General features: G+C 61.6%; 51 protein-coding genes and 1 pseudogene (2 of these 52 cut by a window edge). 32 read left to right on the plus strand and 20 right to left on the minus strand.

The window, feature by feature from the left end; translation table 11 throughout:
* The 10 genes from NRB16_RS11010 to NRB16_RS11055 form a co-directional block, all read left to right on the plus strand.
* On the plus strand, window positions 1-284 hold the 3' portion of the coding sequence (locus NRB16_RS11010) for a response regulator (RefSeq protein ID WP_045481668.1). It extends 82 nt beyond the left edge of the window; the window shows 284 of its 366 coding nt (coding positions 83-366); its start codon lies beyond the left edge, outside the window; its stop codon occupies window positions 282-284.
* A gap of 4 nt (window positions 285-288) precedes the next feature.
* Window positions 289-609 carry a lipid asymmetry maintenance protein MlaB gene (locus NRB16_RS11015; RefSeq protein WP_045481672.1) on the plus strand — a complete coding sequence of 107 codons (321 nt, stop codon included), beginning with the start codon at window positions 289-291 and terminating at the stop codon, window positions 607-609.
* A gap of 3 nt (window positions 610-612) precedes the next feature.
* Window positions 613-2,730, plus strand: a complete 2,118-nt coding sequence (locus NRB16_RS11020; protein WP_257106148.1) for a chemotaxis protein CheA — start codon at window positions 613-615, stop codon at window positions 2,728-2,730.
* 27 nt (window positions 2,731-2,757) lie between these two features.
* A complete protein-coding gene (locus NRB16_RS11025) occupies window positions 2,758-4,389 on the plus strand; it encodes a methyl-accepting chemotaxis protein (protein WP_045481677.1) in 1,632 nt (543 codons plus the stop codon).
* A gap of 27 nt (window positions 4,390-4,416) precedes the next feature.
* Complete coding sequence (locus NRB16_RS11030; protein ID WP_045481679.1) at window positions 4,417-4,938, plus strand: chemotaxis protein CheW; 522 nt, start codon at window positions 4,417-4,419, stop codon at window positions 4,936-4,938.
* Window position 4,939: 1 nt separating this feature from the next.
* Entirely contained in the window at window positions 4,940-5,752 is an 813-nt protein-coding gene (locus NRB16_RS11035; protein WP_045481682.1) for a protein-glutamate O-methyltransferase CheR, read from the plus strand.
* Window positions 5,743-6,252, plus strand: a complete 510-nt coding sequence (locus NRB16_RS11040; protein ID WP_045481685.1) for a chemotaxis protein CheD — start codon at window positions 5,743-5,745, stop codon at window positions 6,250-6,252. The genes NRB16_RS11035 and NRB16_RS11040 overlap by 10 nt, the downstream gene beginning before the upstream one ends.
* Window positions 6,249-7,325, plus strand: coding sequence for a chemotaxis response regulator protein-glutamate methylesterase (locus NRB16_RS11045; RefSeq protein ID WP_045481688.1), 1,077 nt, complete (start codon window positions 6,249-6,251; stop codon window positions 7,323-7,325). The genes NRB16_RS11040 and NRB16_RS11045 overlap by 4 nt, the downstream gene beginning before the upstream one ends.
* 176 nt (window positions 7,326-7,501) lie before the next feature.
* On the plus strand, window positions 7,502-8,158 hold the full coding sequence (locus NRB16_RS11050) for a response regulator transcription factor (protein WP_045481691.1): 657 nt from the start codon (window positions 7,502-7,504) through the stop codon (window positions 8,156-8,158).
* A gap of 100 nt (window positions 8,159-8,258) precedes the next feature.
* A complete protein-coding gene (locus NRB16_RS11055) occupies window positions 8,259-9,569 on the plus strand; it encodes an OprD family porin (protein WP_257106149.1) in 1,311 nt (436 codons plus the stop codon).
* Between the two features lie 343 nt (window positions 9,570-9,912).
* Here NRB16_RS11055 and NRB16_RS11060 read toward each other — a convergent pair whose 3' ends face one another.
* The gene (locus NRB16_RS11060; protein WP_045481694.1) at window positions 9,913-10,818 is read right to left on the minus strand and encodes a LysR family transcriptional regulator; all 906 of its coding nucleotides are present in this window, start codon (window positions 10,816-10,818) and stop codon (window positions 9,913-9,915) included.
* Window positions 10,819-10,975: 157 nt separating this feature from the next.
* Here NRB16_RS11060 and NRB16_RS11065 point away from each other — a divergent pair, with 157 nt between their 5' ends.
* The 4 genes from NRB16_RS11065 (at window position 10,976) to NRB16_RS11080 (ending at window position 16,943) form a co-directional block, all read left to right on the plus strand.
* On the plus strand, window positions 10,976-11,995 hold the full coding sequence (locus tag NRB16_RS11065; protein ID WP_257106150.1) for an alpha/beta hydrolase: 1,020 nt from the start codon (window positions 10,976-10,978) through the stop codon (window positions 11,993-11,995).
* Window positions 11,996-12,055: 60 nt separating this feature from the next.
* Complete coding sequence (locus NRB16_RS11070; protein WP_045481701.1) at window positions 12,056-13,486, plus strand: mechanosensitive ion channel family protein; 1,431 nt, start codon at window positions 12,056-12,058, stop codon at window positions 13,484-13,486.
* Window positions 13,487-13,691: 205 nt separating this feature from the next.
* Window positions 13,692-14,147 (plus strand): helix-turn-helix domain-containing protein, encoded by a 456-nt coding sequence (locus tag NRB16_RS11075; RefSeq protein WP_045481704.1) that lies wholly within the window; start codon window positions 13,692-13,694, stop codon window positions 14,145-14,147.
* A gap of 30 nt (window positions 14,148-14,177) precedes the next feature.
* Entirely contained in the window at window positions 14,178-16,943 is a 2,766-nt protein-coding gene (locus NRB16_RS11080) for a winged helix-turn-helix domain-containing protein (RefSeq protein WP_257106151.1), read from the plus strand.
* A 65-nt stretch (window positions 16,944-17,008) separates the two neighbouring features.
* Here the strand turns inward: NRB16_RS11080 and NRB16_RS11085 are convergent, their stop codons facing one another.
* Window positions 17,009-18,481 (minus strand): helix-turn-helix transcriptional regulator, encoded by a 1,473-nt coding sequence (locus NRB16_RS11085; RefSeq protein ID WP_257106152.1) that lies wholly within the window; start codon window positions 18,479-18,481, stop codon window positions 17,009-17,011.
* 203 nt (window positions 18,482-18,684) lie between these two features.
* Window positions 18,685-19,635: a GlxA family transcriptional regulator gene (locus NRB16_RS11090; RefSeq protein WP_045481713.1), complete on the minus strand. Its 951-nt coding sequence runs from the start codon at window positions 19,633-19,635 to the stop codon at window positions 18,685-18,687.
* Between the two features lie 247 nt (window positions 19,636-19,882).
* Between NRB16_RS11090 and NRB16_RS11095 the strand changes: the two genes are divergently transcribed.
* Both NRB16_RS11095 and NRB16_RS11100 read left to right on the plus strand, forming a co-directional pair.
* Complete coding sequence (locus tag NRB16_RS11095) at window positions 19,883-20,605, plus strand: pirin family protein (RefSeq protein ID WP_045481716.1); 723 nt, start codon at window positions 19,883-19,885, stop codon at window positions 20,603-20,605.
* A gap of 181 nt (window positions 20,606-20,786) precedes the next feature.
* The gene (locus NRB16_RS11100; protein WP_253141188.1) at window positions 20,787-21,644 is read left to right on the plus strand and encodes a sensor domain-containing diguanylate cyclase; all 858 of its coding nucleotides are present in this window, start codon (window positions 20,787-20,789) and stop codon (window positions 21,642-21,644) included.
* Window positions 21,645-21,663: 19 nt separating this feature from the next.
* Here the strand turns inward: NRB16_RS11100 and NRB16_RS11105 are convergent, their stop codons facing one another.
* Together NRB16_RS11105 and NRB16_RS11110 are read right to left on the minus strand one after the other, a co-directional pair.
* A complete protein-coding gene (locus NRB16_RS11105) occupies window positions 21,664-22,428 on the minus strand; it encodes a hypothetical protein (protein WP_257106153.1) in 765 nt (254 codons plus the stop codon).
* Window positions 22,429-22,664: 236 nt separating this feature from the next.
* On the minus strand, window positions 22,665-22,976 hold the full coding sequence (locus tag NRB16_RS11110; RefSeq protein WP_253141187.1) for a hypothetical protein: 312 nt from the start codon (window positions 22,974-22,976) through the stop codon (window positions 22,665-22,667).
* 303 nt (window positions 22,977-23,279) lie between these two features.
* On the opposite strand from NRB16_RS11110, the gene NRB16_RS11115 reads away from it, so the two are divergent.
* From NRB16_RS11115 to NRB16_RS11130, 3 genes are all read left to right on the plus strand, one after another.
* Window positions 23,280-25,388, plus strand: coding sequence for a TonB-dependent siderophore receptor (locus tag NRB16_RS11115; protein WP_373568457.1), 2,109 nt, complete (start codon window positions 23,280-23,282; stop codon window positions 25,386-25,388).
* A 96-nt stretch (window positions 25,389-25,484) separates the two neighbouring features.
* The gene (locus tag NRB16_RS11120; RefSeq protein ID WP_257106155.1) at window positions 25,485-27,245 is read left to right on the plus strand and encodes a S8/S53 family peptidase; all 1,761 of its coding nucleotides are present in this window, start codon (window positions 25,485-25,487) and stop codon (window positions 27,243-27,245) included.
* 189 nt (window positions 27,246-27,434) lie between these two features.
* The gene (locus NRB16_RS11130; protein WP_373568453.1) at window positions 27,435-28,028 is read left to right on the plus strand and encodes an RNA-guided endonuclease InsQ/TnpB family protein; all 594 of its coding nucleotides are present in this window, start codon (window positions 27,435-27,437) and stop codon (window positions 28,026-28,028) included.
* A gap of 301 nt (window positions 28,029-28,329) precedes the next feature.
* Here NRB16_RS11130 and NRB16_RS11135 read toward each other — a convergent pair whose 3' ends face one another.
* The 5 genes from NRB16_RS11135 to NRB16_RS11155 all read right to left on the minus strand — a co-directional run bounded on the left by NRB16_RS11135 (window position 28,330) and on the right by NRB16_RS11155 (window position 34,959).
* Window positions 28,330-30,078 (minus strand): BCCT family transporter, encoded by a 1,749-nt coding sequence (locus NRB16_RS11135; protein ID WP_257106157.1) that lies wholly within the window; start codon window positions 30,076-30,078, stop codon window positions 28,330-28,332.
* Window positions 30,079-30,444: 366 nt separating this feature from the next.
* Window positions 30,445-31,209, minus strand: a complete 765-nt coding sequence (locus tag NRB16_RS11140) for an IclR family transcriptional regulator (protein ID WP_257106158.1) — start codon at window positions 31,207-31,209, stop codon at window positions 30,445-30,447.
* Window positions 31,210-31,361: 152 nt separating this feature from the next.
* The gene (locus NRB16_RS11145; protein WP_257106159.1) at window positions 31,362-32,681 is read right to left on the minus strand and encodes an MFS transporter; all 1,320 of its coding nucleotides are present in this window, start codon (window positions 32,679-32,681) and stop codon (window positions 31,362-31,364) included.
* Between the two features lie 137 nt (window positions 32,682-32,818).
* Entirely contained in the window at window positions 32,819-34,021 is a 1,203-nt protein-coding gene (locus tag NRB16_RS11150) for a CaiB/BaiF CoA-transferase family protein (protein ID WP_257106160.1), read from the minus strand.
* Window positions 34,018-34,959, minus strand: a complete 942-nt coding sequence (locus NRB16_RS11155) for a hydroxymethylglutaryl-CoA lyase (protein WP_257106161.1) — start codon at window positions 34,957-34,959, stop codon at window positions 34,018-34,020. Before NRB16_RS11155 ends, NRB16_RS11150 begins: the two co-directional genes overlap by 4 nt.
* Before the next feature lie 416 nt (window positions 34,960-35,375).
* Between NRB16_RS11155 and NRB16_RS11160 the strand changes: the two genes are divergently transcribed.
* The 4 genes from NRB16_RS11160 (at window position 35,376) to NRB16_RS11175 (ending at window position 40,427) form a co-directional block, all read left to right on the plus strand.
* Complete coding sequence (locus NRB16_RS11160; protein ID WP_257106162.1) at window positions 35,376-36,308, plus strand: SMP-30/gluconolactonase/LRE family protein; 933 nt, start codon at window positions 35,376-35,378, stop codon at window positions 36,306-36,308.
* A gap of 104 nt (window positions 36,309-36,412) precedes the next feature.
* Window positions 36,413-37,699, plus strand: coding sequence for a CitMHS family transporter (locus NRB16_RS11165; protein WP_257106163.1), 1,287 nt, complete (start codon window positions 36,413-36,415; stop codon window positions 37,697-37,699).
* Window positions 37,700-37,913: 214 nt separating this feature from the next.
* On the plus strand, window positions 37,914-39,164 hold the full coding sequence (locus NRB16_RS11170; protein ID WP_045481736.1) for an MFS transporter: 1,251 nt from the start codon (window positions 37,914-37,916) through the stop codon (window positions 39,162-39,164).
* A 9-nt stretch (window positions 39,165-39,173) separates the two neighbouring features.
* Window positions 39,174-40,427 carry an arsenic transporter gene (locus NRB16_RS11175; protein ID WP_257106164.1) on the plus strand — a complete coding sequence of 418 codons (1,254 nt, stop codon included), beginning with the start codon at window positions 39,174-39,176 and terminating at the stop codon, window positions 40,425-40,427.
* A gap of 98 nt (window positions 40,428-40,525) precedes the next feature.
* On the opposite strand, the gene NRB16_RS11180 is transcribed toward NRB16_RS11175, so the two are convergent.
* Together NRB16_RS11180 and NRB16_RS11185 are read right to left on the minus strand one after the other, a co-directional pair.
* Window positions 40,526-40,813 (minus strand): hypothetical protein, encoded by a 288-nt coding sequence (locus NRB16_RS11180; protein ID WP_257106165.1) that lies wholly within the window; start codon window positions 40,811-40,813, stop codon window positions 40,526-40,528.
* Between the two features lie 37 nt (window positions 40,814-40,850).
* Entirely contained in the window at window positions 40,851-41,147 is a 297-nt protein-coding gene (locus NRB16_RS11185; RefSeq protein ID WP_257106166.1) for a transposase, read from the minus strand.
* 539 nt (window positions 41,148-41,686) lie between these two features.
* Here NRB16_RS11185 and NRB16_RS11190 point away from each other — a divergent pair.
* The gene (locus NRB16_RS11190; protein WP_257106167.1) at window positions 41,687-42,217 is read left to right on the plus strand and encodes a Bro-N domain-containing protein; all 531 of its coding nucleotides are present in this window, start codon (window positions 41,687-41,689) and stop codon (window positions 42,215-42,217) included.
* Window positions 42,218-42,336: 119 nt separating this feature from the next.
* Complete coding sequence (locus tag NRB16_RS11195) at window positions 42,337-42,465, plus strand: hypothetical protein (protein ID WP_257106168.1); 129 nt, start codon at window positions 42,337-42,339, stop codon at window positions 42,463-42,465.
* Between the two features lie 28 nt (window positions 42,466-42,493).
* Here NRB16_RS11195 and NRB16_RS11200 read toward each other — a convergent pair whose 3' ends face one another.
* Window positions 42,494-42,883 (minus strand): winged helix-turn-helix transcriptional regulator, encoded by a 390-nt coding sequence (locus tag NRB16_RS11200; protein ID WP_373568454.1) that lies wholly within the window; start codon window positions 42,881-42,883, stop codon window positions 42,494-42,496.
* Window positions 42,884-42,964: 81 nt separating this feature from the next.
* Here NRB16_RS11200 and NRB16_RS11205 point away from each other — a divergent pair, with 81 nt between their 5' ends.
* The 4 genes from NRB16_RS11205 to NRB16_RS11220 all read left to right on the plus strand — a co-directional run bounded on the left by NRB16_RS11205 (window position 42,965) and on the right by NRB16_RS11220 (window position 45,138).
* Complete coding sequence (locus tag NRB16_RS11205) at window positions 42,965-43,372, plus strand: DoxX family protein (protein WP_257106169.1); 408 nt, start codon at window positions 42,965-42,967, stop codon at window positions 43,370-43,372.
* Window positions 43,373-43,386: 14 nt separating this feature from the next.
* On the plus strand, window positions 43,387-44,127 hold the full coding sequence (locus tag NRB16_RS11210; RefSeq protein WP_253141178.1) for an SDR family NAD(P)-dependent oxidoreductase: 741 nt from the start codon (window positions 43,387-43,389) through the stop codon (window positions 44,125-44,127).
* A 128-nt stretch (window positions 44,128-44,255) separates the two neighbouring features.
* Entirely contained in the window at window positions 44,256-44,936 is a 681-nt protein-coding gene (locus NRB16_RS11215) for a phytanoyl-CoA dioxygenase family protein (RefSeq protein ID WP_257106170.1), read from the plus strand.
* Window positions 44,937-44,970: 34 nt separating this feature from the next.
* A complete protein-coding gene (locus tag NRB16_RS11220; RefSeq protein ID WP_253141176.1) occupies window positions 44,971-45,138 on the plus strand; it encodes a DUF2986 domain-containing protein in 168 nt (55 codons plus the stop codon).
* A 14-nt stretch (window positions 45,139-45,152) separates the two neighbouring features.
* Here the strand turns inward: NRB16_RS11220 and NRB16_RS11225 are convergent, their stop codons facing one another.
* Window positions 45,153-46,052 carry a LysR family transcriptional regulator gene (locus NRB16_RS11225; protein ID WP_257106171.1) on the minus strand — a complete coding sequence of 300 codons (900 nt, stop codon included), beginning with the start codon at window positions 46,050-46,052 and terminating at the stop codon, window positions 45,153-45,155.
* A 96-nt stretch (window positions 46,053-46,148) separates the two neighbouring features.
* Between NRB16_RS11225 and NRB16_RS11230 the strand changes: the two genes are divergently transcribed.
* The gene (locus NRB16_RS11230) at window positions 46,149-47,330 is read left to right on the plus strand and encodes an MFS transporter (RefSeq protein WP_257106172.1); all 1,182 of its coding nucleotides are present in this window, start codon (window positions 46,149-46,151) and stop codon (window positions 47,328-47,330) included.
* Window positions 47,331-47,335: 5 nt separating this feature from the next.
* Here the strand turns inward: NRB16_RS11230 and NRB16_RS11235 are convergent, their stop codons facing one another.
* The 6 genes from NRB16_RS11235 to NRB16_RS11260 form a co-directional block, all read right to left on the minus strand.
* Window positions 47,336-48,523 carry a DUF2252 family protein gene (locus tag NRB16_RS11235; RefSeq protein WP_045481764.1) on the minus strand — a complete coding sequence of 396 codons (1,188 nt, stop codon included), beginning with the start codon at window positions 48,521-48,523 and terminating at the stop codon, window positions 47,336-47,338.
* A gap of 105 nt (window positions 48,524-48,628) precedes the next feature.
* A complete protein-coding gene (locus NRB16_RS11240) occupies window positions 48,629-49,843 on the minus strand; it encodes a multidrug effflux MFS transporter (protein ID WP_257106173.1) in 1,215 nt (404 codons plus the stop codon).
* Window positions 49,840-51,132, minus strand: a complete 1,293-nt coding sequence (fabF, locus tag NRB16_RS11245; RefSeq protein WP_253118069.1) for a beta-ketoacyl-ACP synthase II — start codon at window positions 51,130-51,132, stop codon at window positions 49,840-49,842. Before fabF ends, NRB16_RS11240 begins: the two co-directional genes overlap by 4 nt.
* A gap of 40 nt (window positions 51,133-51,172) precedes the next feature.
* The gene (locus tag NRB16_RS11250) at window positions 51,173-54,253 is read right to left on the minus strand and encodes an efflux RND transporter permease subunit (RefSeq protein ID WP_257106174.1); all 3,081 of its coding nucleotides are present in this window, start codon (window positions 54,251-54,253) and stop codon (window positions 51,173-51,175) included.
* Window positions 54,250-55,356, minus strand: coding sequence for an efflux RND transporter periplasmic adaptor subunit (locus NRB16_RS11255; protein ID WP_045481776.1), 1,107 nt, complete (start codon window positions 55,354-55,356; stop codon window positions 54,250-54,252). The genes NRB16_RS11250 and NRB16_RS11255 overlap by 4 nt, the downstream gene beginning before the upstream one ends.
* Before the next feature lie 77 nt (window positions 55,357-55,433).
* Entirely contained in the window at window positions 55,434-56,048 is a 615-nt protein-coding gene (locus NRB16_RS11260; RefSeq protein ID WP_257106175.1) for a TetR/AcrR family transcriptional regulator, read from the minus strand.
* A gap of 333 nt (window positions 56,049-56,381) precedes the next feature.
* On the opposite strand from NRB16_RS11260, the pseudogene NRB16_RS11265 reads away from it, so the two are divergent.
* Window positions 56,382-56,873: pseudogene (locus NRB16_RS11265) on the plus strand (RNA-guided endonuclease InsQ/TnpB family protein); the annotation flags it as partial.
* Between the two features lie 43 nt (window positions 56,874-56,916).
* A protein-coding gene (locus NRB16_RS11270) for a GGDEF domain-containing protein (protein ID WP_257106176.1) crosses the window boundary here: on the plus strand, window positions 56,917-57,260 show its 5' portion. The gene runs 148 nt beyond the window's last position; the window shows 344 of its 492 coding nt (coding positions 1-344); its start codon is at window positions 56,917-56,919; the stop codon falls past the right edge of the window.

A 57,260-nucleotide genomic window follows, 5' to 3' on the forward strand; every position in this document is an offset into this window, starting at 1 on the left:
AAGTGATCGAAGCCAGCGATGGCCGTGACGCACTGAACAAACTGACCGGGCAGAAAATCAACCTGATCATCAGTGACGTGAACATGCCCAACCTCGACGGCATCGGCTTGGTCAAGGCGGTCAAGGCCCGTCCAGAGTACCGCTTCACACCGATCATGATGCTCACCACCGAAAGCGAACAGTCGAAGAAAGCCGAAGGCCAGGCCGCTGGCGCCAAAGCCTGGATCGTCAAGCCGTTCCAGCCCCAACAGTTGCTGGCGGCAGTCGAAAAGCTGATGGGCTGAGCCCATGTTCACCCTCAGCCACCCGACCCCGGACGCACCGGCGCTGCTACACGCCGCCGGTGACCTGACGATCTACGAAGTCCAGCAGGCCCTTGAGCAACTCAAGGCGCTGCTGCCCGCCGCCAGTGATGCAGCCTGGCAACTGGACCTTTCCGGTATCGCTGAACTCGACAGTGCCGGTGCGCAATTGCTGCTGGCGCTGCACCAGAGCCTGGCGGCTTATGGGCAGCAGCCCGAAATCATTGCGGCCTCGCCCAGCGTGATCGAACTGGCCGGGTTGCTGGCCCTGGATGTACTTCACCCCACCGCCCCGGCCGAGGATTGACCCATGTTCAGTGGCGATCAGTGGAACCAACTGCTGCAAGGCTTTCTGGATGAAGGCCGTGATCTGCTCAAGGACGCTGAAGACAGCCTGCTACGCCTGGAAATCAGTCCCGAGGATGACGAAGCAGTCAATCAACTGTTCCGCGCCGTGCACACCCTCAAAGGCTCGGCGGGTATTTTCTCGCTGACCGCGCTGGTCAACCTCACCCATCATCTGGAAAGCCTGTTGATGATGGTGCGTGACGGTCAGTTGACCCTGACCTCGCAAATGACCTCGCTGATGCTGACCTGCATGGACGAGCTGAGCACCCTGCTTGAAAGCGTCGACGACAACGGCCAGTTGAACGTCGATGAAAGCCGTCACGCGCCGCTGATTGCCGCGCTGTCGGCGGCCCAGGGACATGCCCCGCAAGCGCAGGACAGCCCGCCACAACCGGTGGCGGGCACCCCGGACGAGCTCGACGTACATGACTGGCAGATCAATATCGGTTTCGCCCGCGAGCTGTTCGAAAATGGCTTCGACCCGGCCGCCTTTGTCCGTTACCTGAAAAAGCTCGGGGCCATCACCGACATACAGACCTGCACTGCCAGCCTGCCGGCACTGCACGAACTGGACCCGCATCAGTGCTACCTGAGCCTGGCGATCACCCTGCGCAGTGCTGCCGGGCGGGAGCAGATCGTCGACGTGTTCAGCTTTATCGAAGACTTCTGCACACTTGAAATCGAGCGGCTGGATGGCGGGTTTGCCGATTACCGGCACCCGGACGATCAGGCGCCAGCCCAGGCCGGTAACGCCGCGTTGCCGATGCAGATTATTGGCGATTCGTCGCAAACGATTGCGCCAACGGCCGCGCAACCGCCCGCCAGACACACCGCTCAAGCAGGCGCCGCAGCCGCCGAGCGCACCGCGCCCCGAGAAAAGCGCAGCAGCGAAAACACCCTGGTCAAAGTTTCGGCCCATAAGCTCGATGAGTTGATCAACCTGGTCGGCGAACTGGTGATCAGTACCGCCGGCGCGCAGATGCAGGCCAAACTGTCTGGCGACACCCGCTGCATCGAAAGCACCCAGGCGGTGTTCCAGCATGTCGAGCAGATCCGCGAAAGCGCCCTGAAGCTGCGCATGGTCGAGGTCGGCGAAACCTTCAACCGCTTCCACCGTGTGGTGCGCGACGTGAGCCAGGAGCTGGACAAGAAGATCCAGTTGACCATCCGTGGCGGCGAGACCGAACTGGACAAATCGGTGATCGACAAGATCGCCGACCCGCTCACCCACCTGGTGCGCAACGCCATCGACCACGGCATCGAACCGGGCGCCGAGCGGCTGGCCGCCGGCAAGCCCGAAGAAGGCAACCTGAGCCTTAACGCCTATCACGACTCTGGCATGATCGTGCTGGAAATCAGTGACGACGGCCGCGGCCTGAACACCGCACGGATTCTGCAAAAGGCCATCGACAAGGGCATGGTCGAAGCCGACGCGCAACTCAGCGACCGGGACATTCATGCACTGATCTTCGAACCCGGCTTTTCCACTGCCGAGCAGGTCTCCAACCTGTCTGGCCGTGGCGTGGGCATGGATGTGGTGCGCAGCGCCATCGACCAGTTACGCGGCCTGATCGAGATCGATTCGGTGGCCGGCTTTGGCTGCACCTTCCGTATCCGCCTGCCGCTGACCCTGGCGATCATCGACGGTTTTCTGGTCAGTGTCGGCAACGACAGCTTCGTCATCCCGCTGGACATGGTCACCGAATGCATGGAGGCCAGCGAACCGACGCTGGACAAAGGCTACGGCTACCTCAACCTGCGCGGCAACCCGCTGCCGTGCATCACCCTGGACAGCCATTTCGGCCTCGACAGCGAGCCGGTGCGCCGGCGCAACATCGTGGTGGTCAGCCAGGGCCGCCAGCAGGCCGGGCTGATCGTCGATCAGTTACACGGCGAGCTGCAAACCGTGATCAAACCGCTGGGCAAGATGTTCCAGCACCTGCGCGGGATCAGTGGCTCGACCATTCTCGGTTCCGGGCAGGTCGCGCTGATTCTCGACATCCCCAGTCTGTTCCGTCATTTGCAGGCCCTGGTCGATACCCCCGCCCCGAGCCAGGCCAACGTCGCCAACGCCCACTAGTTCATTGCCGCTTTCAGGAGATTCAGCATGCAGTTCATTCGAAACATGAAGATAGGCTTGAGGTTGACCCTGGGCTTTCTGGTGGTGGTGGCACTGACCATCGTCATCGGCCTGATCGGTATCCGCAATCTGGACCAGGTCAACTCGCTGTCAGACCGTATGTATGAGGTCGATATCGAAGGCATGACCCAACTTCAGGAAGCCAATATTCAATTGGTTACCGTAGGCCGATCACTGCGTGGTGCCTTGTTGGCCACCAATCAGGCTGACCGCGAGAAAATGCTCAGCTCCACATTGACGGCGCTGGACCTGACCCGCCAGCAGATCGTCAAGGGTCGCGAGAATTTCCTGACCAAAGAAAGCCTGGAACGCTACGACCAGATGAATGCGCCGTTCACCGAATATGAAACGCTCGTCAAACAACTGGTCAACATCAGCCGCAGCTCCAGCCAGTTCCAGGAAGCTAATGAAATCACTGAATTGTTGCCCAAAGCCGTGGCCAGCGGTGACGTGATTGATCGTATGCTGGGTGAAATGGTCGCGCATAAAAAGAATCGTGCAGGCGAAGCCAACACTGAAATCACCAACATCTATCTGGACTCGCGCGTGCAGATGATTGGCCTGCTGGTCGCCGCAACCCTGTTGGGCATGCTGATCGGCGTGCTGGTCACCCGCAGCATCACCAAACCGCTCAACGATGCCGTGGTCGCTGCCAACCGCATGGCCGCCGGTGATCTGAGCCAGGACGTGCAGGTCAACAGCAAGGACGAAACCGGCCAGCTGCTGGCCTCAATGCAGAACATGGCGGTGCGCCTGCGCAGCATTCTCGGCGACGTGCGCAGCGCTGCCGATGCGCTGTCTTCAGCCTCCGAGCAAGTCAGCTCTACCTCGCAGTCGCTGAGCCAGGCCGCCAACGAACAGGCCGCCAGTGTCGAGCAGACCAGCGCCTCGGTCGAGCAGATGTCAGCCTCCATCGCCCAGAACACCGAGAGCGCCAAGATCACTGACGGGATTGCCGGCAAAGCGGCCAACGATGCCGTACAGGGTGGCGGCGCCGTGGGTGACACGGTGCTGGCCATGAAGCAGATTGCCGACAAGATCAGCATCATCGACGACATCGCCTACCAGACCAACCTGCTGGCGCTTAACGCGGCCATCGAAGCGGCCCGTGCCGGCGACCACGGCAAAGGCTTTGCGGTCGTGGCTGCCGAAGTGCGCAAGCTGGCCGAACGCAGCCAGGTGGCCGCTCAGGAAATCGGTCAGGTCGCCTCCAGCAGCGTGCAACTGGCCGAACAGGCCGGCCGCCTGCTCAACGAAATCGTGCCCAATATCCAGAAAACCTCCGACCTGGTTCAGGAAATCACTGCAGCCTCGCAGGAACAGAGCGGCGCGGCCGGGCAAATCAATATCGCCATGGGCCAGATGAACCAGATCACCCAGCAGAACGCCTCGGCCTCGGAAGAGCTGGCCGCCACCGCCGAAGAGATGAACGCCCAGGCCGGCCAGTTGCAGGAGTTGATCGGCTTCTTCCGCTTCGACGAGAACGCAGCCAACCGACCACTGCCACGGGTTAACGACACCTTCAGCGGCGGCACCCCGCCGTCCTGGTCGCGTGGCAAGAGTCAGGTCGACGAAGGCCAGTTCGTCAGCTTCGGCTGACCGGACCTGTTCAGGAAGAGCACAGCCATGAACCTTGCCCAGAGTTCCGATTCATCGTTCGACGCGGCTCACGCGCTGAGCGTGCAGCACCTGTCATTTCGGGTCCGTGACGCCGCCTACGCGCTGCCGATCGACCTGGTGCGGGAAATCATCGAGTACCACGACGTCACCTCGGTACCGATGATGCCCGCCTTCATTCACGGGGTGATCAACCTGCGCGGCAACGTGGTGCCGGTGCTGGACCTGGCAGCGCGGTTCGGCTTCGAGCTGACCCGCCCTGACAAGCGCACCTGCATCGTGATCATTGACTTGGCGATGGAAGAGCATCACCAGCGCATCGGCCTGGTGGTCGATGCGGTGGATGCGGTGCTGGACATCGACCCGCAACTGGTGGTGCCGCCACCGCCATTCGGTGCCGGGATCCGTACCGACTTCATCGCCGGCATGGCCCGTAACGAGCAGAGCTTCACGATCATCCTCAATGTTGCGCAGGTGCTATCGCTCGACGATATCCGCCAGCTCAGTCTTGCCGTGAGCAAGGGCAGCTGACATGGCCGATGCACTGAAGCTGCCGGGGCTCGGCGACAGCGAGTTCCGCCACCTGCAAAAGCTCATGGCCGAGGCCTCGGGGATCCAGATGGCCGACAACAAACGGCCACTGGTGGCGGGGCGGTTGATGAAACGCCTGCGTCATTACCGGCTCGACAGTTTCACCGCGTACCTGCGCATGATCGAGCAGCCGCTGTACCGTCAGGAGCGCCGGCTGGTGGTGGACTTGCTGACCACCAACGAGACCTACTTTTTTCGTGAACACCCGCACTTCGATTGCCTGGGCGAGTGGCTGACCCGTCAGCGCGGGCCGTTGCGGCTATGGAGCGCGGCCTGCTCGTCGGGCGAAGAGCCTTACAGTATGGCCATGGTGCTCAGCGAACACGCCACCACCAAAGACTGGTCGATCACCGCCAGCGACCTGAGCCTGAGCATGCTGCGCAAGGCCCAGGAAGGTATCTACGACATCAGCCAGGCCAAGTATTTTCCTGAAGGCTGGCTGCAGCGCTATTGCCTGAGCGGGGTTGGCGACATGAGCGGGCGCTTTCGGGTCCAGGCGGCGCTGCGTGAGCGCCTGAACCTGCGCGAAGTCAACCTGGTCCAGCCGCTGGTCGAGGACCTGGGCCTGTTCGATGCGATTTTTCTGCGCAATGTGCTGATCTACTTCGATGGCGAGGAAAAACGCCGCATCGTGCAGCGCATCGTTGGTCAGTTGCGTCCCGGCGGACTTCTGTTCATCGGCCACGCCGAAAGCATCCATGGCCTGCAATTACCGCTCAGGCTGATTCAACCCTCGGTATACGAATGTCTGTAAGTTCTTCGCTGTTCTTGCGCCCCGGCGATTATTTCTTTGGTCGCCACAACGGTCCGGTCACGACGCTGCTGGGCAGTTGCGTGTCGATCATTCTCTGGCACCCGCGCTGGCGTCTGCTCTCGGTGTCCCATTACGTGCTTCCCCGCGAACCGGGTCAGCCGGGCTTGCGCAACGATCCGCTCGACACCCGTTACGGCGACGCGGTGTTCCGCCGCCTGCATGCCGACATGCTGCGTCATGGCACCCGCCCGTGTGAATACCGCAAGAGCATTTTTGGTGGCGGCACCCTGAGCAGCCCGCTCGGGCGCATCGCCTGCCGGGTCGGACATAGCAACAGCGAGTTCGCCCATCGGCAGTTCAGCCTGCGCAACTGGCCGGTGGATCACTGCGATACAAATGGCGACCATTACCGCCGCCTGCTCGTCGACGGCAGCAGTGGCCGCATCGACTGCGAGCGCAAACTGATGCGCCTGCCGGTCAGACCCAGGTGGGTATCATGATCAAGGTCTTTATCGTCGATGACTCGGCGCTGGTGCGTCAGGTGCTGACCAGTTGCCTGGACAATCACCCCGGCATTAAGGTCATCGGCCATGCCGGTGATCCGCTGTATGCCATCGACAAGATGCGCCGTGACTGGCCGGACGTGATCATTCTCGATATCGAGATGCCGCGCATGGACGGCCTGACCTTCCTGCGCCAGATCATGAGCGAACGCCCGACCCCGACGCTGATCTGCTCGACGCTGACCGAAAGCGGTGCGGGTGTCTCCGTGGAAGCCCTTTCTGCAGGCGCTGTGGGGGTCTTCACCAAGGCCCGGCTGGGCCTGCGCCAGAGCCTGGAGCAGATGTCCAGCGAGTTGATCCGCACCATTGAAGAGGCGGCGCGTACCCGCCCCGGCGCCTTCAGGCCTGTGGCAAGCGCCTTGCAACAACAGAAAAACAAAGCAACCCCAACGGCGCCGCCAAGCGCACCGACAGGCTTGTTGCACACCACCGATCGGGTGGTGGCACTGGGTTGCTCGACCGGCGGCACCCAGGCACTGGAATACGTGCTTCGTCAGTTGCCACGTGACTGCCCGGGCATTGTGATCGTTCAACACATGCCGGAAAAATTCACCGCCGATTTCGCCCGTCGGTTAAACAACCTGTGTCAGATTGAAGTGCGCGAGGCCAGGCATCTGGATCGCGTCCACAGCGGTCTGGCACTGGTCGCCCCCGGCGGATTCCATATGCAGCTCAAACGCAGTGGCGCGCATTACCAGGTCGAAGTCCTCGATGGTCCCCCCGTCAATCGTCACAAACCTTCGGTAGATGTGCTGTTTCGCTCGGTCGCCCGGCATGCCGGGGCCAATACCCTGGGCGTGATCATGACCGGCATGGGCGACGACGGGGCACGCGGGCTGCTGGCGATGCGCGAGAGCGGCGCCCAGACCGTGGCTCAGGACGAGACCAGTTGCGTGGTCTTTGGCATGCCCAAGGAAGCGATCCGGATGGGCGCTGCACAAACGATTGAACCGTTATCCAGAGTCCCGCTGCTGATCCAGCAATTCGGTGACCATGCTCGACACGGCTGAGGGAGGTTGCCGGAACAACGATATGGACGTCTCCCCCTGTGGGCGTCTGTAAAACACATTGTGGCCAGCAGGCATATTCAGACCGGTCTGGCCCCGTGCCACGCCCCACACGGGATACAACAACGCCGCCTGAACACAAGGACGGCATTTATTCCCACGCGACACAGGCCTGATCTATGCCTTGCCGAATTTTGCTCGCTGATGACTACCCACTGTTTCGGGCCGGTATCCGGGCGCTGCTGGAAAAACAACATGACTACGAGATCGTCGGTGAGACCGGCGATACGTTGAGCACTGTAGAACTGGCCGTGGTGCTGGCCCCGGAAATCGTCATGCTGGACATGTCCATAGAACGCACGGCCAGCGTGCACACACTCGAAGAACTGGCGCTGCATGCGCCGGCCTGCAAGGTTTTGATGCTGTCGATGCACACGGACTCGGAGTTCGTAATGAAGTGCCTGCAACTGGGCGCCCATGGTTATCTGCTCAAGAGTGCCAGTGTGCTGGAACTGGAGCTGGCGCTGCAGTCGTTGCGCAGCGGCGGGCAGTATCTGTCGTCGGCAGTGGTGCCGATGGTGGTGAGCCAGGCGGTGAAAAAGACCCTGGTGCAGCCGACCCGCAGCAGTAATGTGGCGCTGACCGAACGCCAGCTGGAGATCCTGCGCCTGATCGCCCGTGGCGAGTCGACACGCTCGATTGCCGGCGGCCTGGGGTTGTCGGTCAAGACCGTCGAGGCCCATCGCTCGCAGGTCATGCATCGCCTGGGCATTCACGATATCGCCAGCCTGGTGTTGTTCGCGGTACGTGAAGGGATTATCGAAGTCAATGACTGAGCGTTTTCAGGCTCAGCTAAAAACCGGACACGACACATCTGCTCAAGCCATGCCTGGTCAGCCGGGTCAAAGTTAGCGCTTTGATTCAGAGGCATCAGGCATGCGCGGTTTGGTTCTGTTCAACGGGCTACTACTTACCGCCCTGGCTCATGGCGCGCAGGCTCAGGACAACAGCTTTTGGCAGGACGCCCAGGCTGGCGTACTGGCACGTAATTACTTCCTGCACAACGACTACCGTAACGACCGGGTTCGCGAGCAGAACTACAGCCAGGAGTGGGCGCAGGGGTTTATCGGCCACTTCAATTCCGGCTTTACCTCAGGCAACGTGGGCCTGGGAATCGATGCGCATGGTTTTTTCGGTCTGCGCCTGGACAGTGGTCGCGGCACGGCGGGTACCGGCCTGCTGCCGCTGGACAGCGATGGCCGCGCCGAACCGGATTACTCCTCGGCAGGCGCGGCACTGAAGCTGCGCCTGGGCGCCACGCAGTTGCGGGTGGGCGAGATGGAGGTCGAGACGCCAGTGTTCGACACCGCCGACAAGCGCCTGCAACCGGAGTACGCCACTGGCTGGTTGCTCGACAGCCTTGACGTGCCGGGCGTGCGCCTGGTGGCCGGGCGCTTTACCGCGTTCAAGAACCAGAACCAGTCCACCGGCCGTGGTGATCTGGAGGGCTACGGCGCCAGCACCGCCGGACAGAGCATCAGCCTGGCCGGGATTGAAAGCCGCAGTGACCAGGCGCTGGGCGGTGCGTTGTATATCGGAGAGTTGAGCGACACCTGGCGGCAGTATTACGGCAACCTGCATGGCGGTCATCTGCTGGGTCCCCAGACGCGGTTTGACTGGGATGCCAACCTGTATCGCACACTGGACAGTGGTCAGGCGAGTGCCGGTGCGATTGCCAATACGGCGGCCAGCCTGCTGCTGAAACTGACCCATGCCCGGCAGGCTTTCAGTTTCGGTTACCAGAAGATCCATGGTGATACGCCGTTCGACTTTGTCGGCGGTGATTCGATCTATCTGGCCAACTCGATCAAGTACAACGACTTCAATGGCCCTGGCGAGCAGTCCTTTCAGGCGCGTTATGACCTGGATCTGGGTGATGTGTTTTCGGGTTTGAGTTTTATGGGCCGCTATGTGCGCGGCAGTGGTATCGATGGCACCGATGCGCCACGCGGTGGTGCGTACAACCGGTTTGCTGGCGCTGAGGATCGCTATGTGCCGTTGCAAGGCAAAGGTGGCAGGCATTGGGAACCCGACCTGACTCTGGCCTACAAGGCCCCGGCAGGCGCCTTGCAGGGGCTGTCGGTGGAGTTGTCGTATGTGACACATCGGGGCAATGCGGCGCAGGGTAATAACGATCTGGATCGGCTGTATGTGGTTGTGCAGTATCCGTTGGATATCTTGCGTTGAGCAGGCGCGGCCGGGCGGCGATCCGCTTTAGCCGCAATACTGTTGATCGATTGTGGTTGCAGGAGATGGGCTGATCATACATTCACTTAGGCACTGTGTGCCCCCGGTGGGAGCGACCTTGGTCTGGGTGGCACTCCGACGAAGAGGCCAGTAAAAGCACTACATCTGCTGCGAATGTGCCGCCGTCTTCGCTAGCAACCGGAGCGCCGGCCGGCAGCTCCCACCGGTCTAATTGAGCAGGAGCAGCCGGGCCGGTAAAACCGGTCCATCTGCTCGTTATGCACGACTGCATTCGCCAGCAGAGCTGGCTCCCACAAAGACCGCATCGACCTTAAATGATCAGCTACGGTCGATCCCCGGTTTCGATACTGCCTTGCAAGCGCTCCTTGAGAAACTCGATAAACGCCTGCACCGGCCGGGAAGTCTGGCGGTGTTGCGGGTAGACCGCCGAGAGGGTCAGCGGTGGCGGGCACAAGTCGTCGAGGACCCGCACCAGGCTGCCGCTGCGCAGTGCCGCGCCAACGATGAAGGTCGGCAGGTAGGTGATGCCCAGCCCGGCAATCGCCGCGTCGCGCAGCAGGTCACCGTTGTTGACCCGCATGCGGCCGGTGACGTTGATCAGCGTCGGTTTGCCCGGCCCGTCGAAGCGCCATTGCACCTGGCGGCTGTGGCCATAGGGCAGGCAGTCATGCTCGTGCAGTTGTTCCGGTGCGGTCGGGTGGCCGCGTTCGGCCAGGTACACGGGGCTGGCGCAATACACCCGTTCGATACTCGCGATACGTCGGGCCACCAGCGACGAATCTTCCAGGGTGCCGATACGCAGCACCAGGTCGTAGCCTTCGCTGATCAGGTCCACCGGCCGGTCGCTGAGGTCCACTTCGATGCTCACGTCCTTGTAGCGTTGCAGGAACAACGGCACCAGGCAGCCAAGGTGGGCGATGGCGAATGACAGCGGTGCACTGACCCGGATAGTGCCGCGCGGTTCGTTGTTCTGGCCGGCGATGCCCTGTTCGACCTGCTCCACTTCACTGAGCAGGCGCAGCGATGATTCGTAGTAACTCTGCCCCAGTGGCGTGACGTCCAGGCGCCGGGTCGAACGGTTCAGCAAGCGGACCCCGAGGCGTTCTTCAAGCTGCATCAGGCGCCTGCTGACGAACTGCTTGGACAGGCCGAGTTTGTCGGACGCCGCCGTGAAACTGCCCGATTCCATGACCTGGCAAAAGATACGCATGTCTTCAAACGGGTTCATTGTCTCTTCCAGATTGACAGTTAAACGCCTTATACCCGCTTTTTCCGGTTTCGACAGCAAATTAATCTGTGTCCACGGTGCAGCTGAGGCCAGACGCCATCAGCCACACCGATTTTTCTACCTGATAACCCAACTCTGAATACCCAAGGACACTTTCATGAAATCGATCAAGATCAGCCTCGTTGCCAGCCTGCTCGCCCTGTCGGTCAACAGCGCTTTCGCCGCTGGCAGCCCAGGCGTTGAACACGATACTCAGGCGTTTCTCGAAGCCCTCGCCGCCGGCGGTGGCAAGCCGCTTGAGCAACTGAGCCCCAAGGATGCCCGTGCGGTGCTGACCGGCGCCCAGGCCTCGGTGAAGGTTGATCTGTCGGGCGTTGAAGTGACGCCGCGGACCATCACGGTTGACGGTCAGGCGATCAACCTGCAGATCGTCCGCCCGGCCAAGGTCAAGGGTGACTTGCCAGTGTTCATGTTCTTCCACGGCGGCGGCTGGGTGCTGGGCGACTTCCCGACCCACCAGCGGCTGATCCGCGACCTGGTGGTCGGCTCCGGCGCGGTGGCGGTGTATGTCGACTACACCCCGTCGCCTGAGGCTCAGTACCCGGCTGCGATCAACCAGGCTTACGCCGCGACCCGCTGGGTGGCCGAGCATGGCAAGCAAATCGGCGTCGATGGCAAGCGCCTGGCAGTGGCTGGCAACAGTGTCGGCGGCAACATGGCCGCAGTGGTGGCGCTGATGGCCAAAGAACAGAAAGCCCCCGCACTGCGCTTCCAGTTGCTGCTGTGGCCGGTGACCGATGCCAACTTCGATAACGGCTCGTACAACCAGTTTGCCGAGGGCCACTTCCTGACCAAGGGCATGATGAAGTGGTTCTGGGACAACTACACCACCAACGCTGCCGAGCGCGCCCAGGTGCATGCCTCGCCGTTGCAGGCCAGCCCCGAGCAACTGCGCGGCCTGCCGCCAGCGCTGGTGCAGACCGCCGAGTTCGACGTGCTGCGTGACGAAGGCGAGGCTTACGCTCGCAAGCTTGATGCCGCCGGGGTGCCGGTCACCGCAGTGCGCTACAACGGCATGATCCATGACTACGGCCTGCTCAACCCGTTGACCCACATCCCTGAAGTGCGCTCGGCCATGCGTCAGGCCGCCGGCGAACTGAAAGCTCACCTGAACTGACCACTACCAGACCAGGCGCTGCCCTCACAGCGCCTGGTCTCTTTTTTCGGAGTCGCCACCATGTCCTTCGTACTCAGCCATCCCCTGCTGTGGGGCGCCGTTATCCTGCTGGCCGATGTCTCGCTCTGGTATCTGGTGCCGCTGCATCTGCGGGCCGCCCGGGTGGCCATGCGTCTGGCGCTGTTCGTGCTTTACACCAGCCTGTTGATCAACAGCGGCATCAGCCCGCTACTGGCGCCCAGCTGGCCTGACGACAGCGTGATGCAACTGGGCGCGACGGCACTGGCGATTCTGTGGTGGCTGTTTGCGGCGCGGACCATGACCGTGCTGATCGGTCTGGCGCTGATGCGCCGGATCGGCCAGAGCGGCCGCTTGCTGCAGGACGTGTTCGGTGCGCTGATCTTCCTGGCCTGTGTGGTGGCCGCTGCCGGTTATGTGCTGGAGCTGCCGGTCAAGGGGCTGCTGGCGACTTCCGGGGCGATGGCGATCATCGTCGGTCTGGCCTTGCAGAGCACCCTGAGCGACGTATTCAGCGGCATCGTGCTCAACACCACCAAGCCCTATCAGGTGGATGACTGGGTGACCATCGACGGTGTGGAAGGCAAGGTGGTGGACGTCGACTGGCGCGCCACCCACTTGCAGACCAGCGCCGGTGCTACCGCCGTGGTCCCCAACTCGGTGGCGGCCAAGGCCAAAATCGTCAACCTCAGCCGGCCCAGCAACATGCACGGGGTGTCGATCAGCATTCAGGTGCCCAAGCATGTCCGCCCACGCCGGGTGCTCGACGCTCTGCAACGTGCCCTGCAAGGCAGCGACAGCCTGCTGCTGACTCCGGCGCCCAAAGCGGTGCTCAAGGAATCGGGCGAAACCATGGCCGAGTATGTGGCCAGCGGTTTCATCGCCGAACTGTCGCGCAAGGGTGAAGTACGCAACCAGTTGTTTGACCTGGCCCACCGGCACCTGGAAGCGGCCGGCATCATCCGCCAGAGCGAGGGCAATGCGGTGCCGATTTCCCGGGCCAGGGCGCTGCTTGATGAGGTCAAGGTGTTCCGTTCACTGAGCGAGGAAGAACGCGATGCACTGGCCGAGGCCATGACCGCCGAGCAGTACGTCGCAGGCCAGGTGGTGCTGGATGTGAACGAGGTGTCCGAGTCGCTGTTTGTGATTGCCACAGGAGTGGTCAGTGCGGCGGTGCCCGATGGCGACAAACAGGTCGAAGCCGGGCGCATGGGGCCCAGCGAGATCATGGGTGAGCAGAGCGTGCTGGGCGATACCCCGTCCGAGGCCAGCTTCACCGCCATGACCTCAAGCATCATCTACCGCATCGACAAGGCCACCGCACGGGCCTGCCTGGAGAAATGCAAACAGGTCAACCGGGCCTTCAACAAGCTTCAGGCGGTGCGCCAGAACAACGCACACAGTGTGTTACTGGCCCGCCCCGCACAAACCCGCAAAAACGGCTTCCTGAGTTGGTTGCAACGCCGCAACTGATCCCGCCAATGCTCTAGCCCGCAGCCTTGCGGGCCGATTTAAAAAGCAAAACGCCATCATCAGCATTTGCAGAATTAACAACGATTAACTCGTCAGCCACGTGTGTGCGACCAAGAATGGCGGCCTCTGTGCAGACTTTTGCCCATGCAAAGTGCGGGTCCTGTTCAAGGCTCAAATGCCTCCCCGAGACTTACGGACAATTGCCATGACTCAAGATTCCCGACCAACGCGCGTTCTTCCCTGTCAGATCTGTTTACGCCTGCACAGCCGCAAGCGCCCCGCGTCGGCAGACAGTGGTGGTTTGACACCCTGGCGCGAGAAGCTCGCCATGCAACTGATTCTGGACAACCTCAGTGAGAACATCGAAGTGACCGGGCTGGCCAAAGCCTGTGCGTTGTCACGCAGTTACTTCTCGCGGGCGTTCAAGGCCAGCACCGGCTTGTCACCTCAGGAATGGATCCGCGAACAGCGAATTCTGCGCGCCAAGTGCCTGATCGCCCATACCAGCATGAGCCTGACCCAGATCAGCCAGGAATGCGGGTTTTGCGATCAGTCACACTTTTCGCATATCTTCTCGCGCAGCGAAGGCATTACTCCGCTGACCTGGCGTGGCCATGCCTTGAAGAACCGTCATGATCACAGCTTGCGGATCGCCACCTGAGACCATTCGCCCATGCCAAGGAGTGCGCTGATGCCATCGACCCAGGAGCAGCCCCTGCAGTTAGGGCCCTTGCGCATCTACCCCGAACAACGCCTGGTGCTCGATGCCGACCAGCCGCTGCGCTTGTCTGGCCGGGCGCTGGACATTCTGCTGGTGCTGCTCGAACACCCCGGCGAAGTGGTCAGCCGTCAGACCCTGATGAGCCGGGTCTGGCCCACCAGCGTGGTCGAAGACAGCAACCTGCGCGTGCATATGGCAGCACTGCGCAAGGCACTTGGGGATGGCCAGGCCGGCCAGCGGTATATCGTCACCGTGGCCCAGCGCGGCTACAGCCTGGTCGCGCCGGTGGTGCGCCTGCAACAGCCCGCACCCGGCCCGGACAGCGACACGCCGATTCATCTGAACCACAACCTGCCGGCGCGCCAGGCACGGATGATCGGCCGCCAGCCACTGGTCCAGGCCCTGGCGGTGAAGTTACAAAGCCAACGCCTGATCACCCTCACCGGCCCCGGCGGCATCGGCAAGACCTCCGTGGCGTTGCACGTTGCACACTCGCTGGTCGGTGATTACCGCGACGGCATCCGCTGGCTGGACCTTGCCGCGCTCAGCGACCCATTGCTGGTCGCCGCACAACTGGCTGCGCTGCTCGATCAGGCCCCGGCCGACGGCGACGCACTGGGCCAGTTGTGCAACTGGTTACGCGACCGCCAACTGCTGCTGGTGATCGATAACTGCGAGCATCTGATCGATGCGATTGCCGTACTCTGCGAGCGACTCCTGCGCAGCGCACCGCAGGTTCATATTCTCACCACAAGCCGCGAGAGCCTGCGCGCCGAGGGCGAAGTCATTCAGCGCCTCGATGCCTTGGCCTGCCCGCCTACCGAATTGACCAGCCAGGTCGAAGCCATGGGCTTTGCCGCCTTGCAGTTGTTCGTCGAGCGCGCCATGCACAGCCAGGCGCATTTCGACCTGAGCCCGGCCAGCCTGGCGCTGGCCAGTGACATCTGTCGCCGCCTGGAGGGCATTCCGCTGGCCATCGAACTGGCCGCCGCGCAACTGGCCAGCCTGAGCCTGGAAGACCTGCAGACCCAACTGCAGGACAGTGTGGGATTGAGCATCACCGCTCACCCGGACAGCACTGGCCGTCATCAGACCCTGCTGGCGACCCTGGACTGGAGCTTTAACCTGCTCGAACCGGCCGAGCAGCTCTGCCTGTGCCGGCTGGCCGTATTCAAGAGCCGCTTCAGCCTGGAGTCGGCGCTGGCAGTGGCCGGCGACCCGGCGCTGTCGGCGGCGCTGCTGTGCAATACCATCAGCCAGTTGGCCAACAAATCGCTGTTGAGCGTCGAGGCCGGTGATGAAACGGTGTTCTACCGCCTGCTCGACACCACCCGGCATTACGCGCTGGCCAAGCTGCGCCAGCGCAACGAACTGCCCGAGACCCTCAAACGCCATGCCGAACACTGCCTGGCGCTGATGCAGCAGGCACGCCACGACTGGCACAACCTGCCTACCCGGCAATGGATGCAACGCTACACCCGCAGCCTGGAAGACATTCGCGAGGTGCTCGACTGGGGTTTGAATGGCGAGGGTCCGCAGGCCCTGGCGATTTCGCTGGTCGCGCACTCGGCGCCGCTGTGGCAGGAACTGTCGCTGCTCAAAGAACACGGTGTGTACGTGCGCAAGGCCTTGCAAGCGCTGCAACACAGTGACCAGCCCTGCCCGCCACTGGAATTGCAACTGCGCCTGGCGCTGGGCAACTACAGCTACCACAGCCGCGGCGCCAGTCTTGAGACCGTCGACGCCTTCAATGAAGCAAGACGCCTGGCCGATCAGGCCGGTGACGCCGACGGCCGGTTACGTGCGGTGTCCGGGCTCACGGCGGTCAATCTGTGCGGCGGTGATTATCAGGCGGCGGTGTTGCAGAGCCAGCAGTTCGAGCAATTGGGTGACGCGCCGATCACCGACCTCAGCGCCCTGCGTCTGCAAGTATTGGCCCTGCACTACAGCGGTCAGCAGACCCAGGCACGCCAGTGCGCCGAGCAAGCCCTGCAGCGCCTGAGTCACAGCGGACACTTGAACCGCTTCAGCCATGGCTTTGGCATTCAGTACGATCAAAGTGTGGCGGCGCTGACGATTCTGGCGCGAATTCTCTGGCTGCAAGGCAGGCCCGCCGAAGCCCGGCGTACCGCAAACCAGGCACTGGAGATTGCTCTGCAGATCGACCACGGCCTGTCGATCTGCTACACTCTGGCGCTGGCCGGCTGCCCCATCGCCTTGTCCGAAGGACAAACTCAACTGGCCCACCAACGGGTCCGGCAACTGCATGCTCATGCCCACAAGCATTCGGTGTTGTTGTTCTACACCTGGGCTCAGCATTACGCCCGTCTGCTCGACTTGCCCGTCCAGCCGGCCAGCCCGGCCAGCGGCCTGTTGCGCGACATTCTGCTGAGCCTGCGCGGCGGCACGGTAGACGCCCGGCAACTGGAACGTGCGCGCAATGGCGAAGCGGGTTGGTGCGCCGCTGAAATACTGCGTTGTCATGCCCAGCAGCAACCGGATGAAATCGCTCAGGATCAACTGCAACAGGCGCTGGACCTCGCCCGCCAGCAAGGCGCTGTGCTTTGGGAGTTGCGCTGTGCGCTGAGCCTGGCACGGTTATGGTTGCGCCAGCAGCGCCCTGCCCAGGCCGTAGAGGTGCTGCAACAGGTGCTCAATAGCGGCGAGGCCGATTGCGATCTGGCCGAACAGCGGCTGGTCACAAGCCTGCTGCACAGTTTGCAGGAGCCGCTTTAGCGGCAATCCTGTTCAATTAGGCACTCCATACCTCGGTGGGAGCGACCTTGGTCTGGGCGGCGATCCTACGCGCTCGCCAGGCTGTATTGCGGGTATCCCATGTAACGCTCGTAGCAAACCTGCAACGCCGGATATTCGCCACAGGCCTGCAAGCGACGCAAGGCATGTACCCGTACGGTATTGAGCAAGCGATAACGCACGGTCTGGTGATCGACCCTCACCGTCAATAACGACTTTGCTTCAAGCAGCACCAGCACATTGCGCAATTGATCCGGCCCGAAATCCTCGCAACACACCACTGCGCTTGCTGCTTGCCAGGTGAAGTCCAGGGCGAAGATCGCCAGGCGGCGCAGCAGGGTTTGCTCTTGCTCGCTCAGGTGCGCATGACTCCAGTCCAGCGCGGCGCCCAGTGACTGATGGCGGGCTACGGCGGTGCGACGACCGAGGCTCAGCAGCCACTGGCCATTGCTCATTTGCGCACGCAGGCCCGACAGCGCGAATACATCAAGCTGCGAGGCAAGCAGTTCGATTGCCAATGGCAGGCCGTCGAGCTGTCGGCAGATCTCGGTCACTGCGCTCAGATCCTGTTCACGCAGCCGGTAATCCGGCTGACACGCCTGCACCCGGCTCACCCATAACTGCACGGCCGAGCAGGCCAGCACCTGCTGCCGGTCGTGCATGGCGGCACGTGACGGCACCTCCAGTGCGGGCACCGGCAAACAGTATTCGCCACGCGCATACAACGGCTGCCTGCTGGTGGCCAGGATCGTCAGTTGCGGTGCCTGCGCCAGTAAGCCTTCACCCCACTGGCGGCAGACGTGGGGCAGGCATTCGGCGCTGTCGAAGATCAACAGGCATTGGCGCACGGCCAAGGCTTCGCCCAGCACATCCAGCGCGGGTCGACCCGCCGCGTCGAGTTGCAGCAAAGCCACCAGTTGCTCAAGCAATTGCTCAGGCGCCGCGCTGGAACAGTCGATCAGCCACACCCCATCCCGGTAATGCCCGACCAGTAGCTCAGCGGCCCGACACGCCAGCCGGCTCTTGCCGACGCCCGCCGGGCCGGTGAGGGTTATCAGGCGCCGGGCAGACAACTGCCGGGCCAGGCTGGCCACCTGTTCATTGCGGCCGATCAGCGGGGTCAGCATGGCCGGCAGGTTATGCTGCGCCACGACCTCACCGGTCGACCAGCCGGCATCTTCGCCTTGCGAAACCTGCGCGACAAAGCTGTAGCCGCGCTGCGCGATGGTTGCGATGTAGCGCTGGCCATCGCGCCCGCCGCCAAGGGCGCGGCGCAATGCAGCGATGTGCACCCGCAGGTTGACCTCCTCGACCACCGAGTCAGGCCAGACCTGTTCGATGATCTGCTGTTTGCTGAGCACTTGACCGGCCTGCTCGACCAGCACCTGAAGAATATCCAGGGCGCGCCCGCCCAGGGTCAACGCCACACCACCGCGCATGACTTGCCGCTGACGCACGTGCAAAGCATAGGGACCGAACAGCAGCACCGCGTCGCCGGAGGTATTGTTCAGATTGTTCATGCGCACTCCCGCGCGCTGCACGGGGAACCGCCCGGTCAGCACCTGACTTTGAAGAATTAACCAGTGTTAATCTTCGCAGCCACAGCGCATGAGACAACCGCGCCGGGGGGCCCGATACGGTCAATCCGGTGCGCTATCCGGACACCGGGCTGGCTGAACGGCTGCTGAACGCATTGAGTTTGTATGGCGATAGTGTTCAACCGCTAGCTGAACTGCTCGCGATACTGATTAGGCGTCAGCCCCAACCGGGCGCTGAACAATGAACGCATGTGCCGCACGCTGCCAAAGCCGCTTTTATAAGCAATGGTCTTGAGCGGCAGGTCGGTGGTTTCCAGCAGGCTGCGGGCGCAATCGATGCGCGCACTCTGGAGGAACTCCATGGGTGTCATCTGTAGTTCGCGAACAAACAAACGGGAGAAGTGCCGGGCGCTCATGTTGGCCAGGGCCGCCATGCGCTCGACGGTAAACGGCTCGCCCAGTTGCTCCAGCACCTGGTTCTGCACCTTGGTGACCACACTTTCCTGAGGGGCCACGGCAGTCATCAGCGGGCTGAACTGCGCCTGGCCGCCTTGGCGCTTCATTAGCACCAGCAGCACCTTGGCCACGTCCTGGGCAACTTTTTTGCCATGATCCCGGGCGACCACTGCCAGGGCCAGGTCGATGCCTGCCGTCACGCCGCCAGAGGTCAGCAGGTTGCGGTCCTGAATGTAGATCTGATCGGTTTCCACCCGCGCCTTGGGCACCCGCTTGATCAGCCGCTCGGTATAGTGCCAGTGAGTGGTGACCCGATAGCCATCGAGCAGCCCGGCATCCCCCAGAATGAACGCCCCGGTGCAGATTGAGCCAAACCACTGCGCGCGTTGCACTGCCTCCGGCAGCCAGGCAAGCACTTGCGGCATCTGCCGGTCATAAGCCCCCGGCCCGCCCGGAATCAACAGCAGATCGCAGGCATCGTTGGCCTGTTCGATCGCCAGGTCAGCCTGCACCACGACCCCGTTGGAGGCCCGCAACGCACCGGGTTCGGAGCCGATGGTCACGATCCGGTAATGGTTTTCCGGCGCCAGGTAACGGTTGGCGATGGAAAACACCTCCAGCGGCCCGGACATATCGAGCAGCAGGAAATCGGGGAACAGCAGCATGGCCACGGTTTTCATGAGGGCTGGATCATGGCGGTAGCGGTGCTCATCAATGAATGTCTGGATCGCGTCAACTTGACCAAAAACGGACACAATTCTTAACGAGCGTTTTACCAGATAATTCAACGCGGGGAAAGAACTGTCAACTGCAAAGCGACAGTCATTCATGATTGAGCCACTTATTGCGACAGTCTGATCGCAGTAATCTTGTTCTCAACAGATCGGCACCTGAATCACCAGGGCCGACACCGATTGGAGAACCATCATGCTCACTCTTCGCAAAGCTTCTGACCGCGGCGCCGCCAATCACGGCTGGCTCAACTCGCAGCACACCTTCTCGTTCGCCAACTACTACAACCCGGACGAAATGGGCTTTTCCGATCTGCTGGTGATTAACGACGACCGCGTCGAAGCCGGCAAAGGCTTCGGTCAGCACCCGCACCGCGACATGGAAATTTTCTCCTACGTGCTCGAAGGTGCGCTGGAACACAAGGACACGCTGGGCACCGGCTCGGTGATCCGCCCAGGCGATGTGCAACTGATGAGCGCCGGCAGCGGTGTGGCGCACAGTGAGTTCAACCACTCGCATGAAGAGCGGGTGCACTTTCTGCAAATCTGGATCGTGCCCAACATCGCCGGCGCCACGCCGAACTACCAGCAGCAGCACTTCAGCGCCGAAGACAAGCGCGGCCGCCTGAAGCTGATCATCTCGCCGGACGGCCGGGAAGGTTCGTTGCAGGTTCGCCAGGATGCCAACGTGTATGCCGGCCTGTTCGACGGTGCCGAGTCTGCCGAGCTGAGCCTGGACGCCGACCGCTACGCCTACGTGCATGTTGCCCGTGGCAGCGTGGTCCTCAACGGCCAGGCCCTGGGCGAAGGTGATGGGGTCAAAGTGCGCAACGAACAGCGTCTGCAACTCAGCCAGGGCGTAGATGCAGAAGTGCTGGTCTTCGACCTGCGCGCCCAGGACCGTCCACAGCGTCCATAAGGTGGCCGATCCCTTGCAAATTGCATGGTGCAACAGGCACAACGCCGCGGCTGACGCGGCGTTGTCGTTTAATTTTTGTTACCCGCCTTGCGCAGATCTGCTGGAAGTCTGCAAGATGGCTCATCGCCTGTCCGACCGGTCAGATCGATGACCAGTGCCATGAACCGGACTTGCCTCTCCTATGCCCGTCGACTTGCAAACGCTCTATCCCAGGCTGATCCACCTGATGCTGGATACGGTCTTCGTAGTCGACAGCAGCGACCGGATCGTGTTCGTTAGCGATGCCTGCGAAGCATTGCTGGGCTACCGGGCCGACGAGTTGATCGGCACCTTGATCACCGGCTACCTGCACCCTGACGACGTGCCCGCCACGCGCGGCTCGATTGAACGGGTCATGAACGGCCTGCCGCACGTCGACTTTCGCAACCGCTACATCCGCAAGGATGGCGCCGTGGTGTCGATTCTGTGGGCCGCGTTCTGGTCCGAAGAGTTCGATGCACGCATCGGCGTGGCCCGCAACGTCACCGCACTGGCCGAGGCTGAGCAACAGCTGCGTTTTCTCGCCCACCATGATCCGTTGACCGGGCTGACCAACCGGGCATTGTTCACTGACCGGCTGCAGACAGCCTTGAACGCAGCACAGCGTAATGAAAATACCGTGGCCTTGCTGTTTCTCGACGTCAACGGCTTCAAGGCCATCAACGATGTGCATGGGCATGCCGTCGGTGACCAGGTGCTCTGCGAGATTGCCAGGCGCCTGCAAGGCTGCGCGCGCAAGAGCGACACGGTGGCGCGCATGGGCGGCGATGAATTCACCGTACTGCTGACCAACGTCCATTGCGGGGAGGGTATCGAAGCGAAAGTCGCGCAGCTCATCAGCGCCTTGGCCCAACCGCTGGGGCGAGAGTTCGGTGATCTGCAAATGCCGTCGTGCAGTATTGGCGTGGCGCGTTTTCCCGAGCATGGCACCGACGCCGATGCGCTGCTCAGTCATGCCGATGCAGAGATGTATCGGGTCAAGCGCCAGCGCGGCAGATGAATATCCAAGGCACGACTTGCTAACGCGTCCTGACCAACCGGGCCAATCCCACCGTGACCAGCACCGCCAACACCACCGCCACGCTCAGCGACGCCCCCACGCCCCATTGCACAATCGAGTGCTGCAGCGCCAGGTAAAAGCCCACCACGCCCACCGCGCCGATGGCGTTGCCACGCACGATGGCGCCCAGTTCATAGCGCCCGCCCTGCACATGGGCAAATACTGCCAATGGCCAGGCAATCACCGGGATCGGTGCCAGCAAGCCACTGATCACAGGACCCAGCCACTCGGCGCTGGCAGTAATTGCCAGCAACAACAGCGTTGCGGTGAGCATGCGCATCGGAATGACCCACCGCGGCAGCGCCACATAGTTGGCCTTGCGGGTCTGCGCCTCTTTACCCGTGAACACGATGTTCGCCGCGACCAACAATAAGGTGGCGATGATCGACACCAGCGGCGCGCCCACGTCACTGATTGCCAAGGCGGTCGCCGCATAAGCCATCAGTGCCGTGATGCAGCCGATAAAGGCCCCGACTTTACGGGTCATCAGAAAGTAAAACAGGTAAGTCGCCTGAATTGCCGCCAACCCGGCCAGCGCCCCCGGCACCGCCTGCAAGGCAAACCCGGCGCCTTGTTCAAGACTGAGAAACAGCATCACCAGCGCAGAAGTAATCGGCAGCCCGGACAGTAAACCGCCGATATGCGTACCCCAGCGTTTGGCCGCCAGAGAGATGACCAGCATCAGCGTGGGAGTGATGAGCAATTTGAGGTAGAAGGCGGTCATCAACAAGACATCGAACCAGACAGGGAAAGACCGCCATCTTAACCGCAACGAAATGGCCAGGTGCCGACAGTTAAAAAAGAGACCCGAGCTTATCGGGCGGAACGGGCACGCATCACTCGCCACGGGTACCCGCTTGCTGAGCCCTTGAACCGACCCGCTGCTGTCTGGAAATCAACATGAATCGGCATCAATTGCGGGGAATGCCTCTGCGATTTCTTTAAATGCTGTGTGGCATCCTAGCGAGACGTTTCAGACAGCGCTCTTGACGACAGCTCTGTATGGCCGTTGCAACTCACCATCGCATAGTACTTGTTGTCAGGCACATCAACAGAAACTGACCAGAGCCGATGGGCCGGGTTGTAAGTGGCATCTGAAAGAATCCTGACGCCCTCCCCTCCACCCTTGGGAGGAAATCTGTCGAAGTAGGCGCGAATCGATTTCTCAAGAAAATCCTGCCCGGCCTCAGGACAAGGCGCGCTTTGTTGTTGCCCACATCCCACCACCATAACCAGCAGCGCGGCTGTTGATAAAGGCTTTAAAAATCGCATGATGATCCTTGTCCGCCAGTCTGGCCTTGAGTACGGATGTTATCGCGCAACGGATAAAAATGCCCATCGCCGGAAGATAGCTGCCCCCCTGCCAGTCAATATTCCCCGCAGCTCCTGCCTCTCATCTACCAGCCCTGCCTGCAACGTTTTACAAACATTTACATTTGTGAAAATCCTGTCAAAATAAATGCTAATCATTCTCATAAGCATGATTTTCACTTTTACAGGACGCTCCCCATGTCGCGCTCTACCCCACATGCGTTTTTCCGCCCGACCCGTAATTTGCTGACCATGGCCATTTGCATGGCCTCCATAACGCCTGCATGGGCGGTCGAAACCGGTGAGAAGCAAGAAACCACCGCCCCCGCGGTGGTTGAACTGGGCGCGACCAAAATCGGTGATACCCAACTGGGCAGTACCACCGAGGGCAGCCAGTCGTACACCACCGGCTCCATGTCGACGGCCACCAAGCTGCCGCTGAGCCTGCGTGAAACGCCGCAAGCCGTGACGGTGATTACCCGTCAGCGCATGGACGACCAAGGCATGACCAGTATCAATGATGTAGTCAACGCCACCCCCGGGCTGTTTCTCAGCTACGCCAACGGCCCAGGCCGTCAGGCCTATACCTCACGCGGGTTCGACATCGACAACCTGATGTATGACGGTATTCCCAGTGGCTACAACGGCGTATCGGTCGGTGCCCAGCCAAACCTGGCGATGTTCGACCGCGTCGAGGTGGTGCGTGGCGCCACAGGCCTGGTGACCGGTTCCGGTAACCCGTCGGCGGCCATCAACCTGGTGCGCAAGCGCCCGCTGGCCGAGCAGAAAGTCACCCTGACCGGCGCGGCCGGCAGTTGGGACGACTACCGTGGCGAGATTGATGCCTCCAGCCCGCTAAACAGCAGCGGCACGTTGCGTGGCCGGGTGGTGGCCTCATACCGGGATGCCAACAGCTTCATTGATGACCGCGAAGAAGATCACGGCCTGTTCTATGCCGTCACCGAAGCCGACCTGAGCGAAGACAGCACCCTGACCCTGGGTTTCTCGCACCAGAAGGACAAGACCAACTACTTCTGGGGCTCGTCGATGGTTGGCCTGGACGGTCATCACCTGAACCTGCCGCGCTCGTATAACCCCGGCACCGACTGGGAAGACAAGGACCAGCAGATCAACACGCTATTCGCCGAGTTCCGTCAGCGCCTGGCCAACGACTGGAAGCTGCAAGTCAACGCCAACTACTCCGAGCAGGACGCGCTGTTTTCAGGCTCTTACCAATCGCGCTGGGCCGCCAACCGCGAGCTGCAGCGCACGGTTTACCAGGCTTCATACGATGAAAATCAAATGGGCCTGGATGGCTTTGTCAGCGGCCCGTTCGACGCCTTCGGCCGTACTCATGAGCTGGTGGTCGGCGCCAGCAAGCGTGTCTATGACCGGACCACTCACAACTACAGCCCGTACAACCTCTACTGGCCGCTCGATGGCGCCAAGCCGGATTTCGTGCGCACCAACGACAGCCATAACATCACCACCCAGGATGGCGTGTACCTGACCACTCGCCTGAACCTGGCCGACCCGCTGAAGCTGATTCTGGGCAGCCGCCTGGACTGGTACGACTACGACAACCGCAGCGGCGCCGGCGACTACAAGGTGACCCGCAACGTCACCCGCTACGCCGGTCTGATCTACGACCTGGACGCGCACCACTCGGTATACGCCAGCTTCAGCGATATCTTCACCCCGCAAAGCTCGCTGGATACCTCTGGCACCCCGGTACGGCCCATCGTCGGCAAGAACTACGAGATCGGCATCAAGGGCGAGTACTTCGACGGTGCGTTGAATGCCAGCCTGGCTCTGTTCCGTGTCGACCAGCAAAACCGCGCGGTGCAGGTGTTCGTGCCGAACTGCCCGCAATCGGCCTGCTATGAAGCCTCCGGCGAAGTACGCAGCCAGGGTATCGACCTGGAACTGCAAGGCGCACTGACCGAAAACTGGCAGGTCGGCGGCGGCTATACCTATGCCCGCGTGCACACCATCAAGGATGACGCCGCACCGCAGAACGTGAACCAGCGCTTTGATACCGACACGCCTGAGCACCTGTTCAAGCTGACCACCCGTTATCAGTTCCAGGGCCAACTGGAAAAACTGCGCGTGGGCGGCAACCTGTCCTGGCAGAGCCGCATGTACAACGACTTCGCCGTGCTCAACGGCAACTACCGTCTGGAACAAGGCAGCTACGTGCTGACCGACCTGATGGCCGGCTACAAGGTCAACCAGAACCTCGACCTGCAATTGAACGCCAACAACATTTTCGACCGTAAATACTATGCGTCGATTTCCAACTCAGTGACCTATGGCGGCGACACTTATGGCGCACCGCGTAACCTGATGCTGACCGCCAAATACAGCTTCTGAGCCTCTTGCCCGGCGCAAGGAAGCGCCACTGGGCAGTGAACAAACCCGCCATGCCCGCAGTCCGAACAGCACCCCGCTGATCCAGGACACTCCGCCATGCCTTTGCGCCCTGCCGCTCTGACCACTTTTCTTGCACTGTCCGGTATGGCTGTGGCCCAAGAACCCTTGCGCCTGGAGCAACTGGCGCGCTGCGGCGATCTGCTCGACAGCCAGCGCCAGACCTGGTGCCTCACGGTACGCGGTCTGTCGCCAGCAACGCCCACCTTGAAGCTTGGCGGCCAGAGCCTGCCGGCAAACGCGGTGCAACGCGACGGCCAGAACCTGCGCCTGACCCTCGACAGCCATGGCCGGCAGAGCGGCCCGCTGTGGCTGGAAGACGGCACGCGGGCCAGCAATGCGGCCTGGCTGACCCTGCGCAACAGTCATGTAGTGGCGGCCAAAGCGGATGAAGTGGCGAACAACATGGATGGCCTGACCACCTACGTGAATCTGGTCAGCGTGTTGATCGAAGAAAATCAGGATGGCCGCCTGGCCGCGCAGCAGTTGGCCGACAAATATGGCGCTACGGTGGTCGGCAGCATTGCGCCGCTCAACCTGTATCAACTGCGCCTGCCCGCCACCGATCTGGTGCAGCGCGATGCCTTGGTGCTGCGTCTGGGCAGTGAGATCAGTGTCGATGCGGTGGTGATTGAAGAGTCGGCTGCCGAGGAGGCTGAACAGCCGCCGGTACGCCGGCAAGAACCGCGTAAACCCGCGCCGGACTCGGACGAGTGGGCTGCCAATCGCTTTGTCGATGCCGTCAATTACTACCAGCGGCGCATCCCCGGCCGCCAGTCGCCCATCCAGCCGCAACCGGTGCGTATCGGCCTGATCGAGCGCAGTGTGGATTTCGACACCGCCGATTTTAGCGACTATATCGGCGCCTGCGCGCTGCCGCGCACCTGCGTCTATGCCCGTGACGCCAGCAAGCCGGACAGCCACGGCACCACCGTGGCGGGGATTCTCGCTGCCGGATGGGACAACGGCGGCAACACCGGCCTGTTGCGCGGGCTGGACAAGCATTCCGGCGGTTTCGAGGTGATCGTGGAGCGTAATTCTGATGCCGGGATCACCGCCAATATCGCCGCCTCGGTGAACCTGGTCGAAGACGGCGTGCGGGTGCTCAACTGGAGCTGGGGCATTCATCGGGTCGGGGCCAAGACCGTGGACGGCACCGAGGTGGATTCACTGTTGCGCTCGGGGCTGGCCATGAGTGGTTATGAAGAGCTGCTCGAAGAGTTCTTCTTCTGGCTGCGCCGCGAACACCCGGACGTGCTGGTGGTGAACTCGGCGGGTAACGGCTCGTCGTTTTCCAGCACCGATGAATACCGCCTGCCCTCCTCGTTCGTCACCGAACAACTGCTGGTGGTCGGCGGCCATCAGCGCAACGAGCAGCCTGGCCTGGCCGTGCAAGACCCTGGCTATGCGGTCAAACGCAGTTCATCGAATATCGACAAGCGCGTCGACATCACCGCTGCCGCCTGCGCCCATGCCTCTACCCGCGACGCCGGGCAGACCGGTAGCGTGCATTGCGGCACCTCCTATGCCACGCCGATGGTCGCCGGCATTGTGGCGACCATGCTGTCGATCAATCCGCAGTTGCAACCGGCGCAACTGCGCATGCTGCTGCGCCGCAGCTCGATGACCATCGGTGACAACTACGACTTCGAGCCCACCGATGCCGAAGACCTCACCGCACCGATCCTGCCGTCCGAACGCAGCTATCAGTTAGACAACCAGGACGTTGGCCGCTCGGCACGCCTGGACATGCAGCAGGCTCTGGATCTTACGGTGCAGAGCCGTGAGCGGGTGCGCTGACCATCGGCGCGCGACAAGCCCCGCCGTTCAGGGCGGGGAAGGATAGCGCGGACGGCGTAGCCGTCCCTGGTTGCAGTGGGGTGCCTACTGCAACTGTTCGATGTACGCACCGCCACAGGATGAAGCGCAGTAACACGGCGACACAGATGCCCTTCTACGGCGGTATTTCGTTACAAAGACCCCATGGGCATGCATCTTGAAAACACCGTGCCGTCGGCGCCTAATGTCGTCTTCCTGGCTCATGGCTCAAGAGCAGCATGTAACGACTTCCAGCGCATTCACTCCCGCATCGGCAATGCCCGCCGCGACTACCTGCACAAGTGCTCCACCACGATCAGCCAAAACCACGCGATGGTGTGTATCGAGGACTTGCAGGTACGCAATATGTCCAGGTCGGCGGCAGGCACGGCCGAGGCACCGGGAAGAAACGTTCGGGCCAAATCTGGCCTGAACAGGGCCATCCTCGATCAGGGCTGGTTCGAGCTCCGCCGGCAACTGGACTACAAGCTGGCGTGGCGCGGCGGCTGGCTGATTGCCGTGCCGCCGCAGAATACCAGCCGCACGTGCCCTTGTTGCGGCCATGTGTCGGCGGCCAACCGCCAGACGCAAGCGCTGTTCAGGTGCGTGGGATGTGGTTTCGAAGGCAACGCCGATGTGGTTGGCGCGATCAATGTACTAAGGGCGGGACACGCCCGGTTAGCCTGTGAAGTGAGCGCAGAGGTCATGGCGCCAGCAGCAGGAACCCACCGAAGCGACTCGGGGGCGGCTCGATGCCGCGCCTGAGCGCCGTAGGAGTCTCCGGCCTTCAGGCCGGGGAGGATGTCAAAGACCGTTGAAAAACAAGCTGCCTGGTACCGATGAGTTAAAGCGACTTGGCATGCTCCCACGCTTGCTGATTTGAAATACTGTGGGAACGAGCCAGCTCGTGAATAGGCCAATCCCGACACACCCCCTGTAGCGCTTGGAAAACAGCCTTCACGACCCAGGTCGTTCCCACCTCGACCCTGATCTGAAATACGGCCGCTCCCACCCGGATCCTGCCTTGAAATACTGTGGGAGCAAGCTTGCTCGCGAAAAAGCCGGGTCAGGCGCTGGTGCTCTCACTGTTTTCAGGCTGCGTCTGGGTGCTGGTCTTCTTCTCCTGGACCACGATGTAGAACTCTTCGCCGTGCTTGACCGCGCCGTACAGCACGGCTTTTTCGATCAGCTCGGTGCCGCGCAGGTGGCGCAGCATCATCGGGTCTTTGCGCAAGTCGCGGTATAGCGCCACACACAGCAGGACCATGACAATCACGAACGGCAAGGCCACCACGATGGTCAGGTTCTGCAACCCGGTCAGTGCCTCGCCCGGATTACGCGGGTCACCGATGGCCAGCATGATCGCCGCCACCGTACCGGTCAGTGCGCCCCAGAAAATCACGGTTCTGCGCGACGGTTCGGTGGTGCCGTGCTCTGACAGCGTGCCCATCACCAGCGATGCAGCATCGGCGCCGGAGACAAAGAAAATCGCCACCAGAATCATCACCAGCACCGAGGTGGCCGAGGCCCACGGATAACTGTCGAGCAACTGATACAGCGCGGTGTTGCTATTGACCGCGCCCTCAATCAGGGTGAAGGAGCCGTCGCGCAGTGCATCGATACCGGCACCGCCGAAGATGGTGAACCACACCAGGCTGACCAGGCTCGGCACCAGCAACACCCCGCTGACGAACTGGCGAATGGTCCGGCCACGGCTGATGCGGGCAATGAACATGCCCACGAAGGGTGTCCAGGATATCCACCAGGCCCAGTAGAACACGGTCCAGCCGGCCAGCCAGCTGTCCATCTGCTGACCGCCGCTGGCACTGGTACGGGCCATCATTTCCGGCAGCAGCTTGATGTAGATGCCCAGCGAGGTCGGCAGCAGGTTGAGCATCAGCAGGGTCGGGCCGACGATAAACACAAACAGCGCCATGACCAGCGCCAGCACCATGTTGGTGTTGGACAGCCACTGGATCCCCTTGCCGATACCGGACACCGCCGAGGCGATGAAGGCGATGGTCAACAGGGTGATGATTGATACGTAGAACAGCTTGCCGGGATGCTCGATCCAGCCGTTGTACTCAAGGCCACCGGCGATCTGCAAGGCGCCCAGCCCCAGCGACGCGGCCGAGCCGAACAGCGTGGCGAAGATCGCCATCATGTCGATCAGCCGCCCCAGCGGGCCATTGGCATGGCGACCGATCAATGGCCGGAAGGCAGTGGAAATCAACTGCGAGCGGCCACGGCGAAAGGTGCCGTAGGCAATCACCAGGCCGATGATCGCGTACATTGCCCACGGGTGCAGGGTCCAGTGGAACAGCGTGGTCGCCATGGCCACCTGCATCGCCTCGCTGGACTGCGCCACCGCCGAACCCGGCGGCGGGTTGACGTAGTGCGACAGCGGCTCGGCAACCCCGAAGAACATCAGGCCGATGCCCATGCCGGCGCTGAACATCATCGCCACCCACGACACGGTGCGAAACTCCGGCGCTTCACCATCGCGGCCCAGCGGCACCTTGCCGTAACGGCTGGCCGCCAGCCACAACACGAAAATCACGAACAGCGTCGAGGTCAGCACGAAGAACCAGCCGAAGTGCACGATGACCCACGATTGCGCCGTGGAGGCACTGGCCGCCAGACTCGCCTGGTTGATAAAGCCCCAGGCGATGAACGCGATGGCCAGCACACTGGTGACACCAAACACGATCCAGTCGATGGTGCCTTCCAGATGCCGGTCACGGAAGGCCTCTTCGGTTTGCGAGGGATCGGTTACGCCGAGGGCCAGCGTATCCGGGTTGTATTCTTGTGCCATAAATGATGACGCCCCTGTGTGGGTTCCTGGACGCTGCAGGTTTTTTTGTTATTGGGGTCAGCAGCCTTGTGCCAAATCCTTGCGGGCGTAAAAGCCACTTGCATTCAGCGCGCATCGCGACGTCCGGGACCGACGTGTACGGGTTGCCGGAGGCGATTATGCGGCGCTGACGGACGCCGCCTGTTCCGATACCGGCGTGGGGCGTCCATTGAACGACCTGCTATTGATTAGTTATCAGGACGGCTTATCGAAGGGTATGGCGACAGGAGCCCCCAAGCGCCAGCATGAACACTGGTTGCAGCCAACAACGCATCCGAGGCCGATGCGTCTTAAGGGGGGCGGCCCCCCCAGGGGGCAGAAGGGACGTCAGTTTTTGAACTGCTCCAGCGCTGTCAGTAGCTCCCGGTTTTCCCCCCCCAGTAACTGAGTGGCCTGGGCAGCTCTGAGCAGCAGTTGCTGACGCGCAGCCTCCACTTTTTCCTTGCTGAAACGCTCGGCAGGCCCCGAGAGCGTCAAAGCGCCTTTGAACTCGTAATTCATGCCGAATACCGGCACCGAGACCGAGGCGGTATCAGGATCTCTCTCGCCATAGGAGGCCGCCCAAAATTGCTGTCGTACATCTGGAAGGCCGCGGTCAGCCGGCACACCGAAGGCCCTTAGAATCTTGCCGGAGGCACCTGCATGGAGCGGGAAACGATCACCTTCATGGATCGAGAATCTCACCGCACGTTTAGGCTCTACACGAAACAGAACAACACGGCTGTCGTGCTCAATGACATAAAAAGAAGAGGTCTCGCCGCTTTCTTCCGTCAAGGCTTCAAGCATCGGATGGATCGCATCGCGCAGACGGAAAGATGCCTGGTAAATCTGTGCCAGCCGCAACGGCTCAGGCCCGATCGTAAACTGGCCATCGGCCAGGCGACGGACATAACCTGCATGTTCCAGCGAACTCATAAGGCGCAGAATAGTGCTTTTGTACAAGCCGGTGCGCCGCGCGATTTCAGCCAGCGGCAAGCTGCTCTGACCAGGCTCGAATGCAGCCAGTATGCTGAAAGCGCGGTCAACCGCAGCCACGCCGCCTTCGGCATGGCCTTGGGATGACTCTTCGGTGGATGCTGAACTCTTGGGCATAGTCTTAGGGAGGTCGAGACTCGAGGATAGTTTGGCGTGAATCGGCCCGGCCTCTGCATTTAGCGCAAAGACCGGACAATACGACACTACCTTAACCGCTTATGACCATTGTCGACCAGCCTCAAGCCTGGCGCAGCCTCACCGTTACGGGTTCAGGCATCACGCATGAACAGACGCAAGGACAGCGCCATCAGCGCAGCGAAGAACAGAATGCAGCCCATCACCATCAGTCCGGTAGCGAAGGAATTCGTGTAGTCCTTCAGGAACCCCATCAGGTAAGGCCCCACGAAACCGCCAAACGCGCCGATGGAGTTGATCAGGGCAATGCCCCCGGCAGCCGCCTGGCCTGACAGAAAGCGTGCGGGCAAGGTGTAGAAAATGGTTTTTGCCGAGATGGTGCCCACCAACGCCAGGGTGATGCCGATCAACGCCGGAACCAGCGCATTCATATTGAGCGCAAACATCAGCGCCAGACCTGCCAAGATCAGGGCAATTATCAGGTTGAGAATGCCTTTGCCGGTACGGTCCACATGTTTGGCCCAAAACAGCAGGCCAATGGTCGAGAAGAAGTAGGGAATTGCTGCCACCCAGCCAATCATGCTGATTTCGACGCCTTGAGCCTTGAGCATCTGCGGCAGCCAGATGCCGATACCATAGGTACCGATGGTAAAACTGAAGGTGATCGAACTGAGAATCCAGACTCGCGGATCTTTCAGTGCCTTACGAAATGCATGCCCGGTTTGGGATGTGCGTTTTTCCTTTTCCAGCATGTCATTAAGCGCATTGCGTTCTTCCTGAGTCAGCCATTCGGCTTCATCCGGGCGATTGGCAAGTACTTTCAGGGTGATCAAACCTAATACACAGGCCGGCAGGCCTTCGATGATAAACATCCATTGCCAGCCCGCCAGCCCAAGGAAGCCGTGCATCTGGAGTAGCCAGATCGACAGCGGGCCACCCACCAGAAATGAAATGGGTGTGGCAACCGTGAACCAGGCCAGCACACGGGTACGGTACTGGGCCGGGAACCATAGCGTGAGGAAAAAGATCACTCCTGGAAAAAAACCTGCTTCGGCGACGCCAAGAATGAAGCGAATGACATAGAAGCTATAGGGCCCGACCACAAAAGCGGTGGCCGCAGCTGCCAGTCCCCAGGTGATCATGATGCGCGCCATCCACCGGCGCGCCCCGAAGCGATACATCGCCAGATTACTGGGCACCTCGCACAGGCAGTAACCGACGAACATGATTCCGGCACCGAGGCCGAACTGGGCAGCCGTAAGCCCTAGTTGATCGGTCATTTGCAATGCTGCATAGCCGACACTGGTGCGGTCCAGATAGTTGAAGAAATAGGCCAGCGCCAGCAACGGAATCAATCGCCACGCAGCCTTGTTCATCGCGCGTCGTTGCAGGTCGGTAACCGCATCAAATTTTGGCTTGGGCAGATCGCCGGCCGGGGTCGTGACGTCAGTCATGACAGTATCCTCGGTGTTGTTGTTATGAAGCCGCGGCGGGACCGGTCAGCGGCTTTTGCAGACAAGCGGCGTATCCGGGCAGCAACTCACCTGCTGCGCTCGTCCAGAAATCCGCGGGGCGTGATGGTTTGTCGCCGTCAGGTGCACTTGATGGTTCCAGCGGCCTCAAACCGGTCGATGGTGTCAGCGTCGTACCCCAATTCACTCAACAGCTCACGGGAATGACTTCCCAGGTCAGGCACCTCCAGCCGGGTGCCGAAACGCTGCCCATCCATTTCAAATGGCAGCATCGGTACGTTTACCGTTTCGCCATCGGCCAGGGTGAGCTGCGCCAGGCCTCCGGATTCATTGAGATGCCGGTCTTCGAACAAGTCTTCGGGACGCTGAATAGGCGAGAACGGCAAGCCTGCCTGCTCACACAGCGTCATGACGGCGGCTTTATCCATCGACGCTATACGGGCCCGCACGAGCGGCATGATCTGGTCACGCGCCTGGACCCGCTGGTTATTGCGGGCCAGCCCGGCATCATTGCTCCAATCAGGGAAGTCGAACGCTTGGCAAAAGGATACCCACTGGGTGTCGCTGACCACGCCGATGAAAACCTGCCCGTCCCGGGTTGCCGTTTCAAAGACATCGTAAATTGCCCAGGCCGAAATCCGGCTTGGCATCGGGGCCGCGGCAGCACCGGTGACGGCCTTCTGCATCATGTGCTGTCCCATCAGGAACGCCGAGTTTTCGAACAGCCCGGTCTGGACAAACTGGCCAAGCCCGGTCTGCTTGCGCTGCAGCAACGCAGCCAGGACCGACACGGCACTGAACATACCTCCCATGACGTCGTTGACCGATGCTCCTGCACGCAGCGGTCTGCCGACCGGACCTGTCATGTACGCCAGCCCTGTCATCATCTGCACCACTTCATCAAGTGCAGTGCGCTTCTCGTAAGGACCAGGCAGAAAGCCCTTCATCGAGCTGTAGATAATGTCAGGTTTGATCGCCTTGACCCCTTCGTATCCCAGCCCCAGCTTGTCCATGGCGCCGGGACGAAAGTTCTCGGTGACCACATCGGCAGTAGCCAGCAGCTTCTTCAGTGCAGCCATGCCTTGCTCGGACTTGATATCCACCGCAAAGCTTTTCTTGTTGCGGTTATAGGTCAACCAATAGCCTGCCCCCGAGCCCATCAGGCGCCGGGTGTTATCCCCTTCGGGAACCGGCTCGACCTTGATGACCTCGGCGCCCAGATCGGCCAGCAGCAGGCCGCAGGTTGGCCCCATCACCATATGCACGAATTCGACAACGCGGATACCGGCAAGCGGCAGATTCTTTTCTGCTGGCTGACTCATTGCGCGGCCCCCGCGTAGGTGAAATTCTTGCCCACACCCGCATCCGGAATGAATCCGTAGAGGGCTTCGCCAGGCAAGCCCTGCTCAAGCCATTGACGGGCAGCCACCAGCCGGTCGATATCAACGCCGGTACGCAGTCCCATGGACTCCAGCAGATACACCAGATCTTCGGTCACGATATTGCCGGAAGCACCGGGGGCATAAGGACAGCCGCCCAGGCCGCCTTGTGATGCATCAAAGGTCGTTACGCCAGCTTCGAGCGCAGCGACGACATTAGCCAGGCCCTGACCACGGGTGTTATGAAAATGAGCACTGCCCGCCAAGGCGCCAAGTTCGCGTTTCAAACGGGTAAAGACACGCCGTACCTGGGTCGGATTGGCATAGCCGACAGTGTCGGCCAACCCCACCTCATTGACTCCCAGTTCGGCCATTTTCACGGCCATTCGAATACTGTCGTCGTCGGTTACCACGCCTTGCAGGGTGCAACCGAATACGGTGGACAGCCCTGCTTCGATCTCAATGCCAGGAAACCGCTCATTGCGCAGCGTTACTACCGCTCGCACCTCTTCATAAACCTGCTCATGAGTCTTGCGGATGTTAGAAATCGAGTGCGGCTCACTGACCGAAATCGGCATGGTGATCTTGTGCACTCCCGAGTTGAAAGCGGCCTCGGCCCCTTTGAGGTTCGGTACCAGTGCCGTCACGAATAGCCCGGGCAGGGTCAGGGCATGGGCTACCACCCGGGCACAGTCAGCCATCTGCGGCAGCAGTCGGGGCGAGACAAACGAACCCACTTCAATCTCGCGCAGACCTGACTGCGCCAAGGCGGTCACCCACTGGAGTTTGAGTTCAGTAGGCATGGTTGCAGCCACGCTCTGCAGGCCGTCGCGCGGGCCTACTTCACTGATCAAAATGTCGATATCCGTCGCGTTTGTCACGGTGGTTCTCCTTGGCAGTTGGAGAGCCTGTCTGAACATTCATGCAATACGGCAGCCGATGCTGAAAGATTGTTATGTTTGTTCTATCAGGCAGAATTGAGTTCTGTTTTTAAATATTTCATCTAAATTCAACCCCTGTCAACCTGAAAACCGACAACCGGAATTTTTCAAAAAATTATGGAAAAAATCTATTTTCTCTAGGTAAAAGCGATTTATTTTGTTCGTTTGCAATGGTCAGGGCGGACTTGACAGAAAGAAAAAACAGATCGAAAGTGTTTCACCAAGAAAAATACAGTTCTATCAGACAGAACAAAAATTCTGGACAATAATAATCCCAGAGCGCCTTGAACTGACGTTTGCACAGAGCCTTGCCGTGCATGACAACGCAGCGCCCTGACCATCCCCGGAGAACCGCCATGAGCCTGTATTCCCCTCCCCAAGACCGGGCAACGGAAATCTTCAGCCAACTGCCAAAAGAGTTCTGGAAAGACGGTGACTCCGACTGGGTACGGGCCAACAAGCCAGGCCAGCCTGTAGCCAGTTTTCTGGAAGGGCCATCGTTCGATACCCATGGCAATCTCTATGTCACCGACATTCCTTACGGCAGGATTTTTCGCATATCCCCCGGCGGCGAATGGGAACTGGTAGTCGAGTACGACGGCTGGCCCAACGGGCTGAAAATCCATCGTGACGGGCGAATTTTTATTGCCGATTACAAGCGCGGCATCATGCTGCTGGACCCGGTCAGCAAACATATCGAGCCTTTTCTTACCCATCGCCGCAGCGAAGGCTTCAAGGGCGTCAATGATCTGTTCTTCGACCAGCAAGGGCTGCTGTATTTCACCGATCAGGGCCAGACCGGCATGCACGATCCAAGCGGCCGGGTGTTTCGCTATGACCTGGAAAACCATCGCCTGGACTGCCTGCTCGACAACGGTCCTAGCCCGAACGGGCTGGTCATGGACCTGCATGAGCAAGCCCTACTGGTAGCGATGACCCGCGGCAACGCGGTCTGGCGTTTGCCGCTCCAGCCCGACGGGGGCACCACCAAAGTGGGCGTTTTCACGGCCATGGCAGGTGGTGTCAGCGGCGCCGATGGCATGGCGCTGGACGAAGACGGCAACCTGTATGTCTGCGATGCAGGCAATGCCTGTGTCTGGGTCTTTGATCGTCATGCGATACCGCTTTACCGGATTCGCTCATGCACGCAAGGCCGGACCCTGACCAACTTGGCTTTCGGTGGTGAAGGCAACCGCAGCCTGTTCATCACCGACTCCTCGACCGGCCATATTCTCAAGGCACAGATGGAGCATTCGGGCAGACCGATGTTCTCGCATACCACTCGTTAGTTTGGACAATCGCTAGTGCGCCCGCGCACATGGCCCCCTTTCGCCCCTGAAAAACCGGTTGCTTTCCACATCACCCGAACAAGACAGATAAAAAAGAGGGACGCATGCTTACGTTTCTGAGCTACTCAATGATTGCTTGCTTCATGTACCTGATCATGAGCAAGCGGCTATCGCCACTGGTTGCGCTGATCCTGGTCCCCATCGCTTTCGCCTGCCTGGGCGGCTTTGCCACGCAGTTGGGGCCAATGATGTTCGATGGGGTAAAGATGCTTGCCCCTACCGGAATCATGCTGACCTTCGCCATCCTGTACTTCTGCATGATGACTGACGCCGGCCTGTTCAATCCGCTTATCAAGCTGATCCTGAGACTGGTCAAGGGCGACCCGCAGAAGATCGTCATGGGGACTGCGGTCCTGGGTATCTGCGTCGGTCTGGACGGCGACGGCGCGACGACCTATATCATCACCACAGCGGCCCTGCTGCCCCTTTACCGCCGCACCGGAATCAGCCTTCAGGTCATGGCAACCGTCCTGTTGCTCACCATCGGGGTCATGAACATCCTGCCATGGGCTGGACCATTCTCTCGTGCGGCCAGCGCCATGCACGTAGACATCACCGAGCTGTTCATCAAGATGCTGCCAGTCATGCTGGCCGGTCTGGCCTGGGTAATGCTGGCGGCTTTTTATCTGGGTCGCCGGGAACGTCGCCGCCTGGGCGTTATCGACATACGTCATGACGAGATCCTGGAGCAACTGACTGAGTTTCATCCAGGCAACTGGAAATTTCTGTTCAATGCAGCTCTGACCATCGGTCTGATTGCCCTGATGATGCTCAATGTCATGCCTCTGGCCCTGTTGTTCATGATCGCGCTGGGGCTTGGGCTGCTGGTAAATTATCCGAGTATCAAGGAGCAGAAAGTCGTACTCGGCAAACATGCCGACAATGTACTGGCCGTCACCCTGCTGATTTTTGCAGCAGGTATCTTCGTCGGCATCATGTCTGGCACCGGCATGGTAAAAGCCATTTCCGAGAGCCTGATTCATGTAATTCCACAGTCTGCCGGACACTTCATGTCCGTGTTTACTGCCTTAATCAGTATGCCGTTTACCTATGTATTGACCAATGACGCCTTTTACTTCGGCGTGCTGCCCATTCTTGCCGAGACGGCCAGCCACTACGGTATCGACGCCCAGGAAATGGCCATCGCAAGCCTTATAGGCCAGCCGGTACATCTGCTCAGCCCATTGGTGGCATCCACCTACCTGCTGTGTGGTCTGCTTGACCTGGACTATGGGGACAACCAGCGGGCATCGATTTTGTGGAGCATCGGCACCTGCATTGTCATGTTCATTGCTGCCGTGGTACTGGGTAGCATCACTGTTTTGAACTGAGCCGATACGACCGGCTCGCACCGAGCAATACACGGACAGCGCTTCAATGGTCCGTGATTGAAGCAGCCGGCTCTTGTGTGCAGCTGGAGCCGGCCGCGCCAAAAAATGTTACCTCCCTCTCGCCTCAACCTCTGCCCCTACGAACTAAAGCCATTGGCCACAGTCAGCGTATCAAGATGTTTCACTGCTCCGCTGACCTGCCGAGATCATCCACTTGAACGACCAGACCAAGAACCGTCGCAATGAGCTGTCGCTGGATGGGCTGAACTTCTTTCTCGCCGACGTGCGCGACGGATTGGGGCCGTATCTGGCGATTTACCTGCTGGCCGTGCACAACTGGGAGCCAGCCAGTATCGGTCTGGTGATGACCGTTGCCGCAGTGGCAGCGCTGCTGACCCAGGCACCGGCGGGCGCGTTGATCGACCGCACCACGGCCAAGCGTGCCGTGGTGGTGCTTGCCGCGCTGCTGGTGACCGGCAGTTGCCTGCTGCTGCCGTGGCTGACATCGTTCGGCCTGGTGGCGCTGACCCAGGCTGTCAGCGCCATCGCCGGCTCGGTGTTCGCCCCGGCCATCGCGGCGATCACCTTGGGCATCACCGGCCCGCGGGCCTTTACCCGCCGTACCGGGCGCAACGAGACCTTCAACCATGCCGGTAATGCCTGTGCCGCGCTGCTGGCCGGCGGCTTTGCCTGGCTGTTCGGCCCGGTGGCGGTGTTTTACCTGATGGCGGTGATGACGCTGGGCAGCATTGTCGCGGTCAGCCTGGTATCGGCCAAGGCCATTGACCATGATCTCGCGCGGGGCTTCACCCCGGAGTCGGCGGGCAGTCACGGCCAGCCGTCCGGGCTGCGGATCTTGCTCAGCAACCGGCCGCTGCTGTGGTTCGCGGTGTGTTGCGCACTGTTTCACCTGGCCAATGCGGCGATGCTGCCACTGGTCAGCCAGAAGCTGGCGCAGGTCAATCTGCAACTGGCCACCCCACTGACCTCAGCGTGCATCGTCGCCGCACAACTGGTCATGGTGCCCATGGCGCTGCTGGCCGGTGCCCGTGCCGACCAGTGGGGGCGCAAGCCACTGCTGATGGCCGGTTTTTTGATTCTGCCGCTGCGCGGTGCGCTGTACGTGGTCTCTGATGAACCATTCTGGCTGCTGGCGGTGCAGTTGCTCGATGGCATCGGTGCCGGGCTGTTTGGCGCGTTGTTTCCGGTGGTGGTCAAAGACCTGACCCAAGGCACCGGGCGTTTCAACGTCAGCCTGGGCGCCTTGTCAGCGGCATTCGGCCTGGGCGCGGCACTCAGCCCTGGCCTGGCCGGCCTGGTGGTCCAGGCGGCAGGCTACAATGCCGCGTTCCTGACCCTGGCGGCGATTGCCGGGGTAGCCTTTGTGCTGCTGTGGCTGACCGTGCCGGAAACCTCCACGCGCACTTCCAACAGCGCCGCGGCCCAGCCTGCCGCCACCCTCTGAGTACCTGCCATGCCTGCATTAGACCCGACGACGGGGATCTGGACCGTTGCCGCCCTCGCAACCGCCGCAGTGATCCTGCGCCCCTGGCGGGTGCCGGAATTTGTCTGGGCGCTCGGCGGCGCGGTGCTGTTGATTCTGCTCGGCTGGCTGCCGCTGCCTGCCGCGCTCAAAGCCGTGGCCGAAGGCGGCGATGTGTATCTGTTTCTGATCGGCATGATGGTCCTGGCGGAACTGGCCCGCCAGCAGGGGCTGTTCGACTGGCTGGCGATGTATGCGGTACAGCACGCCAAAGGCTCTGGCCAGCGGCTGTTCAACCTGGTGTTTCTGGTTGGCACGCTGGTTACGGTGTTTCTGTCCAACGATGCCACCGCCGTGGTCCTGACCCCGGCGGTGTACGCCGCCTGCCGCGCCGCCAAGGCCGAGCCGCTGCCTTATCTGTTCATTTGCGCGTTTATCGCCAACGCGGCCAGCTTCGTACTGCCGATTTCCAACCCGGCCAACCTGGTAGTGTTTGGCAGCCAGATGCCGCCACTGCTCGACTGGCTTCGGCAATTCAGCTTGCCGTCACTGGCCGCCATTGGCCTGACTTACCTGATGCTGCGCCTGGCCCAACGCAAACAGATTCGCCAGCCGCTGGCCACCTGCATCGACCTGCAGCCGCTGCCTGGCGGCGCGCGCCTGTGTGCGTTCGGCCTGGTCCTGACCGGCATCGTGCTGCTCAGTGCCTCGGCGCTGGACCGGCCACTGGGCCTGCCGACCTTTTGCGCGGGTCTGGCCACCGCCGGGCTGATCCACCTGCGTCAGCGGCGCAGCCCGCTGCCGGTGCTCAAGGGCGTGGCCTGGGGCGTGCTGCCACTGGTGGCCGGGCTGTTCATGCTGGTCGAAGCGGTGGCGCACACCGGCCTGACCCGGCACCTGGCCGACAGCCTTGCGGCGCTGGCGCAACACGGCGAAGCGCATGCTGGTTGGGTGGCTGGCATCGCTGCGGCACTGGCCGGCAATCTGATGAACAACCTGCCGGCCGGCTTGATCGCAGGCTCCATGGGCCAGATGGCCGAACTGCCCGGCAGCACGACCGCGGCGCTGTTGATCGGCATCGACCTGGGGCCGAACCTGTCGATCACCGGGTCACTGGCGACCTTGTTGTGGCTGGCAGCGATTCGCCGCGAGGGCGAGCATGTCGGGGCGTGGGGGTTTCTGAAGCTGGGCGTGCTGGTGATGCCGCCGGCGTTGGTCGGGGCGTTGACGGCGTTGTTGGTTTAAAAGGGGCGTTGACTTTATAGACCTCTTCACGAACGAGACAGATCGCCGCCCGCTCGTTCCCCCAGAGCCTGGCGGCGTCTAACCAAACAGTATCGAGACTAACGCTGCTTGCAGGCGTCCAACTGTGCTTGGTCCTCCAGCCAGGTTTCGATGCCAAGCCGGTAGAAGCAATAATCCCTGACCACATTGCGTTCGAGGGCGCTCAGCTTATCCAGCGGCTTATCATCCGCATCACTGGCGTACAGGTTGATGAACTCGGTTTGCCAGGTAGGTCGGTGCTTGATGAAAAATACCCGATGGTTATCTTCGGCCCAGAGGGTGTTGTAGTAGCCGATAAACAGGTGGGCGCCGATGAGTATTGTGGCGATGGCGATTAGTTTTTTCATACGTTGGGCGAGGCAAAGAGTGGCGTCTTTTGATTGATCATTTCAATTCTCGAGCAAAGAACGCCGTAGCCTTCTTCAGGGTGTCGTTATCCATTTTCAGCTCGCGTACTTGCTGTTCAAGCTCGCGGATGCGTTTGCGTTCGGCGGTGAGCGACTTAGCCGTCCCGGCACTGCCTGAATGCTCAGTTCCGTATTGCTGGACCCAGCGCCGCACGGCGGTTGCACCCACCTTCCGTTCACGACAAACCTGACTGACACTCATGCCTTGATCTTTGACCATCCTGGCTACTTCCAGCTTGAAGCCGGCATCGAAAGCTCTGCTCTTTTTGCTCATGGGGACTCCTCTTGAATAGTGATTTCAGCTACTGAGGTGTCCAGAGCCACTAGACCAATGCACCTGATCATCAGCCTCGATCACGATTCCAGTGCACATTTCCTGCTCGCCCAGACGAATGAAAAATTCCTTGAACATGTGTATCTCTCCTTGAAATGGCTGAACGAGTACAAGCATGAGAAGAAAGACTGACATCCTGACCAGCGTACTGCTGAACGTTGATTGAGAAACGGGCTACATACTCGTAGGCAGCGTCGGTGGCCATCACCTGTTGCACTGTTTCCAGCCCGGCTAATCTGCGCAGCGCTCACTGCAAAATCAGTGAGTCGGGTTTGGCGACCTGAATTTCTAACCCCCAGCGACTTCCCCATAACGTTGCAGGTATCATCCTGCCCGTTAGTCCGTTATGGCTGTTGTACGTGGGAGACCTTCTGGTCTGCCGGGGTTGGGGTGTGACCTGGTTCGCCAACCCGCGTACAACTGCCACCCTTATCGTTTGGCGACGGTCCGTGGCAGTTTCACTCCCCGAGGAAACGCTTATGACTGCTATTAACCCAAACAATCCCTGTACCGAACACTTCGAAGCCATTCCCTTCATCCGTCACCACCGCCAGTTGCGCACCACCCTGAGCGACGGTCAGGCGTGGTTCTGCCTGAGCGATCTTGCCCGCCTGATGGGCTGGCGCCTCGACGAACGCTCCACGCTGAAACTCGACCCCGACCAGCGCCGCACGGCCTGGCTGGAAACCTTCGGCGACTTCGAACGCTGCACGCTGGTCAGCGAGTCCGGCGTCTTCGCCCTGCTGGTCCACCACTACGTGCCGGAAAACCGCACCCTGCGCCGTTGGCTGACCCACGAAGTGCTACCGGAACTGCACCGGCGTCATGACCGGTTCATCGAGTTGCCGAGCGTGAACAGCCTGGACTGGCTGGGCAATTCGTTGCAGTTGCTGCACTGGCGTAATGAAAGCTGGGTGCGCTGGAAGGACATGCCGGGGGTGCTGGTGGAGATGCCTGAGCGCAGATCCCGGAGCTTGTGGCGGCGTGTGCTGCGCTGGGTCCAAGGCTAGGGCTCGCCAGCCCTTCAATCAGACCTTGAAACTAAGGTTACACAGATCGATAAACACGCGCAGCTTAGGCTGGTTTCTGGCCGTTTTCGAGAAGTACAGGAACAGCCCGTCGCTGCCGGGTGAGCAAAGCACCGCTGTTTGAAAACCGGGTGGTGGTCGATGGGCGACTGATTACCGGCCAGAATCCGGCTTCGGCGACGGCGCTGGGTGAGGCCGTGGTCAAGGCGTTGCAAGCCAGAGCCAAGTGAGGACAAACCATCGCCGGGGCTGGCGCTTCTAGGCTCTACCCGGCTTACGCCCCCGCGGGCTGACCTTGGCCGGCACACTATTGCCGTAGGTCTGCCACCAGATGGTCAAAGCCTCCATGGTCGGCCCCAATGCCCGCGCTTTGTCGGTCATCGCGTACTCCACCCGTGGCGGGACTTCGGCATACACCGTGCGGGTGATCAATCCGTCGTTTTCCAGCTCGCGAAGTTGCGCAGTCAGCATGTGCTGGGTGATGCCGCCAATGGCCTTGCGCAATTCGCCAAAACGATAAATACGCTCGTTCAACAGCCACATGATTTCCAGTTTCCACTTGCCGGAAAGCAGCGCAAAGGCGCGGCGCATTTCTTCGTGCATGTTGATGGCCGGGGCCTCAATAGTCTGGTTTTCCATACTAGGCATCACTATTTCATCCTACTTGTGGATATTCATCTTAGCCGACATTGTTGATTAAAGACTCTGTTGAATACCGCGAGGAACACCATGTTTGAACTGTCTCTGTATTGGCTCAGTACGTTGTTGCTGGCACTGCTGTATCTGCTTTCGGCCACTCTGTATGTCGTGCGCCGCGACTGGGCGCGCCAGGGGCTGGTGGAGCTTGGCTACCCGGACCATCTGATGAACGTTCTCACCGCCGTGAAGTTGCTGGCGGTGATTGCGATTCTGTCGCGCGTCAGTGTGGCGCTGAGTGATCTGGCGTATGCCGGGGTGCTCTACCACCTGCTGTTATCGGCGCAGGCTTACTTCGGCGTGCGCAATCCTCGGGGTGCGCTGCCGGCGTTGATCGGCCTGGTACTGCTGGCGGTTTCCTTTACCACCCAGAACAGCGCACGCGAAATCCCCTCGCCTTACCTGCCGGCCACAGCGGCCTATTCCCAGCCTTCACACTGAACGGAGAACTTGCCATGTCACGTCTTGACGGAAAAGTAGCGATTGTTACCGGTGCCGGTCGCGGTATTGGTCGGGCCACAGCCCTGTTGTTTGCCGCCGAAGGTGCCCGCGTCGCGGTGCTATCACGCACAGCGGAAAATGTGCAGCAGGTGGTCGCGCAGATTCAGGCCGCAGGCGGCAAGGCGCACGGCGTGGTGTGCGACCTGGCAGAGCCAGAACAGATCACTGCAGCGATCGCGCAAGTGGTCAGTATCTACGGGCAGATTGATATTCTGGTCAACAACGCTTTCGACCCGGCGCAGGTGTCTGCTTCGGTGCTTGAGCTGTCAGCGGAGCAACTGCAACGCAATTTCGAGCTGGGACCGGTGGCTTACCTGCGCACCATGCAGGCTTGCTATCCCTGGCTCAAAGCCAGTGGCGCAGGTCGGGTCATCAACTTTGCCTCACTGGCCGGGGTGGTCGGCCTGCCGGGCTATGCGCCGTACAACATGGCCAAGGAAGCGGTGCGCGCCCTGACCCGCTCGGCGGCGCGTGAGTGGGGGGCCGACGCGATTACCGTCAACAACGTGCTGCCAGTGGCTGAAACCTGGGGCGATGCCGTGGTACCACCACCCAGCAATGTACTGGGCCGCTATGGCTCACCGGAACACGACATCGCACCGGTGGTGCTGTTTCTGGCCAGCAAGGATGCCCAGTACCTCACCGGCTACAGCCTGACGCCCGATGGCGGGCAGATCATCGACAGCGCGCGCTAGCCTACGCGCCCTGCCGCGCCACGGTTGGTAATGCAGCACCGCCAGCACGTTGAGGTCGCCGTTTATCTGTCTGAGCACTACCATGAGCCAACCGGTCCGCAGGACGCAAAAGCGCTATAAGGAAAGCCATGCCCTACCGCACCCAGCTTCACCACAACGGCTACGCCCTGCTGCGCCAGGCCATCCCCGGCCAATGGCTGGCGCAGTTGCGTCACACCTTCGACAGTGGCTTGCGCCCTTCAGACCTGTGGCCTGTGCCACGCGGCGCTGACTGGCGGCATTCGATGCTCGATGACGATGCGCAAGTCCAGGCGCTGTGCCGGTTGCCACAGTTGCTGGCGGTGGTGGGCGAGTTGCTTGGCGAACGGTTCTTTCTGACTCAGGTCGAGGGTCGCGAGCCGGTTGCCGGGGGCGGTCATCAGCGCTTGCACCGCGACCTTTCAGCGCAGCGGCCGGGGGATACAGTGAGCGTGCTGGCCTATCTGGATGACTATGGCCCGGACAACGGCGCCACCCGCATTGTGCCTGCCAGCCATCGACCCGTACCGCAGGCGCCGCCGTTCGATTTCACCGATGAGTCAGGCGCCATACAGTTGAGCGGCTCGGCGGGGGACATGCTGGTGTTCGATGTCGACCTGGTCCACGCGGGCAGCCTGAACCACAACGGTGCCCGGCGGCGGACGCTGTTGATTGGCTATGCGGTAGAACAGTTGCGCGACGCGTACGCGCAGACCGCGAGCCTGCGCAATGTGCGCATGGACACCGGCGAGAGTTTTGCACCTGCGGATTTTGCCCTGCCGCGCACCTGATATCATGCCGGCCTGCCCACGCCGAGTAGCAACCATGAATCGCCAGAAAAAGATCAAGCAGCTGTTGAAGGCCCATGCCAAAAAGGCCAGTGCCAAGCTGGCACCGAAAAAGAAATGCACTTACGTCAGCAAGGCTGATCGCTTGAAACTGGCGGCTGAGGCTCAAGCCGATGTGCTGACGCCGGTGTCTGCGCCAGACTGAAGGCCCTGCCCTGATCAAGCATCCAACTGATGCTGCTCCAGCAAAAAGTCGACAAATACCCGAACCCGCGCCGGCATCGCCTGACCGCCGACGAACACGGCATGAATCGGCTCGACGTCGCCGGGGTTGTAGGCATCGAGCAATGGCACCAGTTCACCGCGCTTGAGGTCTTCAGCCACGCTGAAGGTGCCGATCCGGGCAATGCCGGCACCGACTCTGGCCAGTTGCGCCAGCGCCTCACCACTGCTGCATTCAATGTTGCCGGTGATCTTCAGGGCAAACGGCTGCCCGTCACGCACAAATGGCCAATCGGGTTCGGCCCGGCGAAAGTTGAAGCGCAGGCAGTTGTGTTGCAGTAAATTTTCCGGTGCTGTCGGGGTGCCGTGGCGTTGCAGGTAATCGGGGGATGCGACCACCACCTGACCGGTTTCGCCAATTCTTCGAGCGGTCAGCGGGCTGTCGGGCAAGTTGCCGAAACGTATCGCCACATCCGCCTCACCGGCGAGGATATCGACCACTTCATCGCCCAGAGTCAGGTCGACGACGATCTGTGGATAGCGCGCACTGAACGCTGCCACCAGCGGCACGATGGCCAACCGGCCGTGCCCCAGGGCGGCGCTGACCCGCAAGCGGCCCTTCGGTACGCCCTGGGCGGCGATCGCTTCTTCGACCTCGGACATATCGGCCAGAATCCGCCGGGCACCGCGCAGGTAGGCTTCGCCTTCGCAGGTCAGGGTCATCGCCCGGGTGGTGCGCAACAGCAAGCGGGTGCCGATGCGCTGCTCGGTACGGGCAATAATGCGGCTCACCGCTGAGGGCGTCAGCCCCAGGGTGCGTGCGGCTGCCGACAGGCTGCCTTCTTGTGCCACGGTGGCGAACACCTGCATTTCACCGGACCGGCCATTGACGTCCATTTGTGCCCCTCACGCAAAGGTGTTTGAACTCAAAGCGCTCTAGCGCACTTTGAAGGTGGATCGTAGCATTTAGCGCACAGATCCAGGAGCCTTCTCATGCGTATCAATCCCCCTCTTATCGCCCTCGCCATGGGTGCCTTTGGCATCGGCGTCACCGAGTTCGCCCCCATGGGCATGTTGCCTGGCATCGCGACCGACCTGGGTGTGTCGATTCCGGCCGCCGGCCTGCTGGTCAGTGCCTACGCGCTCGGCGTGCTGATCGGCGCGCCGCTGATGACCCTGACCACCGGCAGGATCCCGCGTCGCTACCTGTTGATCGGCCTGATGGCGATCTTCACCTTGGGCAACCTGATGTCGGCGCTGGCCAGCGACTACCAGAGCCTGCTCATCGCCCGGGTGGTGACCTCCCTGAACCACGGCGCGTTCTTCGGCGTTGGCTCGATTGTCGCGGCCAGTGTGGTGCCGCCAGACAAACGTGCCGGGGCGGTTGCTGCGATGTTCATGGGCCTGACCCTGGCGACCATTGGCGGCGTGCCGCTGGCCAGTTGGTTTGGTGAATTGCTCGGCTGGCGCACCGCGTTCTGGGGCATTGCCGGCCTCGGTGTGCTGGCGATGGCGGCGCTGTGGTTCGCCCTGCCGGATCTGCCGCTGGCCAAAAGTGACGGCGTGCTGGCCGAGATCCGCGTGCTGGGCCGCGCGCCGGTGCTGGCCGCACTGGCCCTGACCGTCATCGGTTCGGGGGCGATGTTCACCGTGTTCACCTACATCGCGCCGATCCTGCACAGCGAAACCCAGGCCTCGACCACCTTTATCACGGCCATGCTGGTGCTGTTCGGGGTGGGTCTGACGCTGGGCAATATCTGGGGCGGCAAGGCTGCTGACCGCTCAGTAGACCGCACGCTGATCGTGTCACTGAGTGTGCTGATCGCCATCTTGCTGGCCTTCACCGTGTTGATGCGCTGGCCGCTGCCGGCGGCGGTCGCCATTCTGATCTGGGGCGCCGCCAGCTTTGCGCTGGTGCCACCGTTGCAGATGCGCGTGATGGAAGCTGCCAAAGACGCGCCGAACCTTGCCTCGGCCGTAAACATCGGCGCGTTCAACCTCGGCAATGCCATCGGCGCCGCGTTGGGGGGTGCAGTGATCAATGCCGGGCTGGGTTATCCGGCGATTTCCCTGGCCGGTGCGGTGATGGCCGCGCTGGGGCTGCTGATGGTGCTGGTTCTGGCCTGGCGCTCCAGATCCGCTGCGGCGGCGCAGCATGAGGCGAACGCGGCTTGAGCGCCTTAGTCATGCTCCAAAGCATAACGCCGACAATGCGCCAGATAGCCCATTTCATGCGCGCCGACCAGTTGCACCACGCTGCTCCATAACCATGACGGCGCATCCAGGCTGCGGGTACGGTTGCTTTGCAGCACGTCCATCCACTCCAGCCGGGTGGCGAGGTCCATCTGCCGGGCATGCGCCTGGCCGACCACCCGCGCCAGGTAACCGGCCGCCTCCATGGCCTGGCGCGAATCAAGTTGATCCAGTTCCAGTTTGAGGTCTTGGGGCAGCAGTTCACGGATGAAAAACGAATGCTCCAGCAACCGCACCGCCAGCATCCGGTTACCCAGCCCCGGTGATAACTGCCGGGCACCCTCGACCACCCGTTTGCCGTTATCACGCGGCATCCCGACCCGGGCGGCACGCGGCGCAGCGGCCGCTACGGCTTGCTTGATGTCCAGCAGGCAATAGTCCACGCCATCACCGTCGTCCACACTCAGCAGCACCGCATAACGGCGCAGCCCCAACGAGCTGCAACCCTTGACCCAATAGGCGCAGTCGAGCAGTTCAACTTCACTGGCATGGCTGCGGCCTTTAAGTGAGGTGACCAAGGCGTGGATTTCAGGGGTCACGCACAGCAGCTCAATGGCTTGACGCTCGGCTTTGCTGAGTTTCCAGAAATGCTTGCCCAATGGCAGGGTCAAGCGCGCGCCCTCGATGCGCTCTTTGGCCAGATGCTTCCAGGTACGCTGCACGGCGCTGCGCATACCGGCCTTGACCTGCGCCGGGCGTGGCGGCTCGCGCTCCAGGCTGGTTTCAAAGGCCAGTTCGTAGCCACGGACCATTTCTTCGAGCATCCGCGCGGTGGTCACCCCCGGCAGGTCGGAGCCACGTGCGGCGGTGGCAAGCGACAGTGCCAGACGCACCAGGTCATGCACAGGGTTGCCGACCACGGCCTGGTCCAGGTCGCGGATATGCACATCGATGCCACCCTTCAGATCACCAGTCGGCCCCAGATTACCGGCATGGCAATCCCCGCAGATCCATACCGCCGGGCCGCTGGGCAGACGCCGCCCCGGCTGGCTATGCAGCCACTCGTAAAAATGCACGGTGCTGCCCCGCACGAAGGCATGGGCAGAGCGGGCCATTTTCAGGTTACGCAGTTGATTGAGGTGCGGCAGACGATCAGCGGGTCTGGGTGTTTTCATGCAGGGCTGGCTAGTAATGGCTATGCGCTATTGACCACAGTAGCGTCACAGTTGTTTCAAAGTATTTCACAAAACAAATCTTTCACTCCCCGCGTCACGTGACGATCACGGCTCGACACAGCGCCTGTTCAAGCCGAACAACAACAGCGCGATCAGGCAAGCAGTGGCCTGGATCGCCCCCAAAGTAACCACCGGGGCAAATTCCAGCACCGACCCCAGCCAGGTCGTAAAGGCCGCCGCCGTCATGGTCAGAAAGCCCAGCAGTGCAGAAGCCAGGCCAGCCTGTTTGCCAAACGGGCTCAGGGTAAGCGCGGTGCCCAGTGGATTGGCCAGGCCCATGCCCCACAGGAAGATCACCATCGACAGTGAATACCAGCCCAGCCCCGGATCCCTCGGGCCAAGCCACAGCAGGCATCCGGCCAATAACGCTGTGGCCAGCCCCGAGGCGGTAATGGTGCGGCTGCCAAAGCGCCCGGCCAGCCGTGGCGCAGCCAGGCCGGCGGCGAAGACGACAAATACCGTGGCCGCGAAATACAACCCGGTCTGTAGCGAGGACAAGCCCATGCCGTCCATCAAAATTGCCGGGGAGGCGCCGAAGCTGGCGAACAGGCCGCTCATCAACAGGCTCATCGCGGCCGCCGGCAAGATAAACGCAGGGTTACCAAGCAACCCGCCGTAGGCGCCCAGCACCTGGGCCGCTGGCAACGCCACACGGCGCTGCACCGGCAGTGTTTCGCCAAGACCGCGTGCATAGCTGAGCGCGATGATCAGCGCGGCGATGCCGACCATGATAAAGATCGTCCGCCAGCCCAGCGTGTTGCTCAGCAGGCTGCCGAGCAACGGCGAAAAACCGGGAGCGGTCGCGGTGGCGATCATGGTCAGCGACAACGCCCGAGCCAGGGTCTCGCCCTCGAACAGGTCGCGGGCGATGGCTCGCGCCAGCACTGCAGCGGCACACGCTCCGAGGGCCTGAATCACCCGCCCGGCAATCAGCACGTCAAACGAGCCGGCCAGGCCGGCAACCAGCGTGCCGACCACAAACAACGCCAGACCACCGAGCACCAGAGGCAGGCGGCCAAACCGATCGGCCAGTGGCCCGACCAGCAACTGCGCCAGCGCAAAGGTGATGAAGAAGCTCGACAAGGTCAGGCCCAGCTCTCGTGCAGAGACGCCCAGCTCCTGGCCAATCTGCGCAAAGGCCGGGAGGATGATATTGGTCGACAGCACGCTGATGGCCGACAAGCCGGCCAGCAAGGCCACGACTTTACCGTTTAGCGCAGGCCCGTGCTGCACCGCCGCAACCTCGCTTTGCGTTTTCATGACTGAGCCTGCCAATGGCGAAACAGCACACTGGCATTGACCCCGCCAAAGCCAAAGCCATTTGACAATGCATGGGTCAACGCCATCGGCCGGGCGTGACAGGCGACCACATCAAGGCCGGTGGCGGCGTCATCAGGGTGGTCGAGGTTAAGGGTCGGCGGGACGATCTGGTCACGCAACGCCAGCACCGTGAAGATCGCCTCGATACCGCCGGCAGCGCCCAGCAAGTGGCCGGTGGCGGACTTGGTGGAACTGATCGCCACCTTGGAATCGGTGCCGAACAGCGCCCGAATCGCCGCCAGTTCGCCCTTGTCGCCGACCGGTGTCGAGGTCGCATGGGCATTGATGTGCTGCACCTCGTCGACGCTCACCCCGGCCTGTTGCAGCGCTTGCTGCATGGCGCGCCGCGCCCCGCTGCCATCTTCAGGGCCGGCGGTCAGATGCCAGGCGTCAGCGCTGGTGCCGTAACCCACCAGCTCGGCCAAGGGCGTAGCACCACGGGCCAGGGCATGTTCCAGCGACTCGATGACCAGCAACCCCGCGCCCTCGGCCATGACGAAACCGTCACGCGCCTGGTCGAACGGCCGTGATGCGCGCCGGGCATCTTCGGCAGGCGCGGTAGACAACGCCCGCGCCGCAGCAAAGCAGCCGAGGGTGACCCGATCAATCGCCGCCTCGGTGCCGCCACATATCGCGATATCAGCTTCGCCGCTGCGGATCAGCCGTGCCGCGTCACCGATGGCCTGCACCCCCGCCGCACAGGCGGTGACCGGCGCGCCCAGCGGTCCTTTGAAACCATGGCGGATAGACACATGCCCGGCGGCCATATTGGCGAGAAACGACGGCGCGGTGAACGGTGACAACCGTTTTGGCCCGCGGCCATCGGTGGTGCGCACCGCCTCGGCCATGGCCCCGAAGCCGCCTACGCCCGAGGCGATGATGGTGGCGGTGCGTTGCTGCTGCGCTTCGCTGACCGGGTGCCAGTCGGCCTGCTCCAGTGCCTCATGGGCCGCGATCAGGGCGAACTCGATAAAGCGGTCCATCTTCTTGCGTTCTTTGGCCGGGATCACCTGCTCGGGCTGATAGCCGCCCAGGGGGTCTTGCGCAAGGCTCGGCACCTGACCGCCAACCGCGACCCCGGTGCCGGCAGTAATCTCATCCGCCAGCTTGTCGATACCCGACTGGCCGTCGAGCAGCCGTTGCCAGACCCGCTCTACCCCGCAGCCAAGCGGGCCGACGATGCCGGTGCCGGTGACCACGATACGTTTGCCACTCTGAGAATGGGTCATGGGTGTCGCTGCTGAATGTGTCATCTAGGTTGCCCCCGGTTCAGGTAGTGAGTTGAGTCTTGCTGCGAGGAGAGTGAATCTTGAAAGCGATCGCATACATCGCCGGGAGAAACACCAGGGTCATCAGCGTACCGACCAGCGTGCCGCCGATCAGGGTGTAGGCCAGCGTGCCCCAGAACACCGACTGGGTCAGTGGCACAAAAGCCAGGATCGCGGCCAGCGCCGTCAGCAACACCGGTCGGGCGCGCTGCACGGTGGCCTCGACCACCGAATTGAACGGGTCGAGACCTTCCTGTTGGTTGTGATGGATCTGGCCGATCAGGATCAAGGTGTTGCGCATCAGGATGCCTGAGAGGGCGATCAGCCCAACCAGTGCGTTGATCCCGAATGGCTGCTGAAACAGCAGCAGGGTCGGCACCACACCGATCAGGCCAAGCGGCGCGGTAAGAAACACCATGACCATCGCCGCCATCGAGCGCACCTGAACAATGATGATCAGCAAGGTCAGGGCGAGCATGATCGGCAGCAGCGGCGCGATGGCCTTGCTGGCCTTGAGCGACTCTTCGATGGAACCGGCCATTTCGATCCGGTAGCCCGGCGGCAGAGTCGCGATGACCGGCTGCAGGTCGTTCCAGATCAGCGCCGAGACATCCGGCGGTTGCAGACCCTCGGCAATGTCGCCGCGCACGGTAATGGTCGGGGTGCGGTCGCGGCGGCGCAGCACGGGCTCTTCCATGCGCACCTCGACCTCGCCGACCTGCGACAGCGCAATGCGCTGGCCGGCCGCACCGACCAGGGCGAAACCGGCGATCTTCGCAGGATCGAGGCGGATATCACCGGCGGCCCGCGCCAACAGTTGCACAGAGCGAATGTCTTCGCGCACCGCGCTGACCGCCACCCCGGACAACAGAAACTGCAGTTGTTGGGCAACGCTACTGGAGGTCAGGCCGAATGCTTGCAGGCGATCCTGATCCAGCGCGAAATGCAGGGTCGGCACCCGCGCGCCCCAGTCGCTGTTGACGGTTCTCATCATCGGGCTGGCCTGCAGCACGCCCTGCACCTGAGTGGCGATCAGGCGCAGTTGCTGCGGGTCAGGCCCCATCACCCGATAAGCGACCGGGAACGGCGAGTACGGACCGAACACCAGTTGCGTGACCCGCACCCGCGCCTGTGGCGCCAGACCGTCGGCCACTGCGGCACGCAGGCGCTGCTTGAGCGCATCACGCGCAGCCTGGCTGTCGGTCAGCACCACAAGCTTGGCAAAGGACGGGTCAGGCAGTTCCGGGGCCATCGCCAAATAGAAACGCGGCGGTCCCTGGCCGACATAGGTGGTGACGATCTGCGCCTCTTGCTGCTCGCGCAGCCACGACTCGACCTTGATCGCGGTGGCATGGGTCTGTTCGATGGAAGTGCCGTACGGCATCTGTACCTCAACCAGCACCTCGGGGCGGTCGGAGGTCGGGAAGAACTGCTTTTTCACCAGCCCCATACCCAGCAGCGCAACGATGAACGCAACGATCACCGCCCCCGCGACCGACCATTTACCTGCGATGACCCTGCTCAGCAGCCGACGAAAACGGTTGTAGTGGCGGGTGTCATAGATGGCCGCATGACCGCCGGCAACCTGTTTGATCTCCGGCAGCAGCTTGACACCCAGATACGGCGTGAAGGCCACCGCGACCAGCCAGGACGCGATCAGACCGATGCCCACGATCCAGAACATGTTGCTGGTGTATTCACCGGCCGTGGAGTGAGCAAAACCGTTGGGCATGAAGCCGATGGCGGTGACCAGCGTGCCGGACAGCATCGGCGCTGCGGTATGGCTCCAGGCGTAGGCCGAGGCCTTGAGACGGTCATAGCCCTCCTCCATTTTCACGACCATCATCTCGATGGCGATGATCGCGTCGTCGACCAGCAAACCCAGCGCCAGAATCAGCGAGCCCAGGGTAATGCGGTCAAAGTTCTTGCCCGTGGCAGCCATGACCACGAACACCACCGCCAGGGTCAAAGGCACAGCTGCCGCGACCACCACGCCAACGCGCCAGCCCATGCTGATAAAGCAGACCAGCATGACCACCAGCAAGGCGACCACGAACTTGACCATGAACTCGTTGACCGACGAGCTGATGTTCACCGACTGATCAGTGACCTTGGCCAGGGTCATGCCCAGTGGCATAGCGGCGTTGATCTGCGCCGTTTCCGCGTCCAGCGCCTTGCCAAGGTCCAGCCCGTTCCAGCCATCACGCATCACGATACCGAGCAACAACGCCGGCTCGCCGCCGTTACGGACCAGCAATGTCGCGGGGTCTTCGTAACCCCGTTCAACCGTCGCCACATCGGACAACTTCAAGGTCCGCCCGTTGACCACCACTGGCGTGCTGCGAATGGTCTCCAGCTTGTCGAACGCCCCCTCCAGACGCACGATCACCTGCGGCCCGCCGGTTTCGATCGAGCCGGCGGGGGTCAGCGCATTCTGGTTATTGAGCGCCGCAAAGATCGCCTGCGGCGCAATACCCAGCGTGGCCAGCCGCTCATGGGAAAACGACACGAAAATGCGCTCGGCCTGCTCACCGATGATGTTGACCTTCTTCACGCCAGGGACGTGCAACAGCCGCTGGCGCAGCGCCTCGGCATCACGCACAAGCTGGCGCGGCGGCTCACCTTTGGCTTTCAGGGCGAACAACGCGAACGTCACGTCAGCAAACTCGTCGTTGATCATCGGACCGATGACACCTGCCGGCAGATTTCGCGCCTCGTCGCCCAGCTTCTTGCGCGCCTGATAAAACTCTTCCTGGACTTGCCCGGGAGGGGTGCTGTCGAGTAGCGAGACCATGGTGAACGCCAGCCCTGCACGGGTGTAGGTTTCACTGCGGTCGTACCACTTGAGCTCCTGCATGCGCTTTTCCAGCGGCTCGGCCACCAGATCCTGCATCTGCTGCGCCGTCGCGCCGGGCCAGGCACTGATGATGGTCAGTTGCTTTACGGTAAAGGGCGGATCCTCGGCACGCCCCAACTGCAAGAACGCGAGAATTCCGGCCCCGGCAATCAGCACGATGACGAACAGGGTGACCGCGCGCTCGCGCACCGCCAAAGCAGACAGATTGAAACGCCCTGAGCTCATGGCTGGCTCCCGGCAACCCGGTTGGCGTCGAGCGACTCACGCCGGACCGACTCACCGTCATGCAGCAGGTGCGCACCCAACGCCACGACCTGCTCTCCCACCGCGAGCTGGCCGACGACACGCGCCGTGTCGTCGCCAACAGCCAGCACCTGCACGTTACGCCAGGCCACCTTGGTCGGCTCACCGGCAATCAGCCAAACGCCGGGACCACTGCCGGGATCGTAAAGGGCCGCAATCGGCACCTGCACTGCGCCGCTGCCGGGCGAGTCCTGGGCGATATCGAGTGTGACGGTCGCCCCGAGCGGCGCCTGGGCCAGCGCGCCCTGCAGCACATAGCGGGCTTCGAAGGTACGGGTGGTGGCATCGGCCGCCGCAGACAGCAGCCGCAGGGTTGCAGGCAGCGCCGGGTCACGGCTGCCGTACAGCGACGCCTGCGCCGTCGAGCCGGTGGCCGGGCGCAGCGTCTCGGGCAAATAGACAATCGCCTCACGTTGCCCGGCCCGTGCCAGCCGGACCACCGTTTGCCCGGCGCTGACCACCTGCCCCGGTTCGGCCAGAGTCTCGACCACCACGCCGTCAGCGTCAGCCAGCAGTACCGCGTAGCTGGTTGCATTACGCGCCACATCGGCCTGGGCTTGCGCGGCACTGAGCTGTGCCCGAGCCGCGTCGGCAGCCGCCTTGCTCTGGTCGTAAGTGGATGCCGAAACGGCGCCTGCGGCAACCAGCCGGCGATAGCGCACCTCGTCCTGGGCCGTCTGCCTGGCAAGTGCGCTGGCCGAGGCGACCGCTTCGAGCTGCGCTCGCGCCTGGAGCTGGAGATCCACAGGATCAAGGCGCAGCAGCGGCTGACCACGCTTGACCGTTTGCCCGGTATCGACCAGCCGCTCCAGCACCTTGCCTGACACACGAAAACCCAGGTCACTCTGGGTACGTGCGACCACCACACCGCTGAACGAGCGATTTGTCTCAACGGCGCGCGTCACCGTTGCAGCCCGGACCAGCGGCGGCTGGGTACGCGGATCGTCGCTGACCGCTGGATCGCCACACGCCGTCAACAGGACGGGCAGCACGCAACCGACAAGCAGGAGAGATTTGAGGCGCATGGGATCCCTTACTCAAGAGCAATACGAGACCCACATTCTTTTACTAGTGACCAATATTGTCAATGGTCACTTATTATTTACGGCGCCAGGCTACGCAAGATCATGGCCGGCAATTGCACGGTCGCTTCACCGGTAGCGTCGAGGTTGTATTGCAGTTGTGCAGGGTTGATGTAGGGACGCATGACCAGACAGATCGCGCTGACCACATCATCCAGCGGGGTCTTGCGCTCAAATTCGCCGGCTTCGCGGCCATCAACCACGATCTGCTGGATAATTGCGCGAATTCGCGCTTCATGTTCAAGCACCGACGGCCACTGCTCACGTGATGCAACAGCAGCAATGTCGTAAAGCTTGCGGTCATGGAAAAACAGGTCGCTGCCCGCTTCGCAAAGCGTCCGGAACAGGCACCTCAAGCGCTCCGAGGCAGACGAGGCACCGGCAGTCGCAGCCTCAATGGCCTGCATGATCAGCGCCAGACGGTTGGCGCAGATCACCTGGCCGATGGCCTGCTTTGAGTCGAAAAACTTATAGATGTAGGCCTTGGAAAAACCGATGGCCTTGGCCAGGTCCGACACCGTGGTTTTCTCATAGCCGTAATGCGCGAAATGGCGGCCTGCCGCCTCGATGACCTGATCGCGGACACTGTGATCAAGGGGGCCACGGGTAGGCGCTGGGGGGGTATTTTCATTCATGTGCGCAGCTTGACTCCATGATGACTCGAAAGACCGTTAAGTGACCGATCAATAATATGGTCACAATCTATCTGTGTCCAAAAAGGGCGCGAAGTTCTGTTGACCGGCAAATACTGCCCTCAGTGTGACGCCCTGCAATGGCCGCCATGGTAATGGCTATTCAGGCAGGCCGGGCGCTGCGCCGGGCGATCAGAGGTTTTTCGCGCGAACGCAGGCATAATGCCCACACTTGGCTGCGGGCCAGAATCATCGACTGTTCTGGCCCGCAACTGCCATGAGCCGGTGCATCGGAATGGCTGCACTGACACGTTAATCCGTAGTTACGACTGACAAGGCAGTGATCGTCGCGACTATCTGCACAAGTGCTCCACCACGATCAGCCAAAACCACGCGATGGTGTGTATCGAGGACTTGCAGGTACGCAATATGTCCAGGTCGGCGGCAGGCACGGCAGAGGCACCGGGAAGAAACGTTCGGGCCAAATCTGGCCTGAACAGGGCCATCCTCGATCAGGGCTGGTTCGAGTTCCGCCGCCAACTGGACTACAAGCTGGCGTGGCGCGGCGGCTGGCTGATTGCCGTGCCGCCGCAGAATACCAGCCGCACGTGCCCTTGTTGCGGCCATGTGTCGGCGGCCAACCGCCAGACGCAAGCGCTGTTCAGGTGCGTGGGATGTGGTTTCGAAGGCAACGCCGATGTGGTCGGGGCGATCAATGTACTAAGGGCGGGACACGCCCGGTTAGCCTGTGAAGTGAGCGCAGAGGTCATGGCGCCAGCAGCAGGAACCCACCGAAGCGACTTGGGGGCGGCTCGATGCCGCGCCTGAGCGCCGTAGGAATCTCTGGTCTTCAGGCCGGGGAGGATGTCAAATGGCCTACAAGGACACCTTGACCGGGCTGCCCAACCGCCGGGCGTTCATGGACCGCCTCGGCACGACCCTGACAGACGCAACGAGCGCCGCACCGCTGTTTTTCCTGATGCTCGATATCGACGACTTCAAAAAGGTCAATGACGGCTTCGGCCATGACGTGGGCGATCAGGTGCTGATCGCGGTGGCCGCAATCCTGCGCGAGCATAGTCATGGCCATAACTACGCACGCATGGGCGGCGAAGAGTTTGCCGTGGCCGCGCAGGTCGCGGATGCCGCCCAGGCGCAGGCGCTGGCCCGCACCATTGTCGCGGCGGTCAACTCGGCTCAGGTGTGTGGCCTGTC

It is taken from the genome of Pseudomonas sp. LJDD11 (genome assembly GCF_024584215.1).
Taxonomy (GTDB): domain Bacteria; phylum Pseudomonadota; class Gammaproteobacteria; order Pseudomonadales; family Pseudomonadaceae; genus Aquipseudomonas.

Excerpts from the sequence above, each read along its gene's own strand:
- NRB16_RS11105 (WP_257106153.1), bottom strand. The coding sequence starts at position 22,428 with ATGACCGCCTTCTACCTCAAATTGCTCATCACTCCCACGCTGATGCTG.
- NRB16_RS11130 (WP_373568453.1), top strand. The coding sequence starts at position 27,435 with ATGCATCTTGAAAACACCGTGCCGTCGGCGCCTAATGTCGTCTTCCTG.
- NRB16_RS11140 (WP_257106158.1), bottom strand. The coding sequence starts at position 31,209 with ATGCCCAAGAGTTCAGCATCCACCGAAGAGTCATCCCAAGGCCATGCC.
- NRB16_RS11055 (WP_257106149.1), top strand. The coding sequence starts at position 8,259 with ATGCGCGGTTTGGTTCTGTTCAACGGGCTACTACTTACCGCCCTGGCT.
- NRB16_RS11190 (WP_257106167.1), top strand. The coding sequence starts at position 41,687 with ATGACTGCTATTAACCCAAACAATCCCTGTACCGAACACTTCGAAGCC.
- NRB16_RS11210 (WP_253141178.1), top strand. The coding sequence starts at position 43,387 with ATGTCACGTCTTGACGGAAAAGTAGCGATTGTTACCGGTGCCGGTCGC.
- NRB16_RS11100 (WP_253141188.1), top strand. The coding sequence starts at position 20,787 with ATGCCCGTCGACTTGCAAACGCTCTATCCCAGGCTGATCCACCTGATG.
- NRB16_RS11200 (WP_373568454.1), bottom strand. The coding sequence starts at position 42,883 with ATGCCTAGTATGGAAAACCAGACTATTGAGGCCCCGGCCATCAACATG.
- NRB16_RS11160 (WP_257106162.1), top strand. The coding sequence starts at position 35,376 with ATGAGCCTGTATTCCCCTCCCCAAGACCGGGCAACGGAAATCTTCAGC.
- NRB16_RS11035 (WP_045481682.1), top strand. The coding sequence starts at position 4,940 with ATGGCCGATGCACTGAAGCTGCCGGGGCTCGGCGACAGCGAGTTCCGC.
- NRB16_RS11260 (WP_257106175.1), bottom strand. The coding sequence starts at position 56,048 with ATGAATGAAAATACCCCCCCAGCGCCTACCCGTGGCCCCCTTGATCAC.
- NRB16_RS11075 (WP_045481704.1), top strand. The coding sequence starts at position 13,692 with ATGACTCAAGATTCCCGACCAACGCGCGTTCTTCCCTGTCAGATCTGT.
- NRB16_RS11135 (WP_257106157.1), bottom strand. The coding sequence starts at position 30,078 with ATGGCACAAGAATACAACCCGGATACGCTGGCCCTCGGCGTAACCGAT.
- NRB16_RS11065 (WP_257106150.1), top strand. The coding sequence starts at position 10,976 with ATGAAATCGATCAAGATCAGCCTCGTTGCCAGCCTGCTCGCCCTGTCG.
- NRB16_RS11045 (WP_045481688.1), top strand. The coding sequence starts at position 6,249 with ATGATCAAGGTCTTTATCGTCGATGACTCGGCGCTGGTGCGTCAGGTG.
- NRB16_RS11060 (WP_045481694.1), bottom strand. The coding sequence starts at position 10,818 with ATGAACCCGTTTGAAGACATGCGTATCTTTTGCCAGGTCATGGAATCG.
- NRB16_RS11015 (WP_045481672.1), top strand. The coding sequence starts at position 289 with ATGTTCACCCTCAGCCACCCGACCCCGGACGCACCGGCGCTGCTACAC.
- NRB16_RS11050 (WP_045481691.1), top strand. The coding sequence starts at position 7,502 with ATGCCTTGCCGAATTTTGCTCGCTGATGACTACCCACTGTTTCGGGCC.
- NRB16_RS11145 (WP_257106159.1), bottom strand. The coding sequence starts at position 32,681 with ATGACTGACGTCACGACCCCGGCCGGCGATCTGCCCAAGCCAAAATTT.
- NRB16_RS11240 (WP_257106173.1), bottom strand. The coding sequence starts at position 49,843 with ATGAAAACGCAAAGCGAGGTTGCGGCGGTGCAGCACGGGCCTGCGCTA.
- NRB16_RS11225 (WP_257106171.1), bottom strand. The coding sequence starts at position 46,052 with ATGGACGTCAATGGCCGGTCCGGTGAAATGCAGGTGTTCGCCACCGTG.
- fabF (WP_253118069.1), bottom strand. The coding sequence starts at position 51,132 with ATGACCCATTCTCAGAGTGGCAAACGTATCGTGGTCACCGGCACCGGC.
- NRB16_RS11215 (WP_257106170.1), top strand. The coding sequence starts at position 44,256 with ATGCCCTACCGCACCCAGCTTCACCACAACGGCTACGCCCTGCTGCGC.
- NRB16_RS11250 (WP_257106174.1), bottom strand. The coding sequence starts at position 54,253 with ATGAGCTCAGGGCGTTTCAATCTGTCTGCTTTGGCGGTGCGCGAGCGC.
- NRB16_RS11220 (WP_253141176.1), top strand. The coding sequence starts at position 44,971 with ATGAATCGCCAGAAAAAGATCAAGCAGCTGTTGAAGGCCCATGCCAAA.
- NRB16_RS11120 (WP_257106155.1), top strand. The coding sequence starts at position 25,485 with ATGCCTTTGCGCCCTGCCGCTCTGACCACTTTTCTTGCACTGTCCGGT.
- NRB16_RS11175 (WP_257106164.1), top strand. The coding sequence starts at position 39,174 with ATGCCTGCATTAGACCCGACGACGGGGATCTGGACCGTTGCCGCCCTC.
- NRB16_RS11040 (WP_045481685.1), top strand. The coding sequence starts at position 5,743 with ATGTCTGTAAGTTCTTCGCTGTTCTTGCGCCCCGGCGATTATTTCTTT.
- NRB16_RS11255 (WP_045481776.1), bottom strand. The coding sequence starts at position 55,356 with ATGCGCCTCAAATCTCTCCTGCTTGTCGGTTGCGTGCTGCCCGTCCTG.
- NRB16_RS11150 (WP_257106160.1), bottom strand. The coding sequence starts at position 34,021 with ATGAGTCAGCCAGCAGAAAAGAATCTGCCGCTTGCCGGTATCCGCGTT.
- NRB16_RS11080 (WP_257106151.1), top strand. The coding sequence starts at position 14,178 with ATGCCATCGACCCAGGAGCAGCCCCTGCAGTTAGGGCCCTTGCGCATC.
- NRB16_RS11185 (WP_257106166.1), bottom strand. The coding sequence starts at position 41,147 with ATGAGCAAAAAGAGCAGAGCTTTCGATGCCGGCTTCAAGCTGGAAGTA.
- NRB16_RS11025 (WP_045481677.1), top strand. The coding sequence starts at position 2,758 with ATGCAGTTCATTCGAAACATGAAGATAGGCTTGAGGTTGACCCTGGGC.
- NRB16_RS11230 (WP_257106172.1), top strand. The coding sequence starts at position 46,149 with ATGCGTATCAATCCCCCTCTTATCGCCCTCGCCATGGGTGCCTTTGGC.
- NRB16_RS11180 (WP_257106165.1), bottom strand. The coding sequence starts at position 40,813 with ATGAAAAAACTAATCGCCATCGCCACAATACTCATCGGCGCCCACCTG.
- NRB16_RS11095 (WP_045481716.1), top strand. The coding sequence starts at position 19,883 with ATGCTCACTCTTCGCAAAGCTTCTGACCGCGGCGCCGCCAATCACGGC.
- NRB16_RS11165 (WP_257106163.1), top strand. The coding sequence starts at position 36,413 with ATGCTTACGTTTCTGAGCTACTCAATGATTGCTTGCTTCATGTACCTG.
- NRB16_RS11085 (WP_257106152.1), bottom strand. The coding sequence starts at position 18,481 with ATGAACAATCTGAACAATACCTCCGGCGACGCGGTGCTGCTGTTCGGT.
- NRB16_RS11020 (WP_257106148.1), top strand. The coding sequence starts at position 613 with ATGTTCAGTGGCGATCAGTGGAACCAACTGCTGCAAGGCTTTCTGGAT.
- NRB16_RS11205 (WP_257106169.1), top strand. The coding sequence starts at position 42,965 with ATGTTTGAACTGTCTCTGTATTGGCTCAGTACGTTGTTGCTGGCACTG.
- NRB16_RS11110 (WP_253141187.1), bottom strand. The coding sequence starts at position 22,976 with ATGCGATTTTTAAAGCCTTTATCAACAGCCGCGCTGCTGGTTATGGTG.
- NRB16_RS11235 (WP_045481764.1), bottom strand. The coding sequence starts at position 48,523 with ATGAAAACACCCAGACCCGCTGATCGTCTGCCGCACCTCAATCAACTG.
- NRB16_RS11030 (WP_045481679.1), top strand. The coding sequence starts at position 4,417 with ATGAACCTTGCCCAGAGTTCCGATTCATCGTTCGACGCGGCTCACGCG.
- NRB16_RS11115 (WP_373568457.1), top strand. The coding sequence starts at position 23,280 with ATGGCCTCCATAACGCCTGCATGGGCGGTCGAAACCGGTGAGAAGCAA.
- NRB16_RS11090 (WP_045481713.1), bottom strand. The coding sequence starts at position 19,635 with ATGAAAACCGTGGCCATGCTGCTGTTCCCCGATTTCCTGCTGCTCGAT.
- NRB16_RS11070 (WP_045481701.1), top strand. The coding sequence starts at position 12,056 with ATGTCCTTCGTACTCAGCCATCCCCTGCTGTGGGGCGCCGTTATCCTG.